A 40,985-nucleotide genomic window follows, 5' to 3' on the forward strand; every position below is an offset into this window, starting at 1 on the left:
ACGACGAAGCCGTCGCGATGGGTGTCGAACGGGCGGCAGGCCGCCTCGGGGTCGTCGCGCCGGGTGGAGACGGCCTTCAGCTGGCAGGCGCTGGCGATCAGCGGCCGGGAGCAGACCGATTCGGCGCCGCCCGCGATGACGATGTCGCAGGCGCCGGTGCGGAGCATCTGGTGGGCGGTGCCGATGGCGACGGTTCCGGACGAGCAGGCGGTGGAGACGGCCTGGCTCGGACCGCGGGCACCGAGGTCCGTGGCGACGCTGCTGGCCGCTCCGTTGACGACGGTCAGCGGGGCGAGTTTCGGGGAGACGCGGCGTGCGCCGCGCTCGGCGAGGACGGCGTGCTGTTCGTCGTAGAAGGGCAGTCCGCCGTGTGCGGAGCCGATGACGACGGCGACCCGTCCGCTGTCCCAGGCCGCGGGGTCGAGTCCGGCGTCGGCGACGGCCTCTCGGGCCGCGATCACGGCGAGCTGCGAGAAGCGGTCCATCAGCCGCGCGGCGGCCACCCCGAGCAGGGCCCTCGTGTCGAGGCCGGTGATGGTGTACATGAAGTCGCAGGGCAGGTCGTGGAGTTCGGGCCGTCGCAGGACGGAGGGGGCGGTGACGGCCTCGGAGACCGTGCGCCAGGTGGCTTCGGTCCCCGTACCGGCCGCGGTGACCAGACCGATTCCGGTGACGGCGGCGGCGAACGGCGGGAGCCACTGCGGGCGGGCCGTCACGCCGCGGCCTTGCCGTGTACGGCGGCCACGAGTTGCGCCACGGTGTCCCGCGAGGTCAGTTGCACATCGTCCAGATCGACGCCCATCCGGTCCTCGATGAGGAGCCGGAGTTCCTCCAATGCCAGGGAGTCCAGCCGGAGTTGACGGAGCGACGCCTCGGGCCGGATGGCATGGGGGTCGGTTCCGAAGTTCGCCACCAGCAAGGTGTTGATCTCTTCTGCCGTGCTCATGCGGCACTCCTGCGCTCTCGTACGCGGTGACGCCTGCCGCGTGAGGTGTGAGTGCCATTCGGGGGACGCCGGCTGGTCCGGAGGAACCCTTTATACGCCTTCGTGAAGGGGACTCCGGTCCGCGTTCCCCCATGCGGAGGGAGACCGTCCAGGTGTGCGAATCCGCTGGTCCGCGCGGATCGGGGCGGCGGCGGGAGCGGATCGCGCGGGCCGCACCCACCGGGCCGTGAGGTGATGGCGCAGCTCGCCCCGCTGTGGAAGCGGCGCGTGGACGCCTATCCGGCGACGACCGGGAATACGCGCCGAAGGGCATGGACGACGCGGCGTACGGCCGCATGGTCGCCGCGATCGAGTACCAGCGCGACCACTTCGCCGATACGCCGGCGCCGATCGTGCCCCGCTACCGGTTCCCCGAGCCGCGGCTGGACGAGGCGGGGCTGCCGGCCTCCGCCGGGGCGACACCCGGAAGGCCCCTCCCCGGCCTGCCCCCTCTCCCCGACAGCATGATCCGGTACCCGCCGAACCGGTCACCGGCACGGCCCTGGCCTGCGCTTCAACCGCGTCGGAGTGAAAGGGAGTTCGACACATGCACCAGTGATTGTCATGGCCTGAACACATCGATACGCTGTGCGGGCTTCGGCCCCTCGGCCCACCCCACTCGGGCCCGGGGGCCGTTCTTCTCCCCCCACAGAGCAGGAGCAGGTATGCCCAGACGAGCCGCCGCCCACACAGGGGCCCGCGCATCCGTCCTGGCGGCCCTCACCGCCACCGTCCTGGCCGCGACCGGCACTCCGGCCTTCGCCGCCCCGCCCGCCGACCGCCCCATGAACCGGGCGTTCGCACGTGCGTCCGCGGAATTCGACGTACCGCGCGATCTGCTCGCCGCCGTCGGATACGGCGAGACCCGTCTCGACGGCCACTCCGGGCGCCCCAGCCAGGCGAACGGGTACGGCGTGATGCACCTGGTGAGCAACCCCGCGAACCGGACGCTGGAGCGGGCGGCCGCCCTCACCGGCGAACCCCTCGCCGACCTCCGCGCCGACACCGCGGCCAACATCCTGGGCGGCGCGGCGGTGCTGCGCGGCTACGCGGACAAGCTCGGCCTCGACGACCGGGAGCGCGACGACATCAATGCCTGGTACCCGGCCGTCGCCCGGTACAGCGGCTCGACGGGGCGCACCGCCGCCCTCTACGCCGACACCGTGTACGCCTTCCTGGCGCAGGGGCTCGACGCCGTCGTCACCGGCGGCGAGCGGATCTCGGTGACCGGCCGCCCGGTCTCGCCGCAGAAGGGTCCGCTCGCCACCGCCGCCACCGTACGCACCGAGAGCGCCGACTACCCGTCGGCCCTGTGGGTTCCGGCCCATGCGAACAACTTCGCCGCGGGCCGGTCGGCCAAGATCGACAAGGTGATCGTTCACGTCACTCAGGGCTCGTACGCGGGCTCGATCAGCTGGTTCCAGAACCCGACCGCGGAGGTGAGCGCCCACTACGTGGTGCGTTCCTCCGACGGCGAGATCACCCAGATGGTGCGCGACGGCGACACCGCGTACCACGCCCGCAGCGAGAACGCCTCGGCGCTCGGCATCGAGCACGAGGGATTCATCGACGACCCGTCCTGGTTCACGGACACGATGTACCGCTCGTCGGCGGCCCTGACCGGCTACCTGTGCGACCGGTACGGAATTCCGAAGGACCGGGCGCACATCATCGGGCACAGCGAGGCGCCCGGCAACAATCACACGGACCCGGGCCCGTACTGGGACTGGGCGCGCTACATGCAGTTGGTGGGCGGGGACACCGGCGGCGACAGCGGTGACGGGCTGAGCTTCACCGCGTACGCGACCCAGCGAAGCGGCTCGACGGGCGCCCAGGTCAGGGCGGTTCAGCAACTGCTGGGTGAGCAGGGTCATCCGGTGGGCGCGGTGGACGGCAGCTTCGGCGCGGCCACGCAGAGCGCGGTGACGGCGTACCAGTCGGTCCATGGGCTGGACGCGGACGGCGTCGTGGGAGCCAGTACCTGGACGGCGCTGCTGTCGGCCGGTCCGACGGCGTCCCTTGCGCAGGGCGACTCGGGCGACGGGGTGAAGCGGCTCCAGCGCTCGCTGACCGCGGCGCTCGGTTCGACGGTCGGCATCGACGGGAACTTCGGCCCGGAGACGACGACGGCGGTGCGCTCCTACCAGACGAGCCGGGGCCTGACGGCCGACGGCATCGCGGGGCCGGCCACCTGGGCGGCCTTGCAGGCGGGGCGCTGACGAGCCCCGGAAGCGGGACGTTCCGCCGGTCGACGGGCCCCCGGTGGTGCACCGGGGGCCCGGTCGGTCATCGGATGTCAGGCCCGCTTGGACCGGCGGCGGGCCGCCACGACAAGACCGGTGCCCGCGGCGAGCACCACAACGGTGCCGATGACCAGCGGGACCGTGCCGCTGCTGCCCGTCGAGGCCAGGTCGCCACCACCGGTGCCGGGCACCGTGCTGTCCGACGGGGCCGGGGCCGCCGTGGCGGGCCGGGAGGAGTCGCCGGACGGCGTGCCGCCCTCCGAGGTCGGTGTCGCGGAGGCGGACGGCGTGCTGTCCACCGGCGGTGTGGTCTCGGGGGTGCCGCTGGGCGTCGGCGTGGCGGACGGGGTCTTCCCGGTCTCCGGGAGGCAGCCGCTGAAGGGGAAGTGGTGCGTCTCCGCTCCGCCCGAGCCGTGCAGCGAGGCGACCCACACCGAGCCGTTGACCGGCGCGGCGGTGCCCAGCTCCAGGTGCGCCCGGGGTGCCAGCACGCTGCCGGGCCAGGCCGCCCGGCTGCTCTTGGTGATGGTGCGGGCCTCGGGGAAGTTCCACAGCAGCCGGGCACGGACCTTGCCCTCGGAGGCGCTCTGAAGCTTGTCGTCCAGCACGTAGTCCTGGCCGCCGGACAGGAAGAAGCCAGTGGTGCCGGCCTTGGCCATGTCGTAGGTGTCGCCGCTGACGTTGACGATCGCGGTCGCGCCGGCCGGGACCTTGAGGTAGATGTCCTTGGCCCGCTCCAGCTGATCGGCCGTCACCTCGAAGACGTTGCGGGTGGCGTTGCCGCCCTCCAGGGTGAGCTTGGTGCCGTCCAGCCTCACGTCGGCGCCGCTGGTCACCGGTTCCGCGGCCAGCGCGGAGGAGTAGGCCCGGAGCTTGGCGAACTCCGCGTCGAAGTCGATCAGCCGGGCATCCTGCCGGAAGGCGCCGGAGTGCAGTTCGACGGCGCGGTCGCGGACCTTGCCTCCGACGACCGCGTCGCCCTTCATCACCGCGGTGACCGACCCGCCGTTGACCAGGTCGCCGCGGACGACGAGCGCCGCCCGGCCGGGCAGCGCGTCGACCTCCGCCGCGGACAGTTCGTTGGCGGTGCTGAAACCGCCGCGGAAGTCGGCGTTTCCGCCGACGGCCACAGCACCCTCCGCGTCGGGCGAGTGGACGTCGTCACCGAGGACGAACTCGCCGTACTTGCCGGCGATCCCGAAGGCGTCGGTGGCGCAACCGCCCGCGTCGGCGGGCGCGGCCTGTGCGGCCGGGGAGGCCGTGAGGCCGAGGACGAGAGCTCCGCCGAGCATGGCAGCTGCGGCGGTTGCGGTTATGCGCATGGGACTTGGTTCTCCCGCAGGGGTGGTTGTAGAGATTTCGTGGCGACCATGCCCATAATTTTCACAGAATGCGATATTGGTCAAGACCAATGCCTGAAGCACTGACAAAGCGCCAGGAAACGGAGCTTTGTCTGGAATTGATGCCCGGTTGATCCGGTGCCGGGTGATCCGGTGCCGTCGCCGTCGCCGTCGACACCGATACCGGCACAGGAGCCCGGGTTCTCCCGTGGGCCGGCCCGGGCACACCGCACCACAACGCACAAGGGCCGGAAGAGGCGCTGCCACCCGATCGATCGGGTGCTGCCTTCTTCCGGCCCGTGCCACCCGTGCCACCTTCTGCGCGGCAGCGTGCGCCCGGCCGGGCGGCCCGCGCGGCCGGGGCGGCCGCGAGGCGGACCGGCTCGCCCGCTTCGTCGGGTTCGGCGATGTGCCAGCTGCTGGGAACGGCGTCGCCGTCGCTGCCCCGGACGCGCCGCAGGTCCTTCACGGTGAGCCGCTCCACCGGTATCCGTTTCGCCGCGAACCGTCCCGGGCCGGGGTGGGGTGTCACCGCGGGCGAGCCGTCCCCGAGGACGATGTGGGTACCGAAGCCGTGGCTTCTCTGGTCTCTCCTGCCTCTCCCGGCGTACAGACGCGCGTGGCACGCCAGGCCCAGACGGAGAGGCCCAGCGTGACCAGCGAGCCCGCGGCCGCCCACGTGATGGCCGCGGCAGAGGCGAGCAGGGCCGTGGGACGGAGATAGCAGAGCGGCAGCAGCCACAGGGCGGTAACGACGAGCACGCCCACGAACGGAAGGGCCGACGGGAGGACCTCGTCGTCGGGCAGCCTGCGTCCAAGCAGGCGCACCGGCACCCGAGCACCGGGGCACCCCGCCACAAGGGCGAGCACGGTCGCGACGACGGCCGGCTCCCCGCCGGCGGGGATGTGCTCGCGCCACACGTAGTGCTCTCCGGAGACCTCCCGCACCGCGTCGCGCCAGACGGTCAGTTCGACCCTGTCGCCGGGCCGGAACCCCCTGGGCGCCCTCCCACGAGACCGCGAGGCGTTCCAGCGGCCGGCCGTGGGCGAAGTACAGCCAGCTGCTCTGCTTGGGCTGGTTGGCCTCGGTCCGCGCGCTCACGGCCGGCACAGTGGTCAGGCGGTCGCCGCGTTCCGTGGCGGCCATCTCGGCGGCGCACGGGTTGGCCGCCTTCCACGCCCGGGAATGCGAGGCGCTGTTCGGCACGGGCCACGCGGCCGCGCCCGCGCACGCGAGCAACAACACGCACAGACTCAGCGACCCGGCCCCGCCGCACCCGCATGTGCAGTATGTGGCAGCTTTCCGGCCCGCAGCATTGCCGACCGGGTACGCGATACCGCTCCGCTTCCCCGAGTCGTGCGGTGCCGGGGCCGGGCCGCGGACAGAGAGCGGGCCGGCCGGCCCTCTCCCTCTCTCCACTGATCGGTCAGGTGAGCTTGAAGAAGAGCGTGTCCTGGGTGTACCAGTCGATGTTCTTCGTGGCGTACTCCCACTCGCGGTGCTCGAAGTCGAGCGTGTCGATGAGTTCCTGGACGTCGTACCGGAAGTCCGGGTCCATCCTTTTCAGGACGGCGCGGTAGGCGTCGGCGGCGGGCTTGGTCCTGGCCAGCGGCAGGTGGCCGATGGCCGGGTAGCCGTCCATCGAGTGCGGGATGTGAGGGAAGCCGTCGGGCGGCCCGCCGAAGAGGTAGCCGTGGGGCAGGAGGTCGGCGGGCACGTCGAGGCGGCGCATCTCGTCGTCCACCAGGCCGAAGAACGTCGAGGGCCTGGAGTAGGTGCCCAACTGGGAGGGGTCGGAGGCGTTGTGGTCGATGATGTGTTGCAGAGCGGAGTTGTAGGCGTTGCCCGCGCACTCCGCGTCCGCGTCGGCGCGCCCGGCGATCAAATGGTCCAGGGCGTCGGGGATAGACAGGCCCCAGTCGACACCCTGGTGGTCTAGATCGTCCTGATGGGCCTGGGCGTCCTTGCGCATGCCGTTGAGGCGGCGCAGCTGGTCCGCCGTCAGATTGCCGTTGCTGCCGAGGTAGGTCAGGACGTCGGCCCGGTCCGCTGTGGAGTACGCGATGTTGTGACTCATGATCACCATGGTGCCAACCGGCACTGACACCGGTTGCCGTCGCCCTCCCGAGGTGCTCACCGCGCAGCGGGAGCCGGCCCGGTGCCAACCACTCGCGTCCACACGGGCGGTGAGTCCGGGACGCATCCGGGACCGCTCTCCTCCCACGTCCGGGCCGCACGCCGCCAGGGAAACAGACCCGCCGCCGTCCGGCTCGCCGCCCGTGTGTCCGGCCAACGCTTCTGACTATCCGTCAGGTTCATGATGGCATCGGGCGGGGCCGCGCCCGCAGCGCCGTGGCGAAGCCCGCGAAGACCACGGGCTGCGACGACGAGTACCCGGTCTCCGTCTTCACCCGGGTCGGCGCGGTAGCCGCGGGGCTGGGCTGCCCGTCGCCCGATGCGAGGGGGCGTTCTCCGGAGAACGCCCGAGACCCCGTCCGGGCGGCGATCCGGACGCGGTTCTCCGGTTCCGGGGCGAGCCTGCCGGAGCGGGGCCGGAGAACCGCGGATGTTCGGCCGGCTTCGCTGTCCCCCGGCCAGTGGAGGCATCGGGAGCGCGGTGACGCGATCACCTTGCACGAGGCCCGGCCGGTCGTCGGCACGGCCGGACGACGCTGTGCCGGGCGGACGCGGCGCGCATCGCCGTGCTGCGCGCCGCAGCGTCCCGGGTCGGCAGGACCCGGATCACGAGCCGTAGCGCCTTCGGGGCGCGCGTCACGTTTGTGTAACCTGCCGGAAACCCTTGACGTTCCTCCTGACTCGTTCTTAACCTCACTGCGTAGTTCGTACTTCCAGCAGTTCACGTGCTGCGGCGCTTTCCGCAGTGTTTTGACAGGCACAGACATAGACCACCTGTCGGTGGTTTCGTCATGCCTGTTTTTTTGTGCTCCCCGTGCCGCCGATGGGTCTTCCTCGAAGGCGGATTCATGGCACAACGTCCGAGCGTCAAAGGCGTCGCCGACGTCGTTGCGCTCATCGATGGGCTGGGAAAGATCACCGGCCGGGCGCAAGTCATCTGGTTTCTCGTGTTCGGCGGGCTCTTTCTCGACGCCTATTCGAATGCGGCGCTGAGCGCCGGTCTGGGGCCGATGACGTCCCAGATGGAGCTGACCAGCACCCAGGTCTCGATCCTCACGGCCACCGCTCCGGCCCTGGCGATCATCTTCAACCCGGTCGGCGGCTGGCTCGCCACCCGGATCGGCCGCGTCCCCCCGCTGCTCATCGCCAAGGTCTTCGCGATCGCGGGCGCCCTGCTCGCCGCCTTCGCCGGTGACTTCACCGTCGTCTGGTTCGGCCGGGTCCTGGTGGGCGTGGCGTACGGCATCGACTTCGCGGTCGCCATGGCGCTGCTCGCCGAGTACACCCCCGCGAAGCTGGGTGGTCGGCTGAACCTGTGGCAGGCGGTCTGGTACGTCGCCACCACCAGCAACCTCGCGCTCGCCCTGGTCTTCTTCAATCTGGACGTCGGCGCGGACATCTGGCGCTGGTCGGTCGGCTCGGCCGCGGTCGTCGCCGCCGCGCTGCTGCTGGGCCAGTGGCTGATGCTCCGGGAGAGTCCCACCTGGCTGGCGAGCAAGGGCCGGCTGGACGAGGCGGTCGTCAACCTGGACCGGATCTACCGGATCAAGGCCGTCGCCGGCAAGCCCGACGAGGCGACCCGCGCCGCCACCGCCGCCCCCGCCATCGGCTTCCGCCAGGCCGGGCTGCTCTTCAAGGGCGAGTACCTGCCGCGCACGGTTCTCTCCTCGGTGATCTCGCTCGGGCAGTCGATGCAGTACTTCGCGGTCGGCTGGTACCTCCCGCTGATCAGCCTGACGATCTTCGGCGAGAGCTTCGAGAAGGCCACCATCGGCTCGATGGTCTTCAACGCCTTCGGTATCGCGGGCGGGCTCCTGTCCGCATACTTCGGCCGCCGGCTCGGACTGCGGCTCAGCTCCGCCGCCGGTTTCGCCGGGGTCTTCGTCGCGCTGCTCGCGATGGGACTGACCTTCGAGAAGGTGCCCACGGCCGTGGCGTTCCTGCTGCCGGTGCTGTTCATCCTCTGCCACTCCGCGGGCCCCGGCGCCAACGGGAAGTCCATCGCCGCGCTCTCGTACAGCAGTGATGTCCGCGCGCTCGGCACCGGGGTCACCGGGATGGTGGGCAGCTTCGGCAGTGTCGTCGGGCTGTACGTCTTCCCGCAGATCAAGGACTCACTGGGACTCGCCGACACCTTCCTGGTGCTCTCCGTCGTGCCCCTGCTCGGCCTGATCACCTGCCTGGCGATCAAGTGGGACCCGACGAAGGCCGCGTCGCCCGACGAGGTCGCCGGACAGGACCGTGCCTCCGTCGGCACCGGGGCCGGCCCGGCGGAATCCGCGGAGTCCGCGACCGCGCGCTGACCCGCCGCCGGACCTGTCGCGTCACACGATGGTTCCCTCCCCCGTACCGCCTCCGTACCCCCTCCGCACAACTCGCGATGCTCTCGAAGAAAGGGCTGCAATGACGCAGACGTTCCCCGGCGCCGCCCCACGGCGCGGTGTGCTGTCCATCGACGAGGGCACCACGGGCACCAGGGCCGGAGTCGTCCTCGACTCGGGCGCCGCCCACGAGGTGTTCTACCGGTCGATCAAGGTCAGCCATCCGGACGACCTCTCGGTCGAGCAGGACCCGATGGAGATCTGGAGCGCCACCGTCGAGGTGGCGCGCCGGGCCGTCGGCCGAGCCCGCGAGGACGGCATCGGGATCACCGCGGTCGCGCTCTCCACCCAGCGGGCCACCGCGATGCTGTGGGACCGGGCCACCGGACAGCCGCTGCTGCCCGCGGTGGTGTGGCAGGACCGGCGTCACGCGCAGGAGCTCACCGCGTACGAGGCGGAGTGGGACGCCGCCCTGCTGGCCCGGCAGGGCCGGCCGGTCGGCGCCCGCGCCCCGTTCCTCTGGGCCGCCCGGCAGATCGCCGCGCACCGGGAGGTGGCCGCCGCGCACCGCGAGGGCCGGCTGCTCTTCGGTACCGTCGACACCTGGCTGATCTGGCGCCTCACCGGCGGCGCCGTGCACGCCACCACCCCGACCAACGCCGCGTCCACCGGTGGCTATCTGCTGGAGCGGCACGCCTGGGACGAGGAGTGGATCAGCCACCTCGGCTTCCCCCTCGACCTGCTTCCGGAGCTCCGCTCCGACGACGCCGGATTCGGTACGACCGACCCGGCCGCCCTCGGGATCGCCGTCCCGCTGGCCGCCTCCATGGGCGACCAGCACGCCGCACTCGTCGCGCTCGGCGGCCTCGCCGCCGGGCAGGGCATGTGCGTGTACGGGACCGGCGCCTTCGTCGACGCGGCGACCGGCACCGCGCCCGCCCTGCCCCGGCCGGACATCTCCGGGGTGCTCGCCCAGCCCGGCCGGCGGCAGGGCGACATCAGCCACTACAGCCTGGAGGCGTACACCTCCACGGCGGGTTCGGCGCTGCGCTGGCTCTGTGACGACCTGGGGCTGTTCGCATCGCCGAAGGAGCTCGGTGAGGAGGCGGGCCGGGTCCCCACCCGGCCGGGCCGCACCCCGCGTTTCGTCCCGGCGCTCGCCGGGGTCCGTACGCCGGTCTGGCACCCGGAGGCCACCGCCTCCCTCACCGGGCTCACCCTCGCCACCACCCGCGCCGATCTCGCACGCGCCGTGCTGGACGGCATCGCGCACTCGGTGTGCGACCTGATCGACGGGGTCGCCGACACCATGGGCACACCGTTCACCCGGCTCCGGGTCGGTGGCGGGGTCTCCGGCAGCGACCCGCTCATGCGGATCCAGGCCGACCTGACCGGCCTGCCGATGGAACGGGTCTCCGACTCCGCGACCGCCAGCCTGCGCGGCACCGCCTATCTGGCGGGCGTCGCCCAGGGCCTGTGGTCCTCGCTCGAAGAGGTCGTCGAGGCACAGCCGCACGGCCGGATCTTCGAGCCGTCGATCACGGCGGCCGAGCGTGCCGAGCAGCGGTCCGCCTGGCGCGACGTGCTGATCGCCCATCTCGGCGATCCCGCGCTGCTCCCCCTGAAGAACCCCGAACCCCGAACCCCCCACTGACGGCCCCGCCCGTCGCACCGGCGGCGCGCACCCGACCACGGCCGCCGCACCGAAACACCAGGAGTTGATGTTGTGATCACCATGCCCGCCCGGAAACCGCGGCGCAGCGCCGCGGCGACCCGCCGAACGCCCCTGCTGCTCGACCGCGCAGCCCTCAAGCGCCGGCTGGCCGACGACACGTACGACGTACTCGTCATCGGCGGCGGCATCACCGGGGCGTACGCCGTGCTCGACGCGGCCTCGCGCGGGCTGCGCGCCGCGCTGGTCGAGAAGGACGACTTCGCCTCCGGCACGTCGTCGAAGTCCTCGAAGATGGTCCACGGCGGCCTGCGCTACATCGAGCAGGGCAACGTCAACCTGGTCCGGCACTCGCTCCTGGAACGGCACCGCTTCCGCAAGAACGCCCCGCACCTGGTGCACCGGTTGCCGTTCCTCTTCCCGATCCTGGAGAAGGAGGGCATCTTCGACGCCCGCCTCGCCAAGGGCTTCGAGGGTCTGCTGTGGACGTACGACCTGGTCGGCGGGTGGCGGATCGGCAAGCTCCACCAGCGGCTCACCGTTCCGGAGGTCCTCGCGCAGGCGCCGACGCTGCGCGCGGAGAACCTCAAGGGCGGGCTGATGTACTTCGACGCCCGTACCGATGACGCCCGGCTCGTCCTCACCATCGTCCGCACCGCCGCCGCGCTCGGCGCGACGGTCCTCAACGGAGCGAAGGCCGAGGGCCTGCTGATGCAGATGGGCAAGGTGTCCGGCGCCCGGGTCTCGGCGGACGGCGACACCGTCGACATCCGCGCGCGAGCCGTCGTCAACGCCACCGGGGTGTGGACCGACGAGCTCGACGCGAAGGCGGACGACGGTCACAAGCCGCAGGTCAGGCCCGCCAAGGGCGTCCACATCGTGGTGCCGTGGGACAAGGTGCGGATCAACTGCACGGTCACTGTGCCGATCCCCGGCCGGGCCCGCCGCGCGACCTGCACCCGCTGGGGCAACAGCGTCGTGCTGGGCACCACGGACGAGGACTACCAGGGCTCGCCCGACGATGTGCACTGCACCCGTGAGGAGATGGACTTCCTGCTGGAGGGCGCCAACACCGCCTTCGAGGGGAAGCTCACCCCGGACGACGTGGTCGGCTCCATCGGCGGCCTGCGCCCGCTGGTCGGCGGCAAGGAGGGCGCGACGCTCGACATGCGGCGCGACCATCACATCACCGTCGGCCGCACCGGCATGGTGACGGTGACCGGCGGCAAGCTCACCACCAGCCGGCACATGGGCGAACTCGTCATCGACAAGGTGATGGCGGTCCTCGGCCGCAAGGAGAAGAGCCGCACCACCGACCTCCCGCTGCTCGGCGGCGCCGGTTACGACGCCGAGGCCGTCGCGGCGTCCGGCGGCATCGCCGCGCACCTCGGCGAGCGCTTCGGCACCGAGGCCCGCTTCGTCGGCGACCTGATCCAGGACGACCCGGCGCTGGCCGAGCCGATCGTCGCGGGACTCCCGTACACCAGGGCGGAGGTCGTGTACGCGGCCCGCGCCGAGCTGGCCCGCTCGGTCGACGACGTCCTCTCCCGGCGGCTGCGCGCCCGGCTGTTCGCCCGGGACGCCTCCGTCGACGCCGCCGAGGCCGTCGGCGCGCTCCTCGGCCAGGAACTGAACCTCTCGGAGGCCGAGGTGGAGCGTTCGGTCTCCGAGTACCTCGCAGCCGTCCGTCACGAAAAGTCCGTACTCCTCGAAGGGGCAGCAGCATGATCAGCCGTCAGACCATCACCCACCCGTTCAACCGGGGCAACTACACGATCGGCGCCCCCAGCTTCGCCAAGTGGGCGCAGAACACCCCGATCGGGGACGGCGAGGCGGCCCTCCAGGTCGACCCGGTCGAGGTCCCCGAGACTGTTGTCGAGGCACTGCGCGGGGCCGCGCACGCGGTGCACACCTCCCGCGACGAGGTCGTCACCCGGACCCGCGACTGGTGGGCCGGCTCGATGATCGGCGAGACCGAGGGCCGTCCCGCGACGCCGAACGCCGTGATCGTCGAGGCGGCCGACGCCGACCAGGTCGCGGCCGTGCTGCGGATCTGCCACGAGGCAGGCATCCCGGTCACCCCCTCCGCCGGCCGCTCCAACGTCACGGGCGCGGCGCTCCCCGTCTTCGGCGGCGTCGTCCTGGACGTCTGCGGGCTGAACGAGATCACCGGCTTCGACGCCGAGTCGAACATCGTGGACGTCCAGGCCGGCATGTTCGGCGACCTCTTCGAGAAGCAGCTCCAGGAGGGGTACGGCGTCACCACGGGCCACTGGCCGTCCGCCTTCGCCGTCTCCACGGTCGGCGGCTGGATCGCCTGCCGCGGCGCCGGTCAGCTCTCCACCCGTTACGGCAAGATCGAGGACATGGTCGTCGGCGTCGACGTCGTGCACGCGGACGGTACGCGTGCCACGTACGGCGACTACGCCCGCGCCGCGGTCGGCCCGGACCTGCGCCAGCTGTTCGTCGGCTCCGAAGGCACCCTGGGTGTCATCGTCTCGGCGCGTCTGCGGGTCCACCCGCTGCCGGAGTACGCCAACGCCGTGGCGTACGGCTTCAAGACCTTCGCCGAGGGCCTCGACGCCTGCCGCAGGATCATGCAGCGCGGTGCGACCCCGGCCGTCCTGCGGCTGTACGACACCCTGGAGTCGGGCACCCACTTCGGCCACCCGGAGACCAACCTCCTGCTGATCGCGGACGAGGGCGACCCGGCCATCGTCGACGCCTCGATCAAGGTGGCGGCCGAGGTCTGCGAGGCGTACGGCCCCGAGCTGGACAGCAAGGCGGTGTTCGAGCGCTGGCTGGACGAGCGGATGCTGGTCGGCAAGTCCGCCGACGGCTTCAAGCCCGGCCCCGGCTTCGTCGCCGACACCCTGGAGATGGCCGCGTCCTGGACCGACCTCCCGGTGATCTACGACGAGGTGGTCGCCGCGATCCAGTCGGTGCCCGGCACCCTGGCCGCCTCGGCCCACCAGTCCCACGCGTACACCGACGGCGCCTGCGTCTACTTCTCGCTGCGCGGCGACGTGGCACCGGAGTCGCGGCGCGACTGGTACCGCTCGGTGTGGGACGCGGCCAACGCCGTACTCATCAAGCACGCCGCGGCGCTCAGCCACCACCACGGCTGCGGTCTGCTGCGCGGTCCCTACCTGGAGGAATCCCTCGGGGCGGGCTTCGCGACATTCGTCGCAGTGAAGAAGGCCCTGGACCCGGCCGGCATTCTCAACCCTGGCAAACTGGGCCTTCCCAGCCGATTCGGTACGTCTCCGCTGAACTGACCTCAGCAGCCGCGAACCCTCCTTCCCCAGGCAGGCCCTTGCCATGACCCCTTCTCCGTCCCGGTCCGGTGCCGCACTCGACCCCCGGCTCGCCTCGGCCTTCGCCGAGGTGCCGGTCGTCGCGTCGGTCGTCGGCACCCAGCCGCTGCGCCAGTTCCTGACCGCACCGGCCAAGGTGTGCATCGTCGCGTCGCTCGCGGTGGGCCAGCTGCCCCAGGTCGTGCCGGCGCTGGGCCGGGCGGGGAAGACCGTGTTCGTGAACGTGGACAGCAGCCCCGGTCTGGCTCAGGACCGGGGCGCGCTGGAGTTCATCAAGAACATGGGCGCGCACGGCGTGGTCAGCACCCGGCTCTCCCTCATAGAGAAGGGCCGTCCGCTCGGCCTGCTGACGATGATGAAGGTGTTCGTCACCGACCGGTCCAATCTGCGCCGCTCCACGGACGCGATCTCGCGCGGGGCGCCGGACCTGGTCGAGATCATGCCCGCCCCGATCATCGCCCGGATGAACGCGCAGGCACAGCGCGCCATGTCCCCGTCGGTCGCCGCGGGCTTCGTGGAAACCGCCGCGGACGTGGCGCTCGCGCTGGCCCTCGGGTCGGCCGCCGCCGCCACGTCCGACCCCCGCCTCTGGCACCTGCGCCGGGACCAGCTGCCGCCGGTCCCGCCCACCGCCCTGAAGAGGCCCGCCGCACCCCAGGAGTAAGCCCCCATGACATACGTAGTCGTCGCCCGCTACCGCACCAAGGCCGGCGAGGAGAACACCGTCCTGCCCCTGCTCGACACGATGGCCGCCGCCTCCCGCGAGGAGCCGGGCAATCTCGCCTACCGGGTCCACCAGGGCACCGAGGACCCCCGGGCGATCGTGCTGTACGAGGAGTACGCCTCCGAGGCCGACTTCACCGCACACTGCGCCACCCCGCACTTCCAGGAGATCGTGCTCGGCAAGGTCGTCCCGCTGCTGGAGAGCCGCGACGTACTGCGCTGCGCCCCGCGTCCGGAGGTGCGGGCATGAAGACCCGTGCGGTGGTGCTGCGCGGGATATCGACGGCCCGCCCCTACTCCGCGACCCGGCCGGTGGAGGTGGAGGAGCTGGAGCTGGGCGCCCCGCGCGAGGGCGAGGTGCTGGTCCGTATCGCGGCTGCCTCGCTCTGCCACTCGGACCTCTCGGTGGTCAACGGCGACCGGGTCCGCCCGCTGCCGATGGCACTGGGCCACGAGGCGGTGGGCGTCGTCCAGGAGACCGGACCGGGCGTCCACCGGGTCTCCGCCGGCGACCATGTGGCCCTGGTCTTCGTACCCAGCTGCGGTTTCTGCGGCGACTGTGCGGCGGGCCGCCCGGCCCTGTGCGCACAGGCAGCGGCGGCGAACGGCTCGGGCGCGCTGCTGCACGGCCCGTCGCTGCTGACCGACGCCTCCGGCGAACCGGTCCACCACCAGCTGGGCGTCTCCGCGTTCTCCGAACACGCGGTGCTGGCCCAGGAGTCGGTGGTGCCGATCCCCGAGGACATCCCGTTCACGGTGGCCTCGATGTTCGGCTGCGCGGTCCTGACCGGTGCCGGAGCCGTCATCAACACGGCGGCCCTGCGGCCCGGCCAGTCGACGGTGGTCTACGGCCTGGGAGGGGTGGGCCTGTCCGCGGTGCTGGGTGCACGCGCGGCCGGGGCTTATCCGGTCATCGCGGTCGACCCGGTCCGGGAGAAGCGCGAACTGGCTCTCGGGCTGGGTGCGACGCACGCGTACGCCCCGGACGAGGCTGTCCAGGCCATTCGCGACCTCACCTCCGGCGGAGCCGAGTTGGCGGTGGAAGCGGTGGGCAGCCCCAGGGTCATGGCGGAGTGCCTGACGGCCGTGGCCCGGGGCGGCAAGGTCGTCTCGGTGGGCCTCCCCGCCCCCGACCGGGTGCTGGAGGTCCCGGCGCTGGCGTTCGCGGGCGAGGGCAAGTCCCTGCTCGGCTCGTACATGGGCGACGCGGTCCCGCGCCGCGACATTCCCAGGTTCCTGGACCTGTGGCGGGCGGGCCTGATGCTGGTGGAGCGGATGCACACCGGCACACTGCCGCTGGCCGACATCAACGCGGCGATGGAGGAGCTGGCTTCGGGCCGGGCGATCCGGCAGGTCATCGACACGTCGGGCATGCTGGACGCCTGACGCGACCTGCCGTGCCGCCCGGACCCGGCCCGGTCGGCGGTGCCCCTTCCGGTGGCGGAACGGGCGCCGTCAGCGTCGGCCTGCGGCGCCTGAGCACATGTGACATGTCATGTGCGGCGCTTGCCCGTGCCGGAAGGAGCGGCACATGTGACATGTCACGTGGGCCGCTTGCCCGTGCCGGAAGAAGCGCGTCGCGCGGAGATCGTGCGGCGGCTGATGCGCCACCCCTTCTCGCCACGCACGATCAGGTCCTCGTACGTCACGCTTCCGCACGTGCCGTCCGCCCTGATGCCGATCCCCTTGGACCGGGCACGCACCTGGTCGTCGCTCACCTCGGTGAGGACGATGTTGGTGACGTGGTGGCCCACGGGGCCGTGCTCCCCCATCGCCCGTGCCGCGTCCCTGATGGCCCCGGGGCCGTGCATCGATCCGTGCCCCAGGGCCGACGCGTCGTAGACGACGTCGTCGGTGAACAGCTCGTCCAGCCGGTCGAGTTCACCGTCATCGATCAGGTGCCCGTGCAGGCCGATCAGTTCCGTGATCGCCATGCGGTCCTCTACGCCGGGTGTCATCGCCTGCCCTCTCGCCAGTCCATCGGTTCGCCAGTTCGTCAGAGCTCGTGCGTTCTCGCGAGTTCTCGTCAGTGTTCGCGAGTGAGTTGCCGTCAGCTCTCGTCAGTGTTCGTGAGTGAGTTCTCACCGGTTCTCGTGACAGTGCGGCAGTTATACGGGAGAGCCCCTCGCGTGGCCCCGGTGGAGCAGCCGGGACGCCTCCACGACGCGTGGAGTTCATTCCGGTGGAGCAGCCGTGGGCCGCTCGTAACGCAGGAGCACGACCCCGTTGCCGAAGGTCCGGGTCTCGGTCAGGCGGAGGGCGGTCACGGTGTCCGATGCCGGGAAGAGGGGCTTGCCCCGTCCGATGAGAACCGGGTGGACATAGACGCGGTACTCGTCGATCAGGTCGTGCCGCATGAAGGACGCGGCGAGATCGGCACCACCGAGGGCCAGGTCTTCACCGGGCTGTGCCTTGAGAGCCGTGATCTCGTCGATGTCCACCTCCCGCTTGATGGTGGTGTTCCATTGGGCCCGCTCCAGCGTCCGGGAGAACACGATCTTGGGCATGTCCCGCCAGATACCGGCGAACTCCGCCACGGGTGCGGTACTTGAGGGGTCGGAGTCGGCGGTCGGCCAGAACCCCGCCATGAGCTCATATGTCACACGGCCGTCCAGGAAGCCGCCCATGGTCCTGAGCTGCTGGTTGAAGTGCCGGTGCAGTTCGTCGTCGACCAGGTGCCAGCCGATCTCGCGGCCCGGTCCCTCGATGAAGCCGTCGAGGGACGTCGACATCATCAGGATGATCTTCCTCATCGCAATCGGTCCCGTTCTCTCTCCTTGTCGCGGTCCGGCCCGGCTCTCGCCTGTCGTCGGGGTCCGGCCCGGCTCTCGCCTCTCGTCGGGGGTCCGGCCCGGTTCTCGCATCCCGTCGCGGTCAGCCCCCGCCGGAGCCGTCGCGCCATACGAGTGTGTAGCGCCAGAACAGCCTGCGACGCAGTCTCACACCGGGCAACACCTGACGCGCCTGATGAACGATGTCGGCGTAGGTCATCTCGGCCGGCCGGGTCCTTGCGGTCATGGAGTCGGGGAGGGACACCCTGCGCCCCCGGTTCTTGATCAAGGCCATGGCGACATTCAGCGGAACCGAGGCGAGACCCAGCAGGTGGTCCCCGCAGGTCGCCTCCCGGGCGACACCCACCACCACCAGGGTTCCACCGGGTGCCAGATGCCCCCGGAAACGGGTGAGAGCATCGGTGAACGGCAGATGGTGGACAGTGGCGACGCAGGTGATGACGTCGTAGGGGCCGGGCGGAATCCCGTTCGGCGCGTCCGCGACGGCGAAGGTCACCGGTAGGGCCGGGGCGGCCAGTTGACGAGCCCGTGCCACGATGTCCGGGTCGGAGTCGATTCCGTGCACTGCCTTCGCCCGTGCCGCCAGGAGCCGGGCCAGTTCTCCGGCGCCGGAGCCGACGTCCAGGGCTCTGTCGCAACTGCTGGGGAGCTGACGCAGAATCCACCGGTGGTAGTGGGCGTTGTGGTCCCACGGGCGGGCGGCGTGGAAGCGATCGAGCCCCTGGAGGATTCGGTGCAGCAGCTTTGTCATGCCGTGATTCCATCACACCGGCATCCCGAGCGGTGGGTGGCAAAAGAGCGGTGAAAGGACTCGGTATGAGAGTCGGTACGGCCCGAGCGGCCGCGGCGCGTTGGGTCGAAGAGCATGCCCGATCCGATTCCGGTTTCCGTGGCGCCTACTTCAGCGGGTCGACGGTCGGCCTGCCGGACGAGGCCGAACTCTCCCCGTTCTCCGACGTCGACATCGTCGTCGTCACAGCCGAGCACGACCCGCCGGACAAGCCGGGCAAGCTCCGCTTCCACGATGCGCTGCTGGAGGTCAGCTATGTGACGTGGGACGACCTCTCCTCGGCGGACGGCGTCCTCTCCTCCTACCACCTGGCGGGGAGCTTCCGCCGCGACACGGTCATCGACGACCCGACCGGCCATCTGCGCGGACTGCGGGCGCACGTGTCGCAACGGTTCGCCGAACGGTCCTGGGTGCGCCGCAGATGCCTGGACGCGGAGCGCCGGATCGTGACCCGCCTCGCCGCGTTCGACACCTCGGCGCCGTTCCACGAACAGGTGACGGCCTGGCTGTTCCCCACCGGGGTGACCACCCATGTCCTGCTCGTCGCCGCCCTGCGCAACCCCACCGTCCGGTTGCGCTACCCGGCGGCTCGCGCGGTCCTCACCGACTACGGGCAGGTGCACCGGTATCCGGAGCTGCTGGAGCTCCTGGGATGCGCGGGGCTGTCCGCCCGCAGGACCGGGCATCATCTGGACGAACTGGCCCGTACGTTCGACGCGGCCGCGCGGGTCGCCCGTACCCCGTTCTTCTTCAGCAGCGACATCACCGCCGAGGCACGGCCGATCGCCATCGGGGGAAGCCGGCAGCTCATCGAGCGGGGCGACCACCGCGAAGCCGTCTTCTGGATCATCGCGACGTTCGCGCGCTGTCACGCCGTCCTGGCCGCGGACGCACCGGACCTGCACGTCGCGCGCCTCCCGGCCTTCCGTGAGGCCGTCGCCGATCTCGGCGTCACGTCCACCGAAGACCTCCTCCACCGCGCCGACGAAGTCGTCGGATACCTCCCACGCCTCCGGCAGACCACCGCGGAAATCCTGGCAGCCAACACCGGCATCACCGACTGACACGGACGAGATGGATGCAGCCGCCGGGGTGTGGGCGGCCGGCGAGGTGTGCGCGGCCGGCGAGGCGGTTCGACCGACGATGCGGTGCGGCCGACGAGGTGTGCGCGGCCGGGGGCCGGGTCAGTAGTAGCCCGTCTCGCCGTCCAGGATCTCCCTGATGGCGTCCAGATGGCCCGCGTGCCGGGCGGTCTCCTCGATCATGTGGAACATGATCCAGCGCAGGCTCGCGGCCGAGACGTCGAAATCCGGGTGGCGGCCCACGTCGTCGAGCGACTGCGCGGCGACGATCTCGTTCGACACCGCGATCTGCCGGTCGTAGGCGTCGATGAGCTCCGCGAGCGGGACGTCCTCGACCATCATGTCGGCGTCCTCGGGCCCGTCGAACATGGGCCCCACGGCCGGGCGGCCCAGCAGGACGACCTCGTACCAGAGGTGCTCGGCCCAGCGGAGGTGTGACATGACACCGGCCACCGTCATGTGCGGCGAGGACGGGAGGACGGACCGATGGGCGTCCGCCTCCGACAGCCCGTCGCACTTCCAGCGGGCGACCGCACGCTGCATGTCGAGCCAGCCGACGAGCTGAGTCCGCTCGTCCGCGTCGTAGGGAGGACGATTGCGGGAGGGGGAGGGCAACATGGCCGCCAACGTACCCGCCGCGCTGTCACACCTCACAGCGCTTTTCCGGCCCCTGCCCTTGCCTGCCCTCCCCCCTGGCGCACCCTCCACAACCCACCTCTCACCCTGGTACGTTGGCCGGCATGTTCCTCTCCTGTGCGTAGGACCCCGTACTGACCGCACCCACTCCCTCCCACCGGGTGCGGCCGTTCGGAGTCCCCGCATGCCCGCAGCGCCGTGCACCGCGCTGCCCTCACGAGGAATGTCCCCATGCTCTCGCCCTCACCCGCGCCTTCGCGCAACCCGTCGTACGCCACGGTCCTGCGTACCCGCCACGCCTCCCGCACCTTCGGTGCCGCACTGCTGGGACGGCTCTCGTACGGGCTGGTCTCCCTCTCCCTGATGCTGGCGGTGAAGGACGCCACCGGTTCGTACTCGGTCGCGGGCGCCGTCATGGCCCTGTTCGGCGCCACCAGCGTCTTCCTCTCCCCCGTCCGTGCCGCGCTGATCGACCGGTACGGGCCGCGCCGGGCCCTGCCGCCGATGGCCGGTGTCTACTCCGCACTGCTCGCCGCCCTTGCGTACGCCACCTGGCGGCCGGGGGCCTCCTCGCTCCTGCTGGGGGCGCTCGCCGTGACGGCGGGCGCCTGCACACCGCCGCTGGGCCCGGTGATGCGGACCGTGTGGAGCAGCCTCGTTCCGGAACGGGAGCTGTTGCAGCGCGCGTACAGCCTGGACGGCGTCGCCGAGGAACTGCTGTTCGTCACCGGGCCGTTGCTGGTGGGCGTGGTGATCGGGTTCACCGTCCCCGCGGCGGGCGTCGCAATCAGTGCCGCGCTCGTGCTGGTGGGCACCCTGGCGCTGGTGTCCTCGCCCGCGGTGCGCGGCATCGGCGCCGCACCGCCGACGGAGAAGGCCGCCGGGTCGCGGGACGCGCCCCGTGAGCAGCGGCTGCTCGGCATGGCCGGGCTGCGGCACGCCGCGCTCGTGGCAGCGTCCGTGGGGCTGTGTCTGGGGGCCCTGGATCTCCTGGTGGTGGCGTTCACCGAGCAGCACCACCGGGGAGCGGCCGTGGCCTGGGTGCTGGCCGCGCTCTCAGCGGGAAGCGCGGTCGGCGGGCTCGCCTATGGTGCCGTCTCCTGGCGTGCGCCGAACCGGGTGCGGCTGCCCGTCCCGGCCGCCGGCCTGGCGGCGGCGATGGTGGTGGCCGGGCTGTCGCCCGATGTGTACGTGCTGGTCGCGGTGGTCGCCGCCGCAGGGGTATTCGTCGCCCCCGCCCTGACGACCGCGTATCTCGTCGCGGACGAGTCCGTGGGCACGGGCAGCCGTACACAGGCGGGTGCGTGGGTCAACACCGCTGTCAACGCCGGGTCCTCGGCGGGTACTGCGGCGGTGGGTCTGCTGGTGGGCCGCCTGCCGACGGCGGTCTGTTTCGCGGTCGCGGCGGCCCCCGCGCTGCTGTGTGCGGCCGTCGTGGCGCGCGGCGCGGTCGACCGCCCCCGGATCAGCCGTTCCTGACCGTGATCGAGCCGTTGGCCGTGGTCGGCCGGATCAGCCGTTCCTGACCGTGATCGAGCCGTTGGCGGTGGTCAGATCGATCTCGTGCTCGCCCGCCGGGTCGTTGGCGATGCCGATGTTCTTGTGACCGTGGTGCGTGCTGGCGGTGACCCTGTACCGGCCCGTCGGCACGGTGACGACGATGGCCCCGTTGGAGGTTTCGGCCCGGACGTCCTGTGGATTCAGCGGAGTCAGTTCGATCCGCCCGTTGGAGGTCCTGGCCCGGACGGGACCGGCCAGACCGCGCGCCTCGATCCGGCCGTTGGAGGTGTGCACATCGGCCGGGCCGGTCACTCCGTCCAGCTCGATCCGTCCGGAGTGCGTGGTCACGTCCACCGACCCGACTCGGGCCAGTACGACGGAGCCCGAGGAGGTTCCGCCCGAGACCGGGAGTCCCGCGGGCACGTCGACGGTGTAGGACACCGAGCACTCGTTGCCGCAGCCGCCCAGCACCAGGACACCGTTCTCGACCCGGTGCGACGCGCCTTGGGGCTTGTCTCCCCGGTAGCGCACCGAGCGGTGCAAAGACGCCTCGGTGCCCTTCGGCACGCCCCGCAGGTTCACCCGGCCGGCGCCGAGATCCAGCCTGACGGAGGTGATCCTCTGCGGTACCCGGGCGTCGTTCTCGAAGGTGTTCCAGTCGAGGAGGCCGCACGCGCCGAGCCCGATCAGACCGCTTCCCACCATCGTTGTGGCCATGAACACCCTGGGCCAACGCATGATTCTCCCCCTGGATCCGCCTGGTCGATCTCCGGCCCGCTCGGGGCCGTTGCTCGACGCAGGCTATCCACGGGCGTTCCGCGGCGACCATGGGGAAATCCCCCGGACCGGGAGGGGGGATACCCTTCGGCCCGCCCATTCCTGACTGAGCGTCAGGCAAATACCGCCGACGGGGAACCGTCGAGTTCCACGGTACGGAGATGTCTCAGGCGGAGAGCCAGTCCGCCCAGACCGCGGACAGCTCCGCCTCGACCGTCGGCGCCACCGTGTCCAGGAGCCGCACCTGCGTCCCCGGGCCGGCCAGTTCCATGCGGTACCGGTGGGGCGCTCCGCCGGGTTTCGCACCGAGGGAGGTGACGGAGCCGATGACACGGTTCGGGCCCAGGATGCCAGGGAGTTCGCGCAGCTCCGGGTCCGTGAGATCCAGGTCCTCGACCAGCAGCTCACGGCCGTCGTACGTGGCACGGGTCATCACCCGCAGGCTGCCGCCCCGCTCGCCGGAACGTCCCAGGACCAGAGTGTCGCGCCACAGCATCCGAGCACCGGACGCCAGCGCGACGTCCATCGAGCGCTCGACCCGGGCGCCCGTCGCGATCACGAACGGCCGGGCGTCCCAGCGCAGTTCGCCGCCCTCGGCGATGTCGACCCGGGCCCGCCACCTCGACGTCCCACCGCGATGGTCGTACGCGACCAGGCCCGACGGTTCGACCAGCTCCAGGCGGGCCCCGGGGCCGACCGCGATGTGCAGCAGCAGATCGTCGCCCGCGAGCAGACCGGCCCGGGTACCGACCAGGGCGATCCGCACGCGGTCGGGTGACGGCAGCAGGGGGCGGGGGGCGAGGAACGCGCCGGGGCGCAGTTCGCGGGCGACGTGGCGGCCCGCTGCGTCGCGTACCACGGAGACGACGGTGGGGTCGCCCGGCTCGGCGGGGGCGACCGTCCGCCGGGTCACGAGTCGCCGTGGCTGTGACTGTGGGGTGCCATGGGGCCCGGGTCGGTGGGGATGTGGGTGCCGTTGCGGTGCCGGACGAGCACCGCCCGTACCCAGTCGGCGAGTTGGGCGATCGACGCCGGGTCGTTCTTCGAGAGGGCGAGGACCGGCAGGCCGTCGCGGGCCTTCCGGGCGTCGGCGACCATGGTGTCCACGTCGACCTCGACATAGGGCGCCAGGTCGGTCTTGTTGATGATCAGGAGGTCGGCGCCGGTGATGCCGGGGCCGCCCTTGCGGGCGACGTCGCCGCCACCGGCGACGTCGATGCAGAAGAGCTGGGCATCGGCGAGGGCCGGGCTGAAGGTGGCGGTGAGGTTGTCGCCGCCGCTTTCGACGAGCACCAGGTCGAGCGGTCCGTACGCCTCCTCCAGATCCTCGACGGCGTCGAGGTTGGCGCTGACGTCGTCACGGATCGCGGTGTGCGGGCAGGCACCGGTCTCGACGGCGCGGATGCGCTCGGTGGGCAGGACGCCGGCCGAGCGGAGAAAACGGGCGTCCTCGTCGGTGTAGATGTCGTTGGTGACGACGGCCATGGCGAGTTCACCGGCCAGCTCGCGGCACAGGGTGGCGAGGATCGAGCTCTTGCCGGTGCCGACCGGGCCCGCGACGCCGAGGCGCAGGGCGCGCGGCCGGTGGTCGTGCTGGGGGTACCGGGGGTGCTCGTGCCGGTGGGGGCCATGGGCGGTTCGTACGTCTCGCTGCCGGTCGGACTGCTGGTCAGGCAAGGAAGAGTCTCCGTTCTCGTAGTGCGTGTTCGAGCGCCCAGTGCTCGGTGAGCGGGGGCGTACGGGCGGGCAGTTCGGCCGGGTTCCGTACGGCGAGGGCCTCGGCCGCCGCGGCCGTGGCGTGCGGCTCCGCGGCGAGGATCCAGGCGACGGTGTCGAGGGGGTCACCAGGCAGCAGCTTGAGCGCCGCGGAGGCGACGGTCTGCAGTTCGTCGTAGACGACGGCCTGGGCGAGTTCCTCCTCCGACACCTTCATGACGGCCCCGAGGGCGCCGAGTGTGACCGGCCGCAGCGGGCGGGGACGGATCGCGGACAGGGCGGTGACCGCGGGGTGGTGCGGGGCCAGCCGTCGCGCCAGGCGGTGCACGCCGCGGCCGAGCGTCGCCGATGCCTCGCGCAGGGGCGCGGCCGGGGTCCGGGCCGCGAGGGCCTGTTGTACGGGGCCGTAGTCCACCGGGTCCTGTTCTGCGGCCCGCAGGGCGAGTACGGCGGCGGCTGCCTCGGTGACCGCCGCGGTGTTCAGCCGGGCTCGCAGGAGTGCGGGGATGCGGTCACGGGTGAGGCCGGCCGCGACGGCCGGTTCGAGGCCCGCGCTGTAGGTGTACGCGCCGACCGGGAGCCGTCCGTCGGCGAACAGGAGAGGTGCCAGGCCCGTCATCAGAACATGGAGTACCGCTGGGCGAGCGGCAGTTCGGTGGCGGGCGCGGGCTCGACGGGCTCTCCGTCGATACGGATGGCGAAGGTTTCCGGATCGACGTCGATGTCCGGGAGCGCCGTGTTGTTCGGCAGGTCCGCCTTGGTGAGGTGGCGGGTGGGCCGCACGGCGACCAATTCCCGTACGAGGCCCAGGCGTTCGGCGAGACCGTCCGCCAGGGCCGCCGGGGCGACGAAGCTGACCGAGAGATGCGGGGCGGCGTCGGCCGCGGCGGTGGGGCGCAGCAGGACGGGCTGGGTGGTGGGGATCGCGGCGTTGGCGTCGCCGAGGGGCGCGTACACCACCATGCCGCCCTTGATCACGGCGGCGGGGCGGATGCCGAAGAAGGCGGGGTCCCACAGCACCAGGTCGGCGAGCTTGCCGGGTTCGACGGAGCCGACGACATGGTCGATGCCATGGGCGACAGCGGGGCAGATCGTGTACTTGGCGATGTAGCGGCGGGCCCGTTCGTTGTCGGCGGGCAGTTCGCTGCCGCGGTCTCCGAAGCGCTGCTTCATGGTGTGGGCGACCTGCCAGGTGCGGCAGATGACCTCGCCGATCCGGCCCATGGCCTGGGCGTCGGAGGAGGTGATGGAGAGGGCGCCGATGTCGTGCAGGACGTCTTCGGCGGCGATGGTGGTGGCGCGGATGCGGGACTCGGCGAAGGCGAGGTCTTCGGGGACGCGCGGGTTGAGGTGGTGGCAGACCATCAGCATGTCGAGGTGCTCCGCGACGGTGTTGACGGTGTGCGGGAGCGTCGGATTGGTGGACGCGGGAAGGACGTTGGGGTGGGAGGCGACGGTGATGATGTCGGGTGCGTGGCCGCCGCCCGCGCCTTCGGCGTGGAAGACGTGGATGCCGCGTCCGGCGATGGCGTCCAGGGTTCCTTCGACGTAGCCGGTCTCGTTGAGGCTGTCGGCGTGCAGGGCGACCTGGAGACCGTAGGCGTCGGCCGCCTTCAGTGCGGCGTCGATGGCGGCGGGGGTGGCGCCCCAGTCCTCATGGACCTTGTAGCCGCCGGCACCGCCGAGCGCCGCCTCGCGCAGGGAGTCCTCGCCGACGGTCGAACCCTTGCCGAACAGCATGATGTTGAGCGGGACGCGGTCCAGGGACCGGTGCATCATCGCGAGGTTCCAGGCGCCGGGGGTGACGGTGGTGGCCTTGGATCCTTCGGTGGCTCCGGTGCCGCCGCCGATGACGGTGGTGGTGCCGGTGGCGAGGGCCTCGTGCAGGGTCTCCGGCATCAGGAAGTGGACGTGGGTGTCGATGGCTCCGGCGGTGAGGATGCGGCCCTCGCCGGAGACCACGTCGGTGCCGGGGCCGATCACCAGATCGGGGTGGACGCCGTCGCTGATGTCGGGGTTGCCGGAGCGGCCGAGGGCGACGATCCGGCCGGCCCGGACCCCGACGTCGGTCTTGACGATGCCCCAGTGATCGAGGACGACGGCATTGGTGATGACGAGGTCCAGGGCGCCGTCGGCACGTGAGGTGGTGGCCTGGCCCATGGACTCGCGAATGGACTTGCCGCCGCCGAACACCGCCTCGTCCCCGCCGAAGCAGCGGTCCTCCTCGACCTCGATCCAGAGGTCTGTGTCGGCGAGGCGGACGCGGTCCCCGGTGGTGGGGCCGTAGAGCGACGCGTAGGCGGCGCGGGTCAACTGTGCCATGTCACATGCCGTCCATTCGTGCGGTACGGGTGCCGGGCACGACGATGCCGGGAACCTTTCGGCGGCCTCCCAGTTCGACGAGGGTGACTTCGGCACCGACTCCGGGTTCGAAGCGCAGGGACGTACCGGAGGGAATATCGAGCCGGAATCCCTCGGTCAGGGACCGGTCGAAGGAAAGGGCGGGATTCGCGTCCGAGAAATGCAGATGCGATCCGATTTGAACGGGGCGATCACCGTCGTTCACTACGGTCACATTCAATTGAGTACGGGTGTCATTGATTTTCACTACGCCGGATCCGGTCCGGATCTCACCGGGGATCACGGGATCGGCGAGGTGATCGTGACAAGCTTGCGTCCGTCCGGGAAGGTTGCCTCGACCTGGACGTCGTGCAGCATCTCGGGGACGCCTTCGAGCACGTCAGCACGGGTGAGGACGGACCGCCCGGCAGCCATCAGGTCGCTGACGCGGGCGCCCTCACGGGCACGCTCCATGGCCCAGCAGGCGAGCAGGGCGACGGCCTCGGGGTAATTGAGACGCACACCGCGCTCCCGCCGGTCCCGGGCAACCATTCCGGCAACACTCAGCAGCAATTTCTCCGTGTCGGACGGAGTCAGAAACATGGGAAACCTCCGTGGCGGCAGTCCCCGGAATTCCCGGAATCGCTTCGGCCACGTTCCTCTTATAAACCTGCCGACGCCGCCGTGGCAACTTGCACAGCACCGCGATAAGTCCCTTTCTCTCCTTATCGCCCGCCATATACGGGAAAAGCAGACAAATTTTGGTCACCAAGGGAACTGAAAAGAGGTGGCCGCACACCCCGGTCAGGGATGTGCGGCCACCTCAGGAGCGAAGCTCAGCAGGTCACTTCAGGCCGAATGCCCGAATGATCTCCTGATCGACTCCGAGCCCGTCGGCCGCCTCGGCGTGAGCCTTGAGCGAAACGAACGAGCTGCCCTTCTTCGGCGTCTTGAACCGGGCGGTCCAGGAACCGGCCGAGTCCTTGCGCAACTGCGCCGCGCTCCAGGTCTTCCCGTCGTCGTAGCTGACCGACAGCGAGGCCTTGGCGGCCTTCACCGCGCCGTCCAGCCACTCCTGCGTGCCGGAAGAGAGACCGATCTCGGTCCACTTGCCGGCGGTGACATCGCCGGCCAGGTCGGTGTCGACCTTGTAGTCCAGCTGGAGCATCGGGATGTCGGCCTGGTACGGGCCGTTCTCGTCCATGGCGCCCGAGACGAAGTTCCACTCGGTGTGCGTACGGGTGGACGTCTTCCACACGTCGCCGTCCCGGGCGGAGTCGAGCACGAAGCGGTACGGCAGCTTCTGCGACGAGACGTCCCATGCATATCCTGCCCGGCCCGCGACCTTCTTGATCAGGGTGTCGCCCTGATAGAAGGCGGTGGTGGTGGTGTCGTACTCGTCCTCCGGCATCGAGCCCGAGTGGCCCGTGCCCGAGTCCGTCCACGGGGTGAAGTTGAACTGGATGTCATTGTTGACGGACCGGAACGGCCCCCAGTAGCCGGTGCCCAGACGCGGGCGGGTGATCGGCGCGAACCACTCGGCCGGGTAGGTGCGGCCGGCCTTGTAGTCCAGGTCGCCGCTGCGCATCTCCTGGGCGGTGCCCGATCCGTCGGCGTTGAGGACCGAGTGGTTCTCGTACCAGAAGGAGGCGCCCGGAAGCGGGGTGACCCACTCGTCGCGGGTCCCGGGGAACTTCTCGTACTCCTCGAAACCGATACCCGGGCCGTAGTCCGGGATGTCGTAGCGGTAGCCGCCGCCGAGGACGCCCTTGTGGCTGTAGAAGGTGTTCTCCACCTTCGCCAGCTGACGGGCGGGCGGGGCGAACTCCAGCGAACGGTCCGGGATGACGCCGTCGTGGCGGTCGACCAGGTCGTACACGTAGCGGGCGAACAGCCGCTGATTGATCGTCAGTTTCGCCCCGTGCCGGGCGGAGGCGATCAGGTCCTCGCCCGCCAGGCGCTGGACCGAGGCGACCGGGATGGCGCCCTTGGTCCCGTAGGGGGTGTAGCTCTCCATCAGGACGCCGTCGCCGTCGTTGACGACGAACAGCGCCGCGGCGCCCGCGGCCACCGCGTTGGCGAGCCGGTCGGCGGGAGCGACCGCGTCGCTGCGGCGGATCACGACGGCCTTGCCCTTGACGTCGAGGCCCTTGTAGTCGGCCACGGCCCCGTTGCCCGCGAAGACTCCGGCCAGCTTCTTCCTGCTGTCCTCGGCGATGGCCGCGCCGCCCTGCGGGGTGACCGGCACATCGCGGCCGCCGGCCGTCAGGTCGATCTGCTTCTCGCCCTGCCGCCAGCGGGTCAGGAAGGAGAAGCTGCCCTGTGTGACCTTCTTGGTCGGGCTCGCCCACAGTTCGTCGTAGATCAACGGGATCTGGTACGCGTCGCGCTGGACGACACCGTCCGGTGCGGTACGTGCCATGTCATATCGCAGCTGCCGGGTCTCGGTCTCCTTGGGCGTCCGCACGCTCACCTTGCGGGCCTTGGAGGCGTCGAGGGTGACCGTGGTCGCCTTGTCGAGGATGGTCTCGGGGGCCGCGAGGAAGGCCAGGGCCTTCGAGTCGGCGCGGTCACCGGTGATGTCGGCGGCCGTCCATGCGGTGTAGTTGCCCGGCGGCAGCCTCAGCGTGGTCTCTCCCGACACCTGGACGACGCCCAGGTTCGGGTCGCCGAGCTCGGCGAGGACGACCTGGCCGTCCATCGGCTTGCCGTCGCGGTCGCGGAGCCTGAGCGTCAGGTCGTAGAGCTCCTGCTCCTTGTTCAGGGCGAAGCCGGTGTGCGCGACGGTGGCGCCCGACGCGTCCTTGGCGATGACCTGACCGGAGAACCGGGTGTCGCTCGCGACCTTCGACGGGTCCAGCGAGAGCACGGCCTCGGCGGTGGAACCGGCCGGGACGGTCAGCTGCTTCGCCGACAGGGTGTAGGCCTCGGCGTCCGTGTCCGTGGCCAGGTCGAGCGTGACGTCCTTCGTACCGGTGTTGCGGTAGGTGATGGTCCGCTGGGCGACCGGGTCGGACGCGGAGTGCGGCCAGTCGTAGGAGGCGACCGCGACGGAGCCGGTCGCCTCGATCGTGGTGTCGACCGCCGCCTTCACATCGAGCCGGCCGGTGCCCTGCTCGTAGGGGGTGTACGTGTCGAGCTTCTTCGACGAGCTCATCAGCGCGTCCTTGATCCGCTGACCGGACCAGTCGGGGTGACGCTGCTTCAGAATCGCTGCGGCGCCCGCGACATGCGGCGTCGCCATCGACGTACCGGACATCGACTGGTACATCCCGCTGATGCCCGGGACCGCCTGCGAGGCGGCCGCGTTGATGTCCACACCCGGTGCGGACAGGTCGGGCTTCAGGCCGTAGGACCTGACGAGCGGGCCCATCGAGGAGAAGTCCGCACGGTTGTCCTGCTTGTCCACGGCGGCGACGGTGAGCGCCTTGTCCGCCGAGCCGGGTGAGCCGATGGTGCCCGCGCCGTAGGCGTTGCCCGCGGCGATCACGAACAACGGCCCGCCGTCGGCGGAAAGGGCGTCGACGGCCTGGGACATCGGGTCGGAGCCGTCGTCCGGGATGCTGGAGCCGAGGCTCATGGAGACGACGTCGGCGCCTTCGGCCTTCGCCCACTCCATGGCTTCGATGATGCCGGAGTCCGCGCCGGAGCCCTCGTTGCTGAGCACCTTGCCGACGATCAGGCCGGCACCCGGGGCCACGCCCTTGTTGACGCCTTCCGACGCGGCGCCGGAGCCCGCGATCGTGGAGGCGACGTGCGTGCCGTGGCCGTTCTTGTCGACGACCTCCTCGCCCGGGACGAAGCTCTTGGTTTCGAGGATGCGGTCCTTGACGTCCGGGTGGGTGGCGTCGATGCCGGTGTCCAGGACGGCGACCTTGGAGCCCTTGCCGTCGTAGCCCTCGGCCCATGCCTGCGGGGCGTTGACCTGCGGGACGGAGTCCTTCAGCGCGGCCTCCACCCGGCCGTCGAGCCAGAGCTTGGCGATGCCGTTGTCCAGCGAACGGGCCGTGGGCGTACGGGAGATGTCGTTCCAGAAGGCCCGGGTGGTGTCCTTGTCCGCCCTCAGCGCGGCACCGTGGATACTGGCCAGGGTGTGGGTCTTCTCGGCGCCGCGCGGGGCGGCGGGGAGCGAACGGCCCCGGCTCGCCGGGTAGGTGGCGATGAGCGGGATGCCGTCCGACCTCTTGTCGTCGTACCCCATCGCGGCCAGGGCCGAGACGTTGAACAGCCGGCGGTCCAACGTGCCCGCCGCGAGCAGGGATTCGGCCTCGTCGGGCAGGACGTAGAGGTCGTCGCCGGCCTGCTGGACATGCACGCCGCCGACCGCACCGTCGGGGCGGTCCACGGTGACGGTGTCCTGCTTGCCGACGCCGTCCGTGTAGTGCACGACATCGCCCGTGAGCAGGGTGATGTCGTACTCCTTGGCAGGGGCGGCGGCCTGGCGGCCGACGGCCCCGGGCCGGTCTGCGGCCGCGGAAGCGGAGCCCGCTGCGGGAAGCATCGCGCCACTCACCAGGGCGACCGAAGTCGCTATGAGCAGAGCCCTGCGACCCGCGCGGGCGGATCTCGCCCGGCCGGAAGCGGAGGAGGATGTGAAGGTCATGCAGCAGATCTAAAGGCCAAATGCACGGCTACTGTCAGGTTCACACCTGGCGTGAATCCGCCGTGGCGGCAACCCGCCCCGGATCGATCACGGTGCGGGGGCCGCTTCAGGCCACCGATGTGATCACTCCCGCCGGCGTCCCACCACCCTCGTGATGGATCGGAGTGTGCGCGCCCTTGAGCGGTGCGCCGCTGCCGCCGCGCCGGTCGGCGACGATTTCGGCGGCGATCGACAGCGCGGTCTCCTCGGGGGTGCGGGCGCCGAGGTCGAGGCCGATCGGCGAATGCAGCCTGGCCAGTTCCAGCTCCGTGACGCCGACCCCGCGCAGCCGGTCGTTGCGCTCCAGATGGGTGCGGCGCGAGCCCATCGCTCCGACGTACGCCACCGGCAGCCTCAACGCCAGTTCCAGCAGCGGGACATCGAACTTGGCGTCGTGGGTGAGGACGCACAGGACGGTGCGCGCGTCGACGTCGGTCGCCGCGAGATAGCGGTGCGGCCAGTCGACGACCAGTTCGTCGGCCTCCGGGAAGCGGGCCCTCGTGGCGAAGACGGGGCGGGCGTCGCACAAGGTGACGTGATACCCGAGGAACTTTCCCGCCCGGACCAGTGCCGAGGCGAAGTCGATGGCACCGAAGACGATCATCCGGGGCGGTGGGACGCTCGATTCGACGAGCAGAGTCAGTGGTTGTCCGCAGCGAGAGCCCTCGGCTCCGACGGTGACGGAGCCGGTGCGGCCCGCGTCCAGCATCGCGCGGACATCGGCCGCCGCGGTGCGGTCCAGTTCCGGATGTCCGCCGAGCCCGCCCTCGTACGAGCCGTCGGGGCGGACGAGCAGCGGGCGGCCGAGGAGGTCCGTGGGCCCGTCGGTGATCCTGGCGACCGCCGCCGCCTCCCCGCGTGCGGCGGCGGCGAGCGCGGCGGCGAACACCGCCCGTGCGGGGTCGTCCGCACGGACCGGTGTCACCAGGATGTCGATGACGCCGCCGCAGGTCAGTCCGACCGCGAAGGCGTCCTCGTCGCTGTAGCCGAACCGCTCACGTACGGTCCTTCCGTCATCGAGGGCCTGCCCGCACAGCTCGTAGACCGCGCCCTCCACACACCCGCCGGAGACCGATCCGATCGCCGTGCCGTCACGGTCGACGGCGAGGGCGGCTCCCGGCTGCCGGGGCGCGCTCCCGCCGACCGCCACCACGGTGGCCACGGCGAAGTCGCGTCCCTGCTCGACCCACCGGTTGAGCTGCTCGGCGATGTCCAGCATGGCGTTTCTCCTTCTACGGGTGTGCGGAGGGACGGGCCGGTCCCGGTACGGACCGGCCTACTTGGCGCCGATCCAACTCTCGATCGGGCTGAGTGCGAAGTACACGACGAACACTCCGGTCAGCACCCACATGAACGCGCCGACCTCACGGAACCTGGCCTGCGCCGCCTTGATCGCGACGAAGGAGATCACCCCGGCGCCGACACCGGCGGTGATGGAGTACGTGAACGGCATCAGGGCCACGGTCAGGAAGACCGGCACCGCGACGGAGCGGTCGCTCCAGTCGACATGGCGGGCGTTCTGCATCATCATCGCGCCGATGACGACCAGCGCGGCGGCGGCTATCGGCCCCGGCACGATCTGGGCGAGGGGGGTGAAGAACAGCCCGGCGGCGAAGAGCACACCGGTGACGACGGAGGACAGACCCGTGCGGGCCCCTTCGCCGACGCCGGTCGCCGACTCGATGAAGACGGTCTGGCCGGAGGCTCCGGAGACGCCCCCGATCGCCCCGCCCGCACCGTCGATGAACAGCGCCTTGGACAGGCCGGACATCCGGCCCTTGCTGTCGGCGAGCCCGGCCTCCGTGCCGACGCCGATGATGGTCGCCATCGCGTCGAAGAAGCCGGCCAGGACCAGAGTGAAGACGATCATGCCCACGGTCATGACGCCGATGTCGCCCCAGCCGCCGAACTCGACATGGCCGAAGAGCCCGAAGTCGGGCATCGAGACGGCGCTGCCCTGCAGTTCGGGTGCGCTGCCGCCCCACGCCTTGGGGCTGATGTCACCGACCGCGTTGACGACGACGGCGAGGACGGTACCGCCGACGATGCCGATCAGGATCGCGCCGGGCACCTTGCGGGCCTGCAGCATGAAGATGAGCAGCAGGGTGACGCAGAAGAGCAGTACGGGCCAGCCGGAGAGCTGCCCGTCCACGCCGAGGGTGACCGGGGCACCCTTGCCGACGAAGCCGGCATTGACCAGGCCGATCAGCGCGATGAACAGGCCGATGCCGATGGTGATGCCGTGCTTCAGGGCCAGCGGTATCGCGTTCATGATGATCTCGCGCAGCCCGGTGACGACCAGCAGCACGATCACCGCGCCGTACATCACGCACATGCCCATGGCCTGCGGCCACGTCATGTGGGGCGCCACCTGGGTGGCGAGCACACCGGAGACGGAGAGTCCCGCGGCGAGGGCGAGGGGCACCTTGCCGATGAAGCCCATCAGCAGGGTGGAGACGGCGGCGGCGAGCGCGGTCGCCGTGATCAGCCCGGCGTGGCTGAGGCGGTGATTCGCCACGTCCGGCCCGGACAGCAGGAGCGGGTTGAGCAGAAGGATGTAGCACATCGCCATGAAGGTCGTGATGCCACCGCGCACTTCGCGTGCGACGGTGGAGCCACGGTCGGAGATGTGGAAGTACCGGTCGAGCCAGGATCTTCCGGCGGGAACGCGCGAGCCGGAGCCCGCGTCCTCCGCGATGGTCCCGGGCTCCACTGACTGCTGGGTCATGATGCCTGACTCCCAAGGTTCACAGGGGCACCCGCGATGATGAATCGAAATGCGGGATTTGGGATGACTGCGCTGGCGGCACGACCCGGGGGACGGCCCGAGACGAACTGTTCATGCAGAGTGGAATGTGCTGGTACCGCGGTACTGCTGAGTACGCCAAGGGCCGTGAACTGCACGGCACTTGGGTGCTCCGGGTGGTGCGGGCGGCGGAACTGCGACGTTCCGGGGAGGCGCGCACCGCCCGGAGAGTCCAGGAGGAGCCGGGACTCAGGTGCCCGTGAGGTGCTCGGGGCGTACCGGAGTCCTGTTGAGCTCCAGGCCCGTCGCGTCGCGGATCGCCGCGAGGACGGCCGGGGTCGACGACAGGGTGGGGGCCTCACCGATGCCGCGGAGCCCGTACGGGGCGTGGTCGTCGGCGAGTTCGAGCACGTCGACCGGGATGGTCGGGGTGTCGAGGATGGTGGGGATCAGGTAGTCCGTGAAGGACGGGTTGCGCACCTTCGCGGTCTTCGGGTCGACGATGATCTCCTCCATGACGGCGACGCCCAGGCCCTGGGTGGTGCCGCCCTGGATCTGTCCTTCGACGGAGAGCGGGTTGAGCGCCTTGCCGACGTCCTGGGCGCAGGCCAGTTCGACGACCTTGACGAGGCCGAGTTCGGTGTCGACCTCGACGACCGCGCGGTGCGCGGCGAAGGAGTACTGGACGTGCCCGTTGCCCTGTCCGGTGCGGAGGTCGAACGCCTCGGTGGGCCGGTGGCGCCACTCCAGCTCGATGTCGACCGCCTCGTCCCCCAGCACGTCGGCCAGATCGGCCAGCACTTCGCCGCCGTCGGTGACGACCTTGCCGCTCTCCAGGAGCAGTTCGGCGGTGGCCCAGGCGGGGTGGTACATACCGAACTTGCGGCGTCCCATCTCCAGGACCTTCTCGCGGACGGCCTCGCAGGAGTGCTTCACGGCGCCACCGGTGACATAGGTCTGCCGGGAGGCGGAGGTGGAGCCGGCTGACCCGACCCGGGTGTCGGCCGGGTGGATGGTGACCTGGGCGACGCCGAGTTCGGTACGGGCGATCTGGGCGTGGACGGTGACGCCGCCCTGCCCGACCTCGGCCATGGCGGTGTGCACGGTCGCGACGGGTTCGCCGGCGATGGCCTCCATGCGCACCCGGGCGGTGGAGTAGTCGTCGAAGCCCTCGGAGAAGCCGACGTTCTTGAGGCCGACCGCGTAGCCGACGCCGCGCACGACGCCTTCGCCATGCGTGGTGTTGGACAGTCCGCCGGGCAGGGCCCGTACGTCGGCCTGTTCGCCTGCCACCTCCCACTGGCGCTCGGGCGGCAGCGGCCTGGCCTTGACCCGGCGCAGCAGCTCGGCGACCGGGGCGGGCGAGTCGACGACCTGCCCGGTCGGCAGGACGGCGCCCTGTTCCATGGCGTTGAGCTGCCGGAACTCGACCGGGTCCATGCCGAGTTCGGCGGCAAGCCGGTCCATCTGCGCCTCGTAGGCGAAGCACGCCTGGACCGCGCCGAAGCCGCGCATGGCACCGCACGGCGGGTTGTTGGTGTAGAGCGCGACGGCCTCGATGTCGACGTCGTCGACGACATACGGGCCGACGCTGAGCGAGGAGGCGTTGCCGACGACGGCCGGAGAAGCGGAGGCATAGGCTCCGCCGTCCAGTACGATGCGACATTTCATATGGGTCAGCTTGCCGTCGCGGGTGGCACCGTGCTCGTACCAGAGCTTGGCGGGGTGACGGTGCACATGCCCGAAGAAGGACTCGAACCGGTTGTAGACGATCTTGACCGGCTTGCCGGTGCGCAGGGCGAGCAGGCAGGCGTGGATCTGCATCGACAGGTCCTCGCGGCCGCCGAAGGCTCCGCCGACCCCGGAGAGCGTCATGCGGACCTTGTCCTCGGGCAGGCCGAGGACGGGGGCGATCTGGCGCAGGTCGGAGTGGAGCCACTGGGTGGCGACGTACAGGTCGACGCCGCCGTCCTCGGCGGGCACGGCGAGTCCGGACTCGGGGCCGAGAAATGCCTGGTCCTGCATGCCGAAGACGTACTCGCCGCTGACCACGACATCGGCGCGGGCCGCCGCCGCGTCCGCGTCGCCGCGGACGATGGGCTGGCGGTGGACGATGTTGGGGTGCGGTACGTGCCCCGCGTGGTGGTCGTCGCGGCCCTCGTGGACGAGGGGCGCGCCGGGGGCGGTGGCGGAGGCCTCGTCGGTGACGAGGGGCAGCTCGCGGTAGTCGATCCTGATCTTCGCCGCGGCGCGACGGGCCGTCTCCGGATGGTCGGCGGCGACGAGCGCCACCGGTTCGCCGTGGTGGCGGACCTTGCCGTGGGCGAGGACCGGGGTGTCCTGGATCTCCAGCCCGTAGTTCTTCACCGAGGTCGGCAGGTCGTCGTAGGTGAGCACGGCGTAGACGCCGGGGGTGGCGAGCGCTTCCGAGGTGTCGATGGAGACGATCTCGGCGTGCGCGAGTGTGGAGCGCAGCGTGTGGCCCCAGAGCATGTCCTCGTGCCACATGTCGGAGGAGTACGCGAACTCTCCGGTGACCTTCAGGATGCCGTCGGGACGCAGCGTGGACTCGCCGATGCCGCCCTTGGTGCGGGTGCCCTGGTTGATGCTGGTGGGGTTGCCGGTAACGCCCATCGTCAGACCGTTTCTTCCGCGCGGGCGGCCGCCAGGCGGACCGCGTCGAGGATCTTCTCGTAGCCGGTGCAACGGCAGAGGTTGCCGGAGAGCGCCTCGCGGATGTCCGCGTCGGACGGTTCCGGGTTGCGTTCGAGCAGCTCGTCGGCGGCGACCAGCAGGCCGGGGGTGCAGAAGCCGCACTGCACGGCTCCGGCGTCGATGAACGCCTGCTGGATCGGGGAGAGTTCACCGGTGTCCCGGGTCTCCGCACCGGCCGGTTTGGCCTCCCACTGCCGGGCCTTGTCCGGCGCGGTGCCGCAGGCACCGGATGCGCAGCCGCTGCCGGGGTGTGCCCGGGAGCGGTGGGCGGCGAAGTCCGCGAGGCCCTCTACGGTGACGACCTCGCGGCCCTCCACCTGGCCGGCGGCGACCAGGCAGGAGCAGACCGGGACACCGTCCAGACGGACCGTGCAGGAGCCGCACTCGCCCTGCTCGCAGGCGTTCTTCGAGCCGGGCAGACCCATCCGCTCACGCAGCACGTACAGGAGGGACTCGCCCTCCCAGACGTCGTCCGCCTCGTGCCTGCGGCCGTTGACCGTGAAATTGACTCGCATGATCAGGCAGCTCCTTCGGTGCTGCGGCCGTTGCCGCGGTACGACTCCCAGGTCCAGCCGAGGGTGCGGCGGGCCATGATCCCGACCGCGTGCCTGCGGTAGCTCGCGGTACCGCGCACGTCGTCGATCGGGTTGCAGGCACCGGCGGCGAGCGTGGCGAACTGCGAGGCGATGGACGGGGTGATGATCGTGCGGCTGTCCCAGAAACCGCCCTCTTCGAGTGCGGCGTTCAGGAATTCCTCCGCCTCCTTCGCCCGTACGGGCGTGGGGGCGGCCGAGCCGATGCCGGTGCGGACCGTGCGGGTCTCGGGGTGCAGCGCCAGGCCGAAGGCGCAGACCGCGATGACCATCGCGTTGCGGGTGCCGACCTTGGAGTACTGCTGCGGCCCGTCGGCCTTCTTGATGTGCACGGCCCGGATCAGCTCGTCCGGGGCGAGGGCGTTGCGTTTGACACCGGTGTAGAAGGCGTCGATCGGGATCATCCTGGTGCCGCGTACGGATGCGGCCTCGACCTCGGCGCCCGCGGCGAGCAGCGCCGGGTGGGCGTCTCCGGCGGGCGACGCGGTGCCCAGGTTGCCGCCGACGCCGCCGCGGTTGCGGATCTGCGGCGAGGCGACGGTGTGCGAGGCGAGCGCCAGTCCGGGCAGCTCGGCGCGCAGATGCTCCATGATGTGGCTGTACGGGACACAGGCTCCGAGCCGTACGGTCTCCTGGCCCACCTCCCATTCGGCCAGCTCTCCGATGCGGTTCAGGTCCAGGAGGTACTCGGGCCGCCGGTGGTCGAAGTTGATCTCGACCATCACATCGGTGCCACCCGCGATGGGCACAGCCGTCGGGTGCTCGGCCTTGGCGGCGAGCGCCTCCTCCCAGCTGGCGGGGCGAAGGAAGTCCATGAGTGGCTCTCTTCTTCTCAATCGGGTTCGTTCGCCGGGGCTGGGGACGGCCGGCCCTCGACTGGTCGTTCCTATGTTGTCGACGCGGTGTGGGGCCAAGTACACAAGCCGTGCTCCACCTGGTGCAGTCACCGAACCCATGAAGGAGTTGGCTGGTCGATCTCCTCGTCTTGTAGATTCGAACGAATGGCGGGGGTCAGTAACCTCACCGCAATAACCAGTTTTCACCCGCACCAACGAAAGAGATCGGCGGCGACGAGATGCGGCTGCGCGCACTGCTGGAGACCGACGCGCTGGGCCTGCGGCTGCTCGGCGGCGAGGACGAGCTGGACAGGTCCGTCCGCGGCGTGATGACCACCGACCTGCGGGATCCCAGCCGCTATCTGTCGGGCGGCGAGCTGGTCCTGACGGGCCTGGCCTGGCGCCGGGACGCGACGGACTCGGAGCCGTTCGTACGGATCCTGGCCGGGGCCGGGGTCGCCGGTCTGGCGGCGGGCGAGGCGGAGCTCGGCGACATCCCCGGCGATCTGGTGGAGGCGTGCGCGCGGCACCGGCTGCCGCTCTTCGCCGTCCACGAGACCGTCGCGTTCGCAACGATCACCGAGCATGTGGTGCGCCAGGTGTCCGGCGAGCGTGCGGGCGATCTGGCCGCGGTCGTGGACCGGCACCGCAGGCTCATGACCTCGGGTCCGGCGGGCGGTGGCCCCGAGGTGGTGCTCGACCTGCTCGGTTCCGACCTCGACCTGCGTGCCTGGGTGCTCTCCCCCACCGGCCGGCAGATCGCGGGCGCCGGTGACGTGCCGCTGGCCGGACCGGTCGGCGCGGAACTCGCCGGCCACCACCTGGCCGCCACCCGCACCGGTCGCCGGGCCCCGCACCGGACCACGGTGGCCGGCACCACGTATTCGCTCTTCCCGATCCGCAACACCGGCCGGGGCGCCCTCCCGGCCTCCCGGGATGTGCGCGAGTCGGTGCTCTCCGACTGGCTGCTCGCGGTCGAGGCGGACGCGAGCGACTGGCCGCCCGCCCGGCTGGATCTGCTCCAGGGCGTCACCCAGCTGATCGCGGTCGAACGGGACCGGCGCGACGCCGCCCGTACGGTACGCCGCAGGCTCGCCCAGGAAGTCCTGGAGCTGGTCCAGACGGGTGCCCCGCCCACTGAGATCGCCGCCCGGCTGCGGGTCGCCGCCCCGGTGCTGCTGCCGGGTCTCGGCGCCGCGCCGCACTGGCAGGTCGTGGTGGCCCGGGTCGAGTGGGGCGGCGCGGAGGGCTCCGCCACCACGGGCGGACCAGCCGGCTCCGTCGCGGGCACCCCGGCCGGCGGCTCCGGCCCCGCCGTCGCGGGCGGCCCGGTGGCCCAGGCGCTGCTGGAGGAGATCCTCGTCGATCCCGCCGTCACCGGCCCCGACTCCGCCGACCGGATCGCGGTCGCCCACACGGGCGACGAGGCCGTGGCCCTCCTGCCGCTGCCCGCCGCCACCACATCCGCGGGGGCCCACGGCTCCGCCCCCGACGCGGCCTCCGCCGAGGCGGAGGCCGCGCTGCACGCCGATGTGCTGCTCGCCGCCGTCCGCGAGCCGCTCTCCGCGGGCCTCGCCGACGACGGCCGGCTGACACTGGGTGTCAGTGCGGCCGTGCATTCGCCCGAGGGGCTCCGCGGTGCCCTGGAGGAGGCCCGGCACGCCCGCCGGGTGGCGGCGGCCCGCCCCGGCCGGGTCTGCGCGGCCGGCCATCACGAGCTGGCCTCGCACGTCCTGCTGCTGCCGTTCGTCCCGGACGACGTGCGCCGTGCGTTCACCGCACGGCTGCTCGACCCGCTGCGCGACTACGACCGGCGCCACCGCGCGGAGCTGATCCCGACACTGGAGGCGTTCCTGGACTGCGACGGTTCCTGGACCCGCTGCGCGTCCCGGCTCCATCTGCACGTCAACACACTGCGCTACCGGGTCGGGCGAATCGAGCAGTTGACGGGGCGTGACCTTTCGCGCCTGGAGGACAAGCTCGATTTCTTCCTCGCCCTGCGTATGAGCTGACTTCCGGGCCCTGCCACGGCTCTCGGCGGGTCCGGTCGTTTGTGAAATCTTTCACCTGACATTGACCCGACCCCTTGGCCCGGCGTGCCATTCCGTGCTGAGATGCGGCCAGACCCAACAGCTCGATGGCGCGCTCGGGGAGGGCAATGTGGCGTATACCGCCATGTCTGGTTCCGGAACGACAGCAGATGACGATCCGCCGCTCCAGACAGCGGTATGGCGGCTGCGGTCACGCGCCTGCTGGACGGACGCCGCCGCGCTGCTCGAACACGACGCCGCCACCGATCCGGCGGCGGCACTCCAGCGGACGGCCCTGCTGATCGAGCGGTGCCTGTACACCGGACAGGGCTGGACCGATGCCGAGGACGCCCTGCGCACCGCCGAGGCGCTGGCCCACGACGACGCCGAACGCGGCGCGGCCGCCTGCGAGCGCGGCCATCTGGCGTACGCCTCGACGCTTCTGGGGGTACGGGACCGGGCCGACGAGGCCAGTGTCGCCCTGAGCCGGGCCGCCGCGCTGCTCGCCCCGTCCGCGCCGGGCCGCCCGCTGCTGGACTTCCGCCGGGGGCTGATCGCGCAGAACATCGCCGACTCGCCGGAGGCCGCGCGTGCCGCGTACCGCAGGGCCCACGCCGGTGCCACCGCGCAGGGCGACGCATTGCTGCTCTCCTCGACCTGGCGTCATCTCGCCCTGCTCGCCCTGCGTGAGGGCGAACTCGCGGAGGCCCGGCACGGCTTCGCCGAATCCCTGCGGATAAGGGAGGAACTGGGCTATCTGATCGGTACGGCTCCGGCCCTCATCGCCCTCGCGGACTCCGAGCCGGAGCCCGAGGCGGCGACCCGGCTGCGCGCCGAGGCGGGGCGGCTCTTCCGGCTGCTCGGGGGCGTACCGACCTGGTTGGCCCCGCATCTGGACCCACCGCCCCCGGAGACGGCCGAAGCGAACTGAGTCCCCGGCACCGGCACCGGCACCGGCCGCGGCAGGCGGCAGGCGGCAGGCGGCAGGCGGCAGGCGGCAGGCGACGGTCGCGAGCCGACCGGTGAACGCCGGACGCGGTCCGCGACCGGAG

Annotated in this window: 33 protein-coding genes and 2 pseudogenes (1 of these 35 cut by a window edge); 13 read left to right on the top strand and 22 right to left on the bottom strand. The window is 71.2% G+C overall.

The features are described from left to right. Window positions 1–716, bottom strand: partial view of a beta-ketoacyl-[acyl-carrier-protein] synthase family protein gene (locus ACIOMQ_RS09960; protein ID WP_362197537.1) — the 5' portion only. The gene continues 535 nt to the left of window position 1, outside the view; only the first 716 of its 1,251 coding nucleotides appear in the window; its start codon is at window positions 714–716; its stop codon lies beyond the left edge, outside the window. Next, complete coding sequence (locus ACIOMQ_RS09965; protein WP_362197540.1) at window positions 713–946, bottom strand: acyl carrier protein; 234 nt, start codon at window positions 944–946, stop codon at window positions 713–715. The genes ACIOMQ_RS09960 and ACIOMQ_RS09965 overlap by 4 nt, the downstream gene beginning before the upstream one ends. Before the next feature lie 225 nt (window positions 947–1,171). Between ACIOMQ_RS09965 and ACIOMQ_RS09970 the strand changes: the two are divergent. Together ACIOMQ_RS09970 and ACIOMQ_RS09975 are read left to right on the top strand one after the other, a co-directional pair. Further along, window positions 1,172–1,404, top strand: a pseudogene (locus ACIOMQ_RS09970) (nitroreductase); the annotation flags it as partial. 246 nt (window positions 1,405–1,650) lie between these two features. Further along, complete coding sequence (locus tag ACIOMQ_RS09975; protein WP_402188821.1) at window positions 1,651–3,204, top strand: peptidoglycan-binding protein; 1,554 nt, start codon at window positions 1,651–1,653, stop codon at window positions 3,202–3,204. 77 nt (window positions 3,205–3,281) lie between these two features. On the opposite strand, the gene ACIOMQ_RS09980 is transcribed toward ACIOMQ_RS09975, so the two are convergent. The 3 genes and pseudogenes from ACIOMQ_RS09980 to ACIOMQ_RS09990 form a co-directional block, all read right to left on the bottom strand. After that, on the bottom strand, window positions 3,282–4,550 hold the full coding sequence (locus tag ACIOMQ_RS09980) for a choice-of-anchor A family protein (RefSeq protein ID WP_362197543.1): 1,269 nt from the start codon (window positions 4,548–4,550) through the stop codon (window positions 3,282–3,284). A gap of 376 nt (window positions 4,551–4,926) precedes the next feature. Beyond that, window positions 4,927–5,862 (bottom strand): annotated as a pseudogene (locus tag ACIOMQ_RS09985) (PH domain-containing protein); the annotation flags it as partial. A 133-nt stretch (window positions 5,863–5,995) separates the two neighbouring features. Further along, window positions 5,996–6,646, bottom strand: coding sequence for a hypothetical protein (locus tag ACIOMQ_RS09990; RefSeq protein ID WP_402188511.1), 651 nt, complete (start codon window positions 6,644–6,646; stop codon window positions 5,996–5,998). Window positions 6,647–7,553: 907 nt separating this feature from the next. Between ACIOMQ_RS09990 and ACIOMQ_RS09995 the strand changes: the two genes are divergently transcribed. The 7 genes from ACIOMQ_RS09995 (at window position 7,554) to ACIOMQ_RS10025 (ending at window position 16,124) form a co-directional block, all read left to right on the top strand. After that, window positions 7,554–9,008: an MFS transporter gene (locus tag ACIOMQ_RS09995; RefSeq protein ID WP_362197549.1), complete on the top strand. Its 1,455-nt coding sequence runs from the start codon at window positions 7,554–7,556 to the stop codon at window positions 9,006–9,008. Between the two features lie 100 nt (window positions 9,009–9,108). Beyond that, entirely contained in the window at window positions 9,109–10,680 is a 1,572-nt protein-coding gene (locus ACIOMQ_RS10000; RefSeq protein ID WP_402188513.1) for an FGGY family carbohydrate kinase, read from the top strand. A 72-nt stretch (window positions 10,681–10,752) separates the two neighbouring features. Further along, entirely contained in the window at window positions 10,753–12,426 is a 1,674-nt protein-coding gene (locus ACIOMQ_RS10005; RefSeq protein ID WP_402188515.1) for an FAD-dependent oxidoreductase, read from the top strand. Then, complete coding sequence (locus ACIOMQ_RS10010; RefSeq protein ID WP_402128040.1) at window positions 12,423–13,976, top strand: FAD-binding oxidoreductase; 1,554 nt, start codon at window positions 12,423–12,425, stop codon at window positions 13,974–13,976. Before ACIOMQ_RS10005 ends, ACIOMQ_RS10010 begins: the two co-directional genes overlap by 4 nt. A 43-nt stretch (window positions 13,977–14,019) precedes the next feature. Further along, window positions 14,020–14,679, top strand: a complete 660-nt coding sequence (locus ACIOMQ_RS10015; protein ID WP_362197560.1) for a glycerol-3-phosphate responsive antiterminator — start codon at window positions 14,020–14,022, stop codon at window positions 14,677–14,679. 6 nt (window positions 14,680–14,685) lie between these two features. Beyond that, window positions 14,686–14,988 (top strand): putative quinol monooxygenase, encoded by a 303-nt coding sequence (locus ACIOMQ_RS10020; RefSeq protein WP_362197563.1) that lies wholly within the window; start codon window positions 14,686–14,688, stop codon window positions 14,986–14,988. Beyond that, window positions 14,985–16,124 carry a zinc-binding dehydrogenase gene (locus ACIOMQ_RS10025; protein WP_402188517.1) on the top strand — a complete coding sequence of 380 codons (1,140 nt, stop codon included), beginning with the start codon at window positions 14,985–14,987 and terminating at the stop codon, window positions 16,122–16,124. Before ACIOMQ_RS10020 ends, ACIOMQ_RS10025 begins: the two co-directional genes overlap by 4 nt. A gap of 155 nt (window positions 16,125–16,279) precedes the next feature. On the opposite strand, the gene ACIOMQ_RS10030 is transcribed toward ACIOMQ_RS10025, so the two are convergent. The 3 genes from ACIOMQ_RS10030 to ACIOMQ_RS10040 all read right to left on the bottom strand — a co-directional run bounded on the left by ACIOMQ_RS10030 (window position 16,280) and on the right by ACIOMQ_RS10040 (window position 18,281). After that, the gene (locus ACIOMQ_RS10030; protein ID WP_362197569.1) at window positions 16,280–16,696 is read right to left on the bottom strand and encodes a nuclear transport factor 2 family protein; all 417 of its coding nucleotides are present in this window, start codon (window positions 16,694–16,696) and stop codon (window positions 16,280–16,282) included. A 216-nt stretch (window positions 16,697–16,912) separates the two neighbouring features. Next, window positions 16,913–17,491 carry a dihydrofolate reductase family protein gene (locus ACIOMQ_RS10035; protein WP_401263730.1) on the bottom strand — a complete coding sequence of 193 codons (579 nt, stop codon included), beginning with the start codon at window positions 17,489–17,491 and terminating at the stop codon, window positions 16,913–16,915. Between the two features lie 121 nt (window positions 17,492–17,612). Further along, window positions 17,613–18,281 (bottom strand): class I SAM-dependent methyltransferase, encoded by a 669-nt coding sequence (locus ACIOMQ_RS10040; protein WP_401936522.1) that lies wholly within the window; start codon window positions 18,279–18,281, stop codon window positions 17,613–17,615. A gap of 65 nt (window positions 18,282–18,346) precedes the next feature. On the opposite strand from ACIOMQ_RS10040, the gene ACIOMQ_RS10045 reads away from it, so the two are divergent. Continuing rightward, window positions 18,347–19,384 carry a hypothetical protein gene (locus ACIOMQ_RS10045; protein WP_362197578.1) on the top strand — a complete coding sequence of 346 codons (1,038 nt, stop codon included), beginning with the start codon at window positions 18,347–18,349 and terminating at the stop codon, window positions 19,382–19,384. Between the two features lie 120 nt (window positions 19,385–19,504). Here the strand turns inward: ACIOMQ_RS10045 and ACIOMQ_RS10050 are convergent, their stop codons facing one another. Beyond that, on the bottom strand, window positions 19,505–20,020 hold the full coding sequence (locus ACIOMQ_RS10050; protein WP_402188519.1) for a DinB family protein: 516 nt from the start codon (window positions 20,018–20,020) through the stop codon (window positions 19,505–19,507). Between the two features lie 249 nt (window positions 20,021–20,269). Here ACIOMQ_RS10050 and ACIOMQ_RS10055 point away from each other — a divergent pair, with 249 nt between their 5' ends. Further along, window positions 20,270–21,517, top strand: a complete 1,248-nt coding sequence (locus tag ACIOMQ_RS10055) for an MFS transporter (protein ID WP_401936519.1) — start codon at window positions 20,270–20,272, stop codon at window positions 21,515–21,517. Window positions 21,518–21,550: 33 nt separating this feature from the next. Here the strand turns inward: ACIOMQ_RS10055 and ACIOMQ_RS10060 are convergent, their stop codons facing one another. The 13 genes from ACIOMQ_RS10060 to ACIOMQ_RS10120 form a co-directional block, all read right to left on the bottom strand. Then, complete coding sequence (locus ACIOMQ_RS10060; RefSeq protein WP_362197587.1) at window positions 21,551–22,255, bottom strand: DUF4097 family beta strand repeat-containing protein; 705 nt, start codon at window positions 22,253–22,255, stop codon at window positions 21,551–21,553. A 226-nt stretch (window positions 22,256–22,481) separates the two neighbouring features. Next, entirely contained in the window at window positions 22,482–23,228 is a 747-nt protein-coding gene (locus ACIOMQ_RS10065; protein ID WP_402188521.1) for an urease accessory protein UreD, read from the bottom strand. Next, window positions 23,225–23,887, bottom strand: coding sequence for an urease accessory protein UreG (gene ureG, locus ACIOMQ_RS10070; RefSeq protein ID WP_401263782.1), 663 nt, complete (start codon window positions 23,885–23,887; stop codon window positions 23,225–23,227). Before ureG ends, ACIOMQ_RS10065 begins: the two co-directional genes overlap by 4 nt. A gap of 97 nt (window positions 23,888–23,984) precedes the next feature. Then, window positions 23,985–24,650, bottom strand: a complete 666-nt coding sequence (locus tag ACIOMQ_RS10075) for an urease accessory protein UreF (RefSeq protein ID WP_401936513.1) — start codon at window positions 24,648–24,650, stop codon at window positions 23,985–23,987. Then, window positions 24,650–26,353 carry an urease subunit alpha gene (locus tag ACIOMQ_RS10080; protein WP_401936510.1) on the bottom strand — a complete coding sequence of 568 codons (1,704 nt, stop codon included), beginning with the start codon at window positions 26,351–26,353 and terminating at the stop codon, window positions 24,650–24,652. Before ACIOMQ_RS10080 ends, ACIOMQ_RS10075 begins: the two co-directional genes overlap by 1 nt. 1 nt (window position 26,354) lies before the next feature. After that, window positions 26,355–26,675, bottom strand: coding sequence for an urease subunit beta (locus ACIOMQ_RS10085; RefSeq protein WP_401755823.1), 321 nt, complete (start codon window positions 26,673–26,675; stop codon window positions 26,355–26,357). Beyond that, window positions 26,672–26,974, bottom strand: coding sequence for an urease subunit gamma (locus tag ACIOMQ_RS10090; RefSeq protein ID WP_362197602.1), 303 nt, complete (start codon window positions 26,972–26,974; stop codon window positions 26,672–26,674). Before ACIOMQ_RS10090 ends, ACIOMQ_RS10085 begins: the two co-directional genes overlap by 4 nt. Window positions 26,975–27,215: 241 nt before the next feature. Further along, window positions 27,216–30,974 (bottom strand): S8 family serine peptidase, encoded by a 3,759-nt coding sequence (locus tag ACIOMQ_RS10095; RefSeq protein WP_402188523.1) that lies wholly within the window; start codon window positions 30,972–30,974, stop codon window positions 27,216–27,218. 106 nt (window positions 30,975–31,080) lie between these two features. Then, window positions 31,081–32,232 (bottom strand): XdhC family protein, encoded by a 1,152-nt coding sequence (locus ACIOMQ_RS10100; RefSeq protein WP_402188525.1) that lies wholly within the window; start codon window positions 32,230–32,232, stop codon window positions 31,081–31,083. Between the two features lie 57 nt (window positions 32,233–32,289). Next, window positions 32,290–33,741: an NCS2 family permease gene (locus ACIOMQ_RS10105; protein ID WP_402188527.1), complete on the bottom strand. Its 1,452-nt coding sequence runs from the start codon at window positions 33,739–33,741 to the stop codon at window positions 32,290–32,292. Window positions 33,742–34,008: 267 nt separating this feature from the next. Further along, window positions 34,009–36,393: a xanthine dehydrogenase subunit D gene (pucD, locus tag ACIOMQ_RS10110; protein WP_402188529.1), complete on the bottom strand. Its 2,385-nt coding sequence runs from the start codon at window positions 36,391–36,393 to the stop codon at window positions 34,009–34,011. A 2-nt stretch (window positions 36,394–36,395) separates the two neighbouring features. Next, complete coding sequence (locus ACIOMQ_RS10115) at window positions 36,396–36,989, bottom strand: (2Fe-2S)-binding protein (RefSeq protein ID WP_362197617.1); 594 nt, start codon at window positions 36,987–36,989, stop codon at window positions 36,396–36,398. 2 nt (window positions 36,990–36,991) lie between these two features. Then, entirely contained in the window at window positions 36,992–37,882 is an 891-nt protein-coding gene (locus ACIOMQ_RS10120) for an FAD binding domain-containing protein (protein WP_389798842.1), read from the bottom strand. A gap of 260 nt (window positions 37,883–38,142) precedes the next feature. On the opposite strand from ACIOMQ_RS10120, the gene ACIOMQ_RS10125 reads away from it, so the two are divergent. Both ACIOMQ_RS10125 and ACIOMQ_RS10130 read left to right on the top strand, forming a co-directional pair. Then, a complete protein-coding gene (locus ACIOMQ_RS10125) occupies window positions 38,143–39,915 on the top strand; it encodes a PucR family transcriptional regulator (RefSeq protein WP_401263718.1) in 1,773 nt (590 codons plus the stop codon). A 163-nt stretch (window positions 39,916–40,078) separates the two neighbouring features. Next, window positions 40,079–40,864, top strand: coding sequence for a hypothetical protein (locus ACIOMQ_RS10130; RefSeq protein WP_362197626.1), 786 nt, complete (start codon window positions 40,079–40,081; stop codon window positions 40,862–40,864). The last annotated feature ends 121 nt before the right edge of the window (window positions 40,865–40,985 follow it).

This window comes from Streptomyces sp. NPDC087845, from assembly GCF_044742755.1.
In the GTDB taxonomy this organism is placed as follows: Bacteria; Actinomycetota; Actinomycetes; order Streptomycetales; family Streptomycetaceae; genus Streptomyces.

Bases quoted from the DNA above. Each gene is read 5' to 3' on its own strand.
- ACIOMQ_RS10100 (WP_402188525.1), bottom strand. From the start codon at position 32,232: ATGCTGGACATCGCCGAGCAGCTCAACCGGTGGGTCGAGCAGGGACGC.
- ACIOMQ_RS10060 (WP_362197587.1), bottom strand. From the start codon at position 22,255: ATGGCCACAACGATGGTGGGAAGCGGTCTGATCGGGCTCGGCGCGTGC.
- ACIOMQ_RS10080 (WP_401936510.1), bottom strand. From the start codon at position 26,353: ATGGCACAGTTGACCCGCGCCGCCTACGCGTCGCTCTACGGCCCCACC.
- ACIOMQ_RS10050 (WP_402188519.1), bottom strand. From the start codon at position 20,020: ATGTTGCCCTCCCCCTCCCGCAATCGTCCTCCCTACGACGCGGACGAG.
- ACIOMQ_RS10000 (WP_402188513.1), top strand. From the start codon at position 9,109: ATGACGCAGACGTTCCCCGGCGCCGCCCCACGGCGCGGTGTGCTGTCC.
- ACIOMQ_RS09990 (WP_402188511.1), bottom strand. From the start codon at position 6,646: ATGAGTCACAACATCGCGTACTCCACAGCGGACCGGGCCGACGTCCTG.
- ACIOMQ_RS10120 (WP_389798842.1), bottom strand. From the start codon at position 37,882: ATGGACTTCCTTCGCCCCGCCAGCTGGGAGGAGGCGCTCGCCGCCAAG.
- ACIOMQ_RS10015 (WP_362197560.1), top strand. From the start codon at position 14,020: ATGACCCCTTCTCCGTCCCGGTCCGGTGCCGCACTCGACCCCCGGCTC.
- ACIOMQ_RS10075 (WP_401936513.1), bottom strand. From the start codon at position 24,650: ATGACGGGCCTGGCACCTCTCCTGTTCGCCGACGGACGGCTCCCGGTC.
- ACIOMQ_RS09975 (WP_402188821.1), top strand. From the start codon at position 1,651: ATGCCCAGACGAGCCGCCGCCCACACAGGGGCCCGCGCATCCGTCCTG.
- ACIOMQ_RS10030 (WP_362197569.1), bottom strand. From the start codon at position 16,696: ATGACACCCGGCGTAGAGGACCGCATGGCGATCACGGAACTGATCGGC.
- ACIOMQ_RS10025 (WP_402188517.1), top strand. From the start codon at position 14,985: ATGAAGACCCGTGCGGTGGTGCTGCGCGGGATATCGACGGCCCGCCCC.
- ACIOMQ_RS10105 (WP_402188527.1), bottom strand. From the start codon at position 33,741: ATGACCCAGCAGTCAGTGGAGCCCGGGACCATCGCGGAGGACGCGGGC.
- ACIOMQ_RS09995 (WP_362197549.1), top strand. From the start codon at position 7,554: ATGGCACAACGTCCGAGCGTCAAAGGCGTCGCCGACGTCGTTGCGCTC.
- ACIOMQ_RS10020 (WP_362197563.1), top strand. From the start codon at position 14,686: ATGACATACGTAGTCGTCGCCCGCTACCGCACCAAGGCCGGCGAGGAG.
- ACIOMQ_RS10055 (WP_401936519.1), top strand. From the start codon at position 20,270: ATGCTCTCGCCCTCACCCGCGCCTTCGCGCAACCCGTCGTACGCCACG.
- ACIOMQ_RS10125 (WP_401263718.1), top strand. From the start codon at position 38,143: ATGCGGCTGCGCGCACTGCTGGAGACCGACGCGCTGGGCCTGCGGCTG.
- ACIOMQ_RS09980 (WP_362197543.1), bottom strand. From the start codon at position 4,550: ATGCGCATAACCGCAACCGCCGCAGCTGCCATGCTCGGCGGAGCTCTC.
- ACIOMQ_RS10045 (WP_362197578.1), top strand. From the start codon at position 18,347: ATGAGAGTCGGTACGGCCCGAGCGGCCGCGGCGCGTTGGGTCGAAGAG.
- ACIOMQ_RS10090 (WP_362197602.1), bottom strand. From the start codon at position 26,974: ATGTTTCTGACTCCGTCCGACACGGAGAAATTGCTGCTGAGTGTTGCC.
- ACIOMQ_RS10035 (WP_401263730.1), bottom strand. From the start codon at position 17,491: ATGAGGAAGATCATCCTGATGATGTCGACGTCCCTCGACGGCTTCATC.
- ACIOMQ_RS10010 (WP_402128040.1), top strand. From the start codon at position 12,423: ATGATCAGCCGTCAGACCATCACCCACCCGTTCAACCGGGGCAACTAC.
- pucD (WP_402188529.1), bottom strand. From the start codon at position 36,393: ATGGGCGTTACCGGCAACCCCACCAGCATCAACCAGGGCACCCGCACC.
- ACIOMQ_RS10130 (WP_362197626.1), top strand. From the start codon at position 40,079: ATGTCTGGTTCCGGAACGACAGCAGATGACGATCCGCCGCTCCAGACA.
- ACIOMQ_RS09965 (WP_362197540.1), bottom strand. From the start codon at position 946: ATGAGCACGGCAGAAGAGATCAACACCTTGCTGGTGGCGAACTTCGGA.
- ACIOMQ_RS10040 (WP_401936522.1), bottom strand. From the start codon at position 18,281: ATGACAAAGCTGCTGCACCGAATCCTCCAGGGGCTCGATCGCTTCCAC.
- ACIOMQ_RS10115 (WP_362197617.1), bottom strand. From the start codon at position 36,989: ATGCGAGTCAATTTCACGGTCAACGGCCGCAGGCACGAGGCGGACGAC.
- ACIOMQ_RS10095 (WP_402188523.1), bottom strand. From the start codon at position 30,974: ATGACCTTCACATCCTCCTCCGCTTCCGGCCGGGCGAGATCCGCCCGC.